This is a genomic window from Prevotella sp. OH937_COT-195 (assembly GCF_003932845.1).
GTDB lineage: Bacteria > Bacteroidota > Bacteroidia > Bacteroidales > Bacteroidaceae > Prevotella.
The window spans coordinates 115344-173014 of the sequence record NZ_RQZH01000002.1 but is presented as its reverse complement, the minus strand read 5'-3'; the positions used below and the strand labels follow the sequence as shown (position 1 = coordinate 173014).

Sequence of the window (57671 nt, the reverse complement as noted above, 5' to 3'; positions counted from 1 at the left end):
TATATTGAATAACACTTTTTTCATTAATATGTTGCAAAGTTACACATATTTTTTTTTTATTTTACGCAACAGGTTATAAAACGACATATCATACACTTTTTTACCATAAAATTTGGGGGAATGAATATAATTTGCTAACTTTGCATTCTGTATGTACTCATAAAACCGGGGTTGACTGGATTTGACAGCAGGCCGGAGTGGTACGTAAGCACGCGGAGCGTTGTCCGGTGGCTCCCAAAACACAACGGTCGTCAAATTTATCTGGCAACAACAATTATGCTCTCGCTGCCTAAACGAAGGACAGTAGTTTACCGGCTTTATTCCGCTACAAGGTAGTGGAACGAGACATCGCTCGAAAGCCGTCGTCCCGAGGCTCTTTGATTAAGCGGTGCAGCAAAATCGGGAATAGTCTTGTCGCGCCCCGGTGGCTTGATGAAATTTAGGGGATAAGGCAGTGGTTGGTGGTTCGGGTCTTGCCACTGCTCGAAAACCGAAGACCGAAATAAGCGTGTAGAAAGCGTATGGTTCCCCTGTTTGGACGCGGGTTCGACTCCCGCCAGCTCCACTTTATGTACGGCCCAGTAGGAAAAAGCCGGATGTAATTTATGGTGAGTTTATACGACAATACCCCAAACAGAATGGCACATAAATAGTATGCTTTCATACCAGTTATAACTAAAGAAAACGAACTGATATGAAAGCATTATTTGTAAAGAAAAAGAGAGTATCGGAAGAGGTAACCACGAAGAGATTAGGAAAATAACATTATATTCTTTGTATTCCAATTTTTTATTCCGAAATTACGATTCGCCGCTGACTTTTTTGAAAGCGTTTATACCACCGACAACTGTTTGGAATTCGCCTTTTGGTATATTCCAATATGTAGCTTCCAAACGACCATTAATCAGCAAGGCTGTCACTGTTAGTTTGATATCTTCTTCTGAGTTTAGAATAACAATATCTCCAACTTTGAGTTCATTCATAATTCCTCCTTTCCTTATTTAAGTTCAACATAGTGAGAAACGCCTAACCAGTAACCCTTGGTGTCTCATATAACTGATGAGTCGAGCCCTGCCTCTGTATGCGATACGGAGACTATTTTCTTTTACAAAAGACAACTTTCGTGCCAATTTCTTATTGCTGACAATTTGACATACCTAATACCGAGTGATTTCAAAGTTATCTCCTAAAAAAGAGAAATATTTATGAACGAGTCAAGCATAACAATCTATTGGTAGCAGAACGCAGACGGAGGCACCGGCATATCGGTCAGCGGAGTAATGGAATGGCAGACACTTTTCCGAGAGGCATTCCTGTCTGTGGATAGACTTCCGTCACTACACGATATTACCGAGAGGGAAACGAGTGACGAGAATGTCGGAAATTCGGCTACCGTAGCACTTCTCAGCAGCCTTATCGGGATTATCCGAAAGAATATTAAGATGAGTGGCTGTATCGTTACCGAGCAGGAGCGGAATATGAAATTTCCTACTGAGCCATAAACTGTGCTAAAACTCTGCTAAAACAAATTATGTATACTTTTGGATTTTGAACGCTAATTGTAAACCCAACACGTATTGGGAGAATGATAAAAGAAATAGCGGGAATCCTTTATTTATCGGGATTTCCGCTTGTGTCTTGGGAGGGTGCCCGATGGGATTCGAACCCATGACATTCAGAACCACAATCTGACGCTCTAACCAACTGAACTACGGGCACCATGTAAAAACAATTGCTGTATTAAAGCGAGTGCAAAGGTAATGGAATTATTTTATATATCCAAATATAATGTTTGTTTTTTATGTTCAAACATGATATTTTCTTTGAATTTAATGTTCGTAATCCGCTTCTGCAGTTGCTTCCGGCAAAATGTCTTCAATACTCGAACTCTCGGCATCTGTCACTAAATTCTTTGGATTTTGTCTCGCTCCGAGTTTTATTAGTTTCATTGATGTGGTAACAATGCTCTGCCCTCCCGGTGCGAGTTTCTTTTCTCCATCCTCGTATGTCTTTTGCAGGCGGGTTATATGCTTACCCATCTCTTCGTAACTCTTGAGAAACTTTCCCACCCTGTCGAGCATCTCTTCTGCCAGTCGGAACACTTTTTCGTGGTTCTCTGCCTGCACTATCTGAGTCCATGTCATGTTTATTATGCGCATTGCGGCAAATAATGTCTGCTCGTCGGCGATGAATACATTGCGTTCCATTGCTTTACGCCACAAATCGGGTTGAGCGTTCAGTGCGGTCCACAGTGCTCCGGTATGCGGCATGAACATTATCACATAGTCCATCTTTATTTTTGGAGGCTGTATGTACGAAGAGTAATCCTTGTCTGAAAGTTCCTTCACATGACGATTTATGCTTTCTACATGTGCTTTCAGGTGCCGTTGTTTCTCTTCGGGGGATTCGGCATTTACAAAATCGATGAAACTTGACAGCGACACCTTTGAGTCGATTATCAGTTCACGGTTTTTGTCAAGGTGCATTATGATGTCGGGACGCAGGTTGCTGCCTTCTTCCGGGCGTACAATGTTTCCGCGAGCATCGCGTATTGTTGTTTGCGTCTCGTAGTGTATTCCGCAGTGCAGACCTTGCGACTCGAGAATTTCGTCGAGCACCGTTTCGCCCCAGTCTCCTTGTACTTTTGTCTCGTGGCGGAAAGCACGGGTAAGTTCTTCTGTGCTGCGTTGTGCGGCTTCGCTCTGTCTCATCATGTTTTCTATATTGGCACGCATTTCGCTTGTCATTGATGTCTGTCGCAAGGTGTTGTCATTCAGTGCCTGCCGCATGTCGGAAATTGTTTTTCGCAGAGGGTCAACAATCTGTACAATGCTGTTGTTACTCTGCTCTGCAAATTCCTGCTGTCGCTGTTTCAACATGTCGCTTGTGGCAGTTTGCATTTCGGCTTTCACCTTTTCTATGACTTCATTGAAACGTGCCTGCTGTTCGTTCATTGCTTCGTTGTGTCGTTCTTCGTAATGCTGTCGCATCTGTTCCATTTGCTGCCTCAACATCTCTGTTTCTGCCGTTAGTGCTCCGGTTTTTCCACGTCCGTACAGAATACCGATGACAATACCAATCGCGAGTCCAAGTAAAACAAATAATATCTCCATAATCATGGTTAGTTTTTTAACATTTGCAAAGTTAGCGATTAATTTCAAAAAAAACAATTTTCCTTGCCAAACATACTTTAATCTGAACTTATTTGTTTATTTTTGCAATTGACAATAGATGTCAGTTATTTGTAAAACATCATTTTCTGTTTTTTTAAGTTATATTGTTTTTATGAAACCCATTGCATATTTCCATTCGCCATTCAGCAGCAAGTTTGGCATACCGCGGCAAAGCGGATTGGTGGAAGAGTTGGACGGAGAAATCGTTTTTGAGCCGAAATACCGTAATATTGATGCTTTGCGCGGACTTGAAGATTTCAGTCACTTGTGGATAATATGGCTTTTTTCTGCCAATCAAAAGCATCGCGAAAATCTTACCGTGCGTCCTCCGCGCCTTGGAGGAAATTGCCGTCTTGGAGTGTTTGCCACCCGTTCCCCGTTTCGTCCCAATCCCATAGGTCTCTCGTGCGTATGTATAAATAAGGTGGAAATTGATGAAAAACGGGGTCCTGTAATCACTGTAAAAGGAGCCGACTTAATGGACGAAACCCCGATTCTTGATATTAAACCGTATATAAAGTACTGCGACTGCAAAGAAGATGCCCGTTCCGGTTTTGTTGATAATACGGAATGGGAGAAGTTGTTCGTCGTTCTCAGCGAACAACTACAGTCAAAACTTACTGACGAAGAACAACGTGTACTTGTGAGAGTGCTGGAACAGGATCCGCGTCCACGTGTACAAAACGATCCGGAACGTGTCTATGGAATGCCGTTTTACGGAATGGAAATACATTTTAAAGTGAGTGAAGGCAAGTTGTTCGCATTCTGAAAAAATGTCTTTTTTAAATCCTTTTGTACTTTAGTTGCCTTATCTAAGTTAACTTTGTTCGGTTGACAAGCGGCTCTCGACTACAAAATGGTAGTGAGCGGAGGAATATGCCGAGCCGTATTAATGAACGAACCAATGTTTTGGAACGAAAATAGACCTGAATACGAAAAACATTACCCGACAAAACAAACTTAATTTTTAAGGCAATAATTTATGAAATCTGCTTTATTTAATAATTTTTCATATAAAATGCAAAAATAATTATCAAAAAATTTGGAACATATTGTATTTTTTTATAAATTTGCCATCATTGAGAGGTCTTCCTGACAACTCGTGAACAACGCACACACATTGTAACGTAATAGAAATTGTACATTTTGAGATTAACATTGAAAACATTCTGAAAGTTTTTCACAACCTAAATAATTAGTTAATATTTTTGTTTCACTAAAAAAAAACAGTTATGAGTAAAAAACTTACATCTTTAATGGTAATCGCGGCGGCGGGGCTGCTGTCATTTCCGGTTTGTGCTCAGGATTTAGTTGCCGAAAAGGCTATCCTAAAGGGGAGAAACACAATTAAATCTACGGAGAGACTGAACTTCGGAAACATGTCGAAGGAGAATATTCTCATAAAAGCGATTGAAAGTGGAAGGGCTGATAAAACAGAACTTGAAAAAATATGGAATGATAATATCGGCACTTCCGCGGTACGTAACAATTTTAAAAAGGCTGCAAAAGTGGATGAGTTGCCATATATAAATGACATCTCTACTGAAGAAAAATTCGGTGAACTTACGGTAATTGATGCTAATAATGACTCAAAGACATGGGAATACTATGTAAGTCAAAAATGTGCAGCTTACAAATACCATTCTACAAATCAAGGAGACGATTGGTTGATAACTCCAGGAATAAAACTTGTGGCAGGAAAGAGTTATAATTTTAGCGTTGAACTTGCAGCAGGATTAGCGTCATTCCCTGAGTCTTTTGAAATAAAAATGGTAAAGGCAGATGACACTCCTACTGCCAATGCTCTAAATGGAGGAACAGAGATAGTTACGAAAAAGACAATCGAAAATAATAAGTATACTGCTTATGGTAAAGAAGGAATAGTTGTTCAAGAGGAGGGTTATTACTATTTCGGTATTCATGCCGTGACAGACCCCGATAAATTCTATCTTTATGCAAAGAACATAAATATCACGGTTGGTACAATTACAGAAGAATCTCCGGCAGCTCCGACAATAGAAGTTACACCCGCGGCAGAAGGTAAACTTGAGGCTGGCGTAAAGGTTATAGCTCCAACGAAAAATGTAAAGGGTGATGACCTTGGCGATAACATTTCTAAGATTGAAGTTTTCCGTGATAATGTAAAGGTGAAAACTTTCAGTCCCGTAACCAAAGGACAGGAGCTCAACTTTGATGACAAAGATGGTATGACCCATGCCACACATAAATATTATGCTATTCCTTACGACAAGGAAGGGGAGCCCGGTGTAAAGAGTGATTTTGTAGAAGTATATGTAGGTTCCGATATTCCTAAACTTCCCAATGAAATGACTGCTACCGACATGTCAAACAAAATTGGTTTCAAGTGGGATCTCGTAAATTCCGGTGTTCAGGGTGGATATGTTAACCCTGCCGAAATAGAATACGACGTTTACACATTAGTTATTAAGGAATTGTGGGGATACCAATATCTTGATTTGGATGAACTTCTTGCAACCGTAAAGAATAAAGATTCTTACGAGCATGCTGATGCAACTCTTGATGAAGGAGATCAAGGTTTCAAGTTCTTCGGAGTGCAGACAAAGAATGCGGCAGGTACCAATAAGAGTTTTGTAAGTAGCGATATCCTTGTAGGCAAACCATACGAACTTCCTTTATTTGAAGGTCTGAAAGATAGAAAGTTCCATTATGTATGGTATAGTGACGGAGTAGTATCCGGTCTTTATATTTCTGAAGATGCAACAGATGGTGACGGCGTGGCTCTTGATTTCCGTATGAGAGATGGTGCTCAACCGGGGCAAGGCTATCTGTCTACAGGTAAACTGAACTTGAATCCTGCAGCACATCCGACTCTGTTGTTCGATGCCAAAAGAGGTAATGCAAACTCTAATCTTGCTATTTATGGTTCAAAAGACGGTGCAGAACCTGAAAAGATTACTGATGTAGAGTTGAAAGATGAATATGAGAAAATTAAAGTTGATTTGTCAAGTCTGAAAGGCAGCAGATATGCACAGTTACGTTTTGTGAGCAACTTTGCAGCACCTACCGACAACGTAATCATTGACAACATAATGGTTCGCGATTTCTATTCTGACGACCTTGGAATTGAAATGACTGCTCCTGAAATAGTTAAAGCAGGTGAAAAGGCAACCGTAGTGGTTACCGTTGAAAATAACGGAGAGAACACATGTAACAGTTATACGGTTGATTTCTATGCAGGAGAAAGGAAAATAAAGACAGAGAATGTTACGGAAGCTTTGAAGATGTTTGAGAAAAAACAGTTCAATTTCGAATATGAAACAACAATCTTCGATGAACCGGGTGATGTGACACTGAAGGCAGTTGTAACATCCGAAGGTGACCTTAAGGACGAGAACAATACAACTCAGAGCATTATAACAGTTAAGCAATCTACTGCTGCTGCTCCAACGGATCTTAATGGAACCGAGGCTGACGGTGTTGTGACTCTGACATGGAAAGCTCCTGTAAATACGACTACAGAGGTTACTGAAGACTTTGAGTCATATGCCATTTGGATTTATGAGAATATCGGTGAATGGACTCTCATTGATGGCGACAAGGGGCTTACCGGTGGTTTCTTCCAAGGTACCATGTATCCTTCTCAAGGAAATCCATTTGCATACACTGTATGGGCACCAAGAGATTACAAGGGTGACGGACAACTTGACATTACTCAAGCTAATACGGCAATGATTCCGCACAGTGGCGACAAGGCTTTGGCATCAATTTATTCGTACATAGTTCCGGAAGATAATCCCCAAGGTGAATTTATTCCGAACGATGACTGGCTGATTAGTCCTGAACTTCCGGGTGTTGCACAGACTATCAATTTCTATGTTTCACATTATACCACTAATGATGGTACACAGAAATTCCCACAGACTTATCAAGTACTGTATTCGGAAACCGGTAAAGAGGTAGCAAATTTCACTGCCATTGGTGGAGATCGTAAGACTGCAGGTGGTTGGGAGAATATCTCTGTGGACTTACCTGATGGAACCAAGTATTTCGCTATACGCAATATTTCAAATAAGGATGATGCTTTCATATTCCTCTTAGATGACATAACATTCTCTAAAGGTGGTGGTGAGATTGCAAGTTACAACATTTATGTTGACGGCGAACTTTACACCAGCGTTAACGGAAATGTATTGACAGCAGTAATTAAGAATCTGGAAAATGCCAGCCACAAGTTTGCAGTGTCAGCCGTATATTCTAACGGTCAAGAGTCTAAGCCTGTAACATTTATTCTCGTAACAACAAGCATTGAGAATATTTCTGTTGACGGCAAGCCGGTTGATATCTACACAATAGATGGAAAACTCGTTCGCAAGCAGGCTACAAGTCTTGAAGGTCTGAACGGTCTTTACATCATCAACAACCAGAAGGTTATCATCAAATAACCAAGTGTTTTGATAATTATAAGACTTTTTAAGCCTTGGAAGATATAAACTGAAAAAACCGCTGTTTTGGGAAACAAAACGGCGGTTTATATTTCTTAATATTACTAACATTTATTATATTTGCATAAATAAAATAAATCATATAATTATATAAAAAAATAAACTTGTTATTATGTTAAACATCAAGAAAGCGACATTGCTTTTAGCACTTGCACTGCTGTGTGTCATAACGGCATCGGCTAAGCCAAGGACAAAAGCAGAAATGAAATTGCTCGCCAAACAGGCAATAAATGCCCATCTCGTGAAACAACATCGTGCACCGCGCATGGGTGAAGTATTTGAACTGAAAAACCAAAAGGCAACAATGGTGCTGGGATACAAGGAAGGCGGATTTGCCGTAGTATCCAAAGATGACCTTTTGCCGGAGGTGCTTGGTTACAGCGATACTAAATTCGATAAGAGTACAAGTAACGAGAACCTTAAATGGTGGCTCGAAGCGATGGACGAAACTGCTAAAATAATTGTAGCAAAAGGACAGCCAAGAAAACTGGTTGAACCTGACCCCACCAAATATAAAACGGAAGTTCCACCGTTGTGTACTACGAAATGGGGACAGGCAGTGCCATACAACAACTACTGTCCACCGGGAACAAACACCGGTTCGGGAGATGGTCATGACTATGGCAATGATACCGAACGTTGTGTGGTAGGATGTGTTGCAACGGCAATGGCACAAGTGCTTGCTCATAACAAATATCCAAAAAGCGGTGTCGGAACACACTCGGTTAATGTGAAACAAGATGGAGGACATGTGGCAACATTCACGGTGAACTTCGAAGAGGCAATATATGATTATGACAACATGCTCGATGAATACAAAGAAGGTAGTTACACCGAAACCGAAGGAAAAGCTGTTGCTTTGTTGAGTTATCACTGCGGCGTGGCATCCGACATGGAATACGGCCTCAGTGGTTCGGGAACATACACAGACAAAGCCGCGGACGGACTGCGACGCAATTTCGGAATACCTACCGCAACGTTCTATGACCGCAACCAAAGCGGAAAGAGCACGGAAGAGTGGATGGATCTCATATTCAACGAATTGAGCAACGATCGCCCGCTGATGTACGGCGGAGTGTCAAACTACGGTTGGCAGCAGGTTGGACACGAATTTGTATTCGACGGATACGACTCCACCGGAAAAGTAAGCGTTAACTGGGGATGGAACGGTGAAGGAGACGGTTACTATGATGTATCGCTGCTCGATGTTGAGAATTACGAATGGAAGTACTATCAAGACATGGTGATTGGTATAGAAGGAGGAACTCCCGTAGAACTCCAAAATATGGACATCACCATGGAACAAGCCGGAACCATGGCAAGCATGATTGCCGTAGATGACAGAACACTTTTGGGAGAACTGAAAGTTAAAGGAAACATCAACAGCAGCGACCTGAAACTGTTACGCGAGATGGCAGGCATAGACAACGAAGGTAACAAGACAAAAGGTAATATGTACCATCTCGACCTGTCGGATGCCCGTATTGTGGCAGGAGGCGAGCCATACTTGTTTGAGGACGGCAACGCATACACAACGGCAAACGACGAATTGCCATACAAGGCTTTCTACATGGCAAGCAAACTACGCACTCTGAAACTTCCGAAAACGATAAAGAAGATTGGCGATGGTGCCATCGCATTGCTCAACAGGTTGAGCGAACTTACACTCTCTGATGCAAGCGAGGGGCAGGAATATACCATTAACGGAAATGAAATATTATCAAATGACGGTACGGAACTCATTGCCGTAACACCTATCGCTACCGGCGAATATACCATACCTAACACCGTTACAAAAGTACACGCTTACGCTTTGGCAGGCTGTGCAAAACTCATAAAAGTAACGGTACCTGCAACGGTAGAGAGTCTTGGCAGGGAAGTTATGCGCAGTTGTATTTCGTTAAAAGAATTGCGATCGGAAAGCCGTACCGTGCCAACAGTAGGTGCAATGGCATTCGATGGTGTGAGCGATACACAGTGCAGACTCGTTATTCCGGCCGGCACAAAAGATCTTTATGGCAGAACCCAAGGTTGGAAGAAATTTACCAATGCCAAAGAATACGGCACCACAATCAAGCCAAGCAATGCAACACGCAAGTATGGTGAAGAGAATCCTCAAAGTTATGCTTATCAACTCTTGGGCGATTATGTTACGGGCAAGCCTGAAATATATACCGAAGCCACACCGGAGTCTCCGGTCGGAAGGTATCCCATACATGCCAAACCGGGAACAATCACTGCTCCGGACGTTACATACGAGGATGGTTACTTAATCATTACCAAAGCACTACTTACGGTAACCGTAGAGGAAGCAACGCGCAAACAATATGAGCAAGACCCGGAGTTTGTGCTACATTTCGAGGGATTTGTAAACGGAGAGGACGAGAGCGTGATAACGACACCGCCAACTGTTACAAGCAATGCCACATACGATAGTCCGGAGGGAGAATATGTACTTACCATTAGTGGTGGCGAGGCACAAAACTACAAGTTCAAATATATTCCCGGCAAACTCATCGTCAGCGGTATAGCCAGCGGCATTGAAGGTGTTACAGTCAGCGATGACGCACCGCGCGACATATACAATCTACAGGGACAACTCGTGCGCCGAGCTGCCACTTCTGTCAAAGGGTTGCCTGCCGGATTGTATGTCATTGAAGGAAGAAAGGTAATTGTGAAATAATACCACTGTCATTACATTTTCAAGTCGCAAGGGAGTATATGCTTCTTTGCGACTTTTATCATAAATCCCTCTCCTCAAAAAATAAATGTTTGTTGGAAATCAAGACGGATAAAAATTTACATCGTGATACCTTTCTTTAACCCAAATCGGTCATTATACCGCATTTGCTTAGATTTGCTATTGCCGTTACGCTTCCCAACTGCTTTAGCTCGCTTGCTGACATCTGCACAGCCATTACATCTCGACGTATCCCGCTACGCCTTCGATGAAACGGCTGTACATCTGCTCAACAATCGAACAAAATCGGTTGAGGGTTTTAATGACCGATTGGGGTTTAATCATGTGTCACATTTTATCAAGTTTAGGTATCGATTTTACTTCCAACCTACTGATTAAGTGGAATAAAAACAAGATCTGGCGACCGAAGGTTCGCATTAATATCATTTAACTACGTTTTGAGGTGAATTATTTTATAAAAAACTTGCTAATATGAGCTTTATTACATAATTTTGTCACATCACTATGATTAACTGCAGCATTTTGTTTTAAGGTGGCAGTCACATCTTTAGTGAAGTTTTAATTAACCATATCCTATAACTTTTAAACACTATTATTATGAAAGCTTTTGCAATGCTCGGACTAAACAAGGCCGGATGGATTGAGAAAGACAAACCATCATGTGGACCAATGGATGCAATTGTTAAGCCTGTTGCTGTGGCACCGTGTACGTCTGATGTACATACCGTATGGGAAGGGGCTATCGGAGATCGTAAGAACATGATTCTCGGTCACGAAGCAACCGGTGAGATTGTGGAAGTAGGTAATTTGGTAAAAGATTTCAAACCCGGAGACAGAGTGCTCGTTCCTGCCATTACCCCCGACTGGAATTCGCTTGAGGCACAGGCAGGCTCATCGATGCATTCAGGCGGAATGCTGGCAGGTTGGAAATTCTCTAATTTCAAGGATGGTGTGTTCGGTGAGTATTTCCATGTAAATGATGCAGATGGCAACCTTGCACTGATACCGGAAGGCATCGATCCGGTAGAGGCCACCATGCTTTCCGATATGGTTCCGACAGGTTTCCATGGTGTTGAACTTGCCGATGTAAAATTCGGCGACGTGGTGCTCGTCATCGGCATCGGTCCCGTAGGATTGATGTCGGTTGCCGGAGCGGCTCTTGCCGGAGCATCTTTCATATATGCAGTAGGCAGCAGACCTGTATGCGCGAAGGCAGCAAAGGCGTATGGCGCGTCAGAGATAATAGACTATCACAACGGTTCCATTGCCGAGCAGATAATGAAACTGACCAACGGCAAGGGCGTTGACCGCGTAATTATAGCCGGAGGTACCGTTGACACCTTTGCCGAAGCCGTGTCCGTACTCAAACCCGGTGGGACGATAGGCAACGTAAACTATCTTGGCAGCGGCGAGTTCGTGAGAATTCCACGTGTAGAATGGGGAGTAGGCATGGGACACAAGTCTATCAAAGGCGGCTTGATGCCCGGTGGACGACTGCGCATGGAGAAACTGGCACGACTCGTTTCTGCCGGACGTCTCAATCTCTCACACCTCATTACCCACCGCTTCAACGGATTTGAACACATGGAAGAGGCTCTCATGCTTATGAAGGACAAACCGAGAGACCTCATAAAACCGGTGGTGATAATTACCGAAGACTTGATGAAATAAGTTTTCGACAAAATACGAGATGCGGGATAATATTCCCGTTTATGCTAAATAGGTATGTAGAGACAATAAAAAAATGATCATTTATTTTAAATCACAATTATAGTGTTTTATATCGGATGCTTACTCTCAAATACCGGCTCTTTTCCGATGTCATGTGTAGAAATTTCGATTATCCGGTTTAGTGAGTCGGGAAGTGCAGAGTTATAAAGGCAAAAAGAAAGAGGGGGCATTGGTTGATGCCCCCTCCGTAATTAAAACACTGTAAGCGTTGAAACTATCTATGTTTCAGGATTAAAAACTTCTCTTATCCGTTGTCTTATTACTTAACATTTTTATAGAATTCTTGCTCACATGAAAACCGTTCGTCAGTCGTTCCATACATCGCGATGTACAAGTTCCAACTCATCATCTTCCATGTCCTCATCAAAGAAATCGTTGTTCTGCTTTGAATCTGCATGGTCGTTCCAACTTCCTCCGAGAATAGATTTCTGACAAGCAGCGTAAATCACTTCAATCAAAGGTTTTATATATATCTTTTTCATACGGCAATCCTCCATTATTTTACAATGATTTTCTTTCCATTAACAATATATACTCCGGCAGGCAATGTGATAGTACGCGTTTCGCCGGCATTCATGGATAGGCGATTGACCGTTGTACCATCGGTGCTTAATACCTTAATCTGTCTATCGGTTGTCGTTGTAAATGTCAGTGAGCCCCTGCCTGCGATTATTGCCAGGTCAGGTTTCTCGGTAACCTCACCGATACCCGTGGAAAGATCGTTTTCACCATAGAGCACGTTGAACGCTTTCATAATCTTGGCACCTAAGCCACCCGAATACTTATAATAACTACGGAACGGATAGACGTACACATACTGTAAACTCGAATGCAGATTCTTCGAATTCAGATACATGTTGCCGGAGAAGTAGAAAATCTGCTCATCCTTATTCACTTTCTTTCCAGAGTATGAGCCATAGTTCGTGAAGTTGTATGTGCTGCCTGCTATGGTACCTGTTGCCGACTCTCCCTTAAAGGTATAATCGCTTTCCATGTTACTGTTCTTGGTAGAGATTACCTCTGCACCATACTGTGTAGCAATGAACGAGATTGCATTGTCGGTTGGAGCCTTTAGCACTTTTACCATATAAGGCACATTAGCCTCAGTCTTTGACTCGGTTATAGGAGAGAAATAGGCATTACCGATATAGTTGAGCGGAGTGTTATCGTCCGATTCTGCTATAGCCAAGCAGTTGCTGGCATTCATCTTACTCACAGTGAATGAGCATAGACCGTCCCTGTTGGTATGTGTACCTACTTGCAAATCCAAAGCGAACGGTAGGATTAACGTAGCATTGGCCACCTTGCCGTTCTTCGGGATGGTTATTTGTCGAGTGTAAGTAGCGTAGTTCTCGGCCGGCACCGTAATCTTATAAGGAGAATAGAACGGTTGGCGGTCGGTAATTACTATATTCCGACATGAGAGGAAAGCACCGCTCAATTTCTTTTGGATATAGTTGTCCTCGTTAAAACTTGAGCGTACCGGGAAGAATATCAAGCAGTTCGGATTGAGTTCGGCCTTCATCGCGTCCATTTCTGTTTTTTCAGGAATATGGACGGAGTAGAGGTTGGTGTAGTCGAGGTAGAGCACCTGCTTACCTGTAGCCCCCGCGCCGGCTAGTTCATTTATAAGTGCCTGTTTCATCATCGGCACAGTGAGATAAGCACTTTCGCTCGGGATCTCAGCACCGGTATTGGCATCCAATGCCTTGAACACACCGCCATACATCGGCAGATCGGCTTCGGCACCGTTGTTGTAGCAAGTAGTGTTATAGAGTTTGGTCAGTTCACACTTGGCCACATAGTCCTTAGTCTCCAATTTCAGATCCATCAGATAGTATGCGTAGTATCTATGCTCCCATGCCGTAGTAGGCGCAATGTTCCAGCGCGTTTCGTCGGAAGTGAAGAGATAACAGGGCTTCTCTTGATTCACAGCAAGCACAATATTGCTTGAGAAAGAGCCACCCTGATTCATGTAGAGAGCCTCAGAATAGGGATACTCTTCCAATGTCGTGGTGCCGCCTGATGTGTTGCTCGGGTCAAGTTCGTCAATGTTGCTATACTTGAATGGCTTGTCGCCACACATCTCACTATGAATCTTGTCAGCTGCCGGTTCGTTTCCTGTCGTGCTGTACTGCTGGCCATTGTATGTATTATAATAAGGTGACTTCACGAAGAAGTAACGGGCATGATGTGGGTCTGCATTGCCATAGGTATTATCGCCATACTTGCTGTACAGATTCTCGAAAGTGAAGCGGCACTTCTGCTCGCCACCGCCGAAGAAATCCTGCGGCACATAGAAGATAAACTTACCGCCCGACACCTGAAAGTCGTTGCTGGTAAACTGTTGCATCAACGTAGGGCCATTCTCTGCCAACGAGTGGCATACGATGTCGATAGAGTTGATGAATGGGTTGAGTGCCTCAAGGGTGAGTTCGAAAGTGATGAGTGCCTTGGTGCCCTCTTCCAATCCTTCAACTTGGAACTTGATGGCATCGTTGTTAAGGTTTGTCAGTACTACTTCGCTATCATCGCCCTCAGTAACATTTACCGTTTGGGTCACATTGTCCTTATTGGTCTTGTATATCTTCAAGGTATAGGGCGAAGGCTTAAAGGCCGGGTTCAGGACATTATTGTTAGGTGAAGGATTCCATGTTGCAGCATTGGCATCCGAAGTTGTCAACTGAGGATTGTTTGCATCTGTATGTACTAAGAACAAACTACCATACTTAATGTGGTTTCCGCTAATAGAAAAAGTAGAAGCTTGGTTCGCATCGGTTGTACTATATACATAATAGATGTCTCCTGCTTTATGAACATAAAGATAATGATAAGAAGACCAAGAATTTTGCCTATTGCGCAACTTACCATCTGCGGTAAATTCCCAGGAACCTTGACTACGTCCCCATGTTGCATCTCGCCTTAAATATGAAGAGCCAAACCTGATGTCTCCACTTACTGATTGCCCATCACCATTTTCATTGACATACTGAGAACCAGCCTCCGTGCCATAATGGTATTTTATCTTGGCACCTGTGATGCGGTAGCCCAATGGAATATTGGTTCCGTCTTGTGATTTGGTTGATGTAGGCGTTTCTATATAATAGGTGTTGTTGCCTAAAGCGTAATAGAGTTTGTTGTCGTTCTTCAGAGCCTGAATAGAACCACTGCCTGCTGTTGCCGGCAGTTTCTTGTCAGCTGTCACCGCATCTTCTTGATAGAGCCAGTTCTGAGCCGTCAACTCCTTTACATTATTAAAGTTGTAACTATAGAAAGTTTTTCCGTTCTTTGTATGAGGCTTAATCTCACCCAAGTCGAGTTTGCTGGTCATGAAAGCAGACCCAACCATATTCACCCCCTCGCTAATGATGTTAGTCGGCTTGCCGGGGTTGACGCTTGCGTCGAATGCTCCTTCAGCCGTAAAGTAAAGTTCACACGACTTCATCGTAACTGCATAAAAGCCTGCCACCGTATGATGCATCAAGAAATAGAGATTATTGCCCATGTCGGTTTCTGTCATGCTGGTGCGCTCAATCACATATTCTTTCGCTTCGTTCTGAGCAGGCATATTGTCAGTCTTCTTCTTATAATTATTAAAGTCGAAGTTTTCGTCTGTCTCATAGAAAACCTTGTCCATTCCGGTTACATTCAATCCGCCAATGCTTTCACCATTCTTATTATTTAATAATACGATGCGATAACCTGTAAAGCGATAGCCCTTTGGCAGCGAGATACCCATGTGGAACTCCGTAGTAAGAGGAGAACCCGACATGAGTACATAGAGATTCTGAGTGACATCCAAGATAATGTCACCCGCAGGATCTTTCAACACCCCGCTCTCCGTAATTAGATTCTTATCCGACACCGTGAGTGTCAGAGGCAGTTGGTTGTGCCGCCACAGTGAACTCCAGCCATTCTGGAATCCTATTTCACCGTCATAGGTGAGACCGGCCACCAATTTTCCCGATGAAGGGCTGATGGTCACGTTTTGTGCATGTGTTGTCAAGCACAGTGCAAATAATATAAAGACGAGTGTCAGTATCTTTTTGCATGTGGATTTTGACTTAAATGTTTGATGATTATTCATAGTTAAAGTTTTTATTATTTGTTAAAAAATTGGCATATTGTCCACATCTAACTCGTACGTTTCCATGTATGCGATACTCAAGCGTTCGTTTAAACTATTGTTGCCAGATTTCCTTACCCTTATGGATATGTGCGTGATGAGATGTTCATTGGATTGAGTGAAATTGATGGTATCGTCTTCTATCTGCTTGGCGGTAATCTTGCTCGTTGGGAAAGGTTCTGCATCATATCTGTTTTATATACTTACTTTCTTTATTTCCTTTTTTATTTCGTATTTTATTTTTTAATCATGAGTGTATATTCATTAAATTGATAATTAGTCCTTGCGGATATATCTGATTTTACTGCAAAATTAATATGTTTACAAACAGGAAAGAAGTAAACCGGGGCACAAACAGACGCAATAATAATTGAAAAACAGTCGCAAAATGTCGCAAAAAACTCGATATTTATAACAAACGAGAGTCGTTTGGTAATAAAAATGCGAGATTCGGCTTGATAATTTATGTGATTTTTCTTACCTTTGTAAAAGATAACTTATGCTTTGACAATTTGTAACAAACTGTCATTGCTCTTGTAAGTTTTATCTTTTTAATCCAAATAAAGAATAAAATAATGAAAGAGTTTCCCCCTGTTGCTTTGTTCAAGAAATTTGTCAATGAGCGCAGTCACAACAAAAAAGAACACATCCGCCTGCTGGTGTTCATGACAGGTTCGTTGGAGATTATCTCCATCATGATTCTGCACCTCATAGGTTTCATCGGTTTGGAACTACCCGTATTGCGGCTTATCTCATGTTTGTCACTCTTGATTTCCCTCGTTTTCATCGTACTTTATCTGAACAAGTGGATTTTACTGATACGGGCTTTTTTTACCTATTCTATTATAGCGCAAATACTGGAATCCGTCCGTATAGTCTATCTTGTCATCGCTTGTCCGCCGGACTATGAGACTATGGTGGTGTGTAACCATATAGGTTCATACTCCATCCTGCTCTATCTCGCCTTGGGTTTTGTTCCACGAGCCTCGTTCTATGTTTTGGTTATGGGTCTTGGCAGCCTCTTTTTTACCGCATTTTACGGTGAGGGAGCCATCGATCCACAATTTGTCATACTGTTTTTAGTGCTCAATATCAGTACATATTTGCTTTCTGTCATCATCCAACACGGTGTACGCGATATGCAGCGAGAAAAGAATAGTTTTAAATCTTTTCGAACCAATATCCTGCGGACACTCCACATCACGCAGGAGGAACTGGATGCTTTTCTCGAATTATGCGAAGACCGGAAACCGTATGAAAAGTATGAACCACTTCTCTTCGGGCTGCTTGATGAGCGAAAGAAGCATAACTTCCTTCGGGCAGTGGATAAATTGCAGAAGAAACACGCTGCCGAACAGCAAGACTTCGCTCGTAAGTTTCCCATGCTTTCCAAAGTGGAATTGGAAATATGTCGATTGGTTGCTTATGGTAAACCGGTAAGTGAAATAGCCATCATCACAGGAAAATCCATCAGCAACGTAAGTACGGTGCGTGGAAACATACGTAAGAAACTCGGCTTAGATAGGAACACAGATCTCCGTGCGTTCCTTGTGAAAGATGATAAAGAGAAGAATTCAGAGGTTTAGGGCAGAGCCGAAAAAGCGAAAAGTGGTTCGATTCAGGATAAGAATACTTTCAAAATAGTTCTAATTGTCCCGACTTTCCCACATGCACCGGCAATGTCTTCGGTTTGTTGTCGAAGAAACAATATCAAGTAAGTGCCGAGCATTTCATTCATGATGAAATTATGAACAAACCCGTGCCGTAAATGAATGAGGTTTGCCTTGTTCTTTGACGGTTATTTTATACACTCGATGATGTATATTTCGCGTAGCATTATCTTGTTCCACATTGGCATTAGTTTTTTCTTCATGTTTGCTTTCAAACCATTCACAAGATACACCCCTTGGTCGAACAGCGTATAGAACAGTCCTTGCTTTATATACCTTCTGTCAGCAAACACTTTTCCACAAAGTTCCTTTGTAAACACACTCCATACTCGTTCATCTCCGGCATCAACATTAACACCTGTGAGACAAGACGTTATCACCTCTCCGGAATCGTTGCAAATCAAGTGGAGTTTGAAACCGTGACACCGACCCATTGTACCCTTTCCATTCTTTGCAAAATCTGAAAAGACATTATTGAAATAACGTCTTATATTGTGGAAAACCGTTATCATGGTACCGATAACAAATGTTATGCCCGAACATTTACCGAAAGCATAAAGTTTCATGAACATCACCATCTTGAAAAACACACAAGGCATGATTAAGATACGGGCAATCCATAAATACAATTTGTGCAAGATTTGCACGTCCTTAAAATGAGGTTTATTTCCCAAAGATGTTACTCACACGTTTACCTATGCTTTCTCATTCGCGCCGGTCTGTTATTTTGCAGCAATCCGAGGCAAGGAAACGGAGAGATAGACGACCAATTCGGATAAACAAATAAATGGGACGGAAATTAGGTTTATCCGTCCCTTCTGTTTTTAACTATACTTAAATCGTGTGTTATTTCTTTTCCGGTGCTGCCTCTTTCTGTTCGCTTTGTGCAGCCGGTACAGCCTGCTGTTTGCTTGTTCCGAAACCTTGAACGTTGTTCGGATTAGTCTGCGGAGCCTGTGTCTGCGTGTTCTCCAGCACACTTTGTTCGCCGGCAGCCTTTGGTGCCGTCCATGCGCACACGATGCTGAACAGGACCATGCCTATCGCGAGTCCCCATGTTGCTTTCTCAATGAAATCGGTAGTCTTGCGAACGCCCATGATTGCGTTCGACGAAGAGAAGTTGGAGGCAAGCCCTCCGCCCTTTGATTCCTGTATAAGTACTATGCCGATCATGAGTACTGCGGCAAGGATAATGAGTACCAAGAATAATGTGTAAATCATCTTTTTTACTGCTTTTTATATTTATTGTTTATTATCAATTTCTCCAAGAATCGGATTTGGTCTGCAAAGTAAACATTTTTTTTTGGAAAATTCAAATTTAAACGCTTAATAATTTCCAAAGCTTTTGAATATTGCCCTTGTTTTATGTAAATACGTGCCAATGTCTCCGTAAAATAACTTTCTTCCGGATCGTTTCCTGCATTTTCTTCTTCCGTATCTCCGAGAAGTTCGTAGTCAGGAATTTCTTGCAGTTCAATCTTGCCGTTATTAACGTCGATGAACTCGTCTATGAGTTCCTGTCCTTTCATCTGCGGTGCCGTCGTTGCGACTTTCTTTTCCTCGTCGCCCTCCGTATCCATAAGATATGCCGCATAGTCCACTGTCGCATCTACCGGTGTCGGTCTGCGTCTTTTTTCCTCTTCTCCCTCCTTTTCTTTCGGCAGCGAGTCAAGAAACTTGTCTATCAGCGACAATGTTCGGTCGCCTCTCTTGCCGTCATCTACGTTTTCTGTTTCCTTTTTGTCGTCTTTGTCATCACTTCTCAATCTGTAGTGTGCCGCTTCCACGAGATTGAATATCACCCTTCTGTCGGTAACATATATTGCCGCCCTGCGCAGTTCTTCATCGAAAGTAGGGTCATGCAACAAATAAAGGTTTTGCAGCATCAACAGTCTTGCCGTCTGGTAGTATGGATACAAGGCGAGCATGGAGCGCAAGTCGTAAAGCGTTTCCTTGTCCATCAGTTCCGGATGTTTTATAAGTTGCCCTATGTCCATATAGTTGTCATTGATATGTTTTATTTACCATTGCGCCACCGTTGCATTGAAAATTTGGTCTGTCAGTTCCTTGCACATCTGCGTAACGAGTTCTTCCTGTACCGAGTTGAGACTCTGTGTCGTCTCGTATGTCGATGCGGCAGTAAACTGTCTTTCAAAGTCTTCGGCATGGTTGGTGTTGTTGGTGAATCTTACGTTTACCGTAATTGACAATTCTGTTTGTGCCGAGTATCCTTCCGACGATACCGACTTGTTTCGCTGACTGTAATTTATAATCTCCCCCTCAATCTTCATGTCGCCGTTGCGTTTTACCTGTACCAGTCTTGTATGGTTGGCAAACTGGTCTTTCAAGCGATTGTTGAAAATGCTCGACATCGGTCCCCAAACATAACTTGAGCGTATCGGGAAATCTGCTATCTGTATTGTCTTTACTTTGGTGTAGTCTATGCTTGCCCCGTTGAATTTGTACGACACGTTGCATGCCGTCAGCGACAACACTGCTGCAATCACCATCACACATAATGTCGCCACGCCTTTTCCAACGTAATTTCCGATCATCTTTCTTATGAATGTTCCCATATCGTTGCCCCCGGTTCTATTCCAGTCCGTACTGTCTTATCCTTCTGTACAGTGTACGATCCGATATTCCGAGTTCCGCCGCCGCCTTCTTACGGTTGCCTCCGTTCCTTTTGAGAGCCTTCTCCACCATCTGCCTGCCCATGTCGCTAAGGTTCAGTGTCTCCGGTTCTCTTATCTCCTCCGCCACGGCATCTTGCACGCTCGGTGTCTGCGGTATCCTTGTCTCGTCTGCCTGTCGGTATATTGCCGGCATCTGCGTATCTCCCGTCATCACTGCCGGCTGACTTGTCGCGTCAAGTTGCTTTCTCAGGTTGTTCATGTCTCGTCTTAAATCAGACACATTGCCCCGCAGTTCGTACAGAATTTTGTACAGAATTTCCCGTTCGTTCTCGTACGAGGTACTCCCGCCGTTGTCAATCTTGGCAAGTTGTGTGCTCTCTTGATCCTGCGGAATAAACTTCTGCAAGTCTTGTGCCGTAACCTCCCGTCTCTCGCTCAGTATCGACATCTGCTCGGTAATGTTCTTCAGTTGCCTTACGTTGCCCGGCCATTTATATTTCAGCATTATCTGCTGCGCCTCTTCCGTTAGCGTAATCTTCGGCAAACGGTATTTCTCTGCCATCAACATTGCGAACAGGCGGAACAGCAACAATATGTCTTCTCCGCGATCTCTTAGCGGCGGCATCTGTATCGGTATCGTGTTCAGACGATAATAAAGATCTTCGCGGAAGCGTCCTTCGCTTATCGCTTTGTGCATGTTAACATTCGTTGCAGCCACTATGCGCACATCGGTCTTCATTACTTTTTGTCCCCCCACGCGCAGATATTCGCCCGTCTCCAACACTCGCAACAGTCGTGCCTGCGTTGCCAGCGGCAGTTCGCCCACCTCGTCGAGAAACAGTGTACCTTTGTTTGCAATGCCGAAATATCCTTCTCTCTCTCCTATGGCACCGGTAAACGAGCCTTTTTCGTGCCCGAACAATTCCGAGTCGATGGTGCCTTCGGGTATCGAACCGCAGTTTATCGCGAAATATTCCCCGCGTTTCCGCGGCGACCTGTCATGTATCAGCCTCGGTATTATCTCCTTGCCCACTCCGCTCTCGCCAACTATGAGTACGCTCAAGTCCGTCGGCGCCACCTGCAAGGCCACGTCAAGTGCACGGTTCAGGGCATCGCAGTTACCTACTATGCTATACCGCTGCTTTATGTTTTGAAGTTCCGAAGTGTTCATTTTGAGTTGACAAAATTACATATATTTTTCCACATAACTGCAATTTTGGCAGAAAACTTGATTTATTTAACGAAATATATTACCTTTGCACGCAGAAAACAATGCGGCACAAACCTGTGGGTTTACCGTGACCGGATTGTTTTAAAATATTTATACTTATTAACAACAACGAATTGTAAAATGGAAAAAACTCTCGTTCTTTTGAAACCAAGTTGCGTTCAGCGTCAACTTATCGGTGAGATACTCAACCGCTTCGAACGTCGCGGACTGCGCGTTGCGGGATTGAAGATGATGCAACTCGATGATGCCATACTGCGCGAGCACTATGCTCATCTTGCCGACAAACCGTTCTTTCCGGTGCTGGCAGCGTCTATGCAGGCATCGCCGGTAGTGGCACTGGCACTTGAGGGCATCGATGCCGTGCAAGTGGTGCGCGCCATGACCGGTGCCACCAACGGCCGTGCAGCCGCCCCCGGCACGATACGCGGCGACTACTCGATGAGCAACCAGCAGAACATAGTTCATGCTTCCGACTCTCCCGAGAATGCCGTCATCGAACTGAAACGTTTCTTCCGCGAGGAGGAAATATTCGAATACACCTCCGGTGCGCGCGAATATATCTACGGTGCAGACGAGTGCTAAACAAAGAGTACGATTACAATCAGAATCGATTACGGGCGGAGGAATATTTTTCCAACGCCCGTTTTATTTGCCGTATTGAAACTACGGGAAAGCAAATCAGGCGAAATTACCGACCAATTTCAGCGAATTTGAAATTCAATTTGGGCGGTTTTGCAAAACAATTTCAGCTGTTTCGAATAGTGATGCGGTAATTTTTGTCGTGTAGGAGTCAAGTAAGTATTCAAAATTAAACCCAAATCGGTCATTAGACCGCATTTGCTTAGATTTGCTATTGCCGTTACGCTTCCCTACTGCTTTAGCCCGCTTGCTGACATCTGCTTCTGTAAATTATTGAAAAACAACGCTTTTGCAGAATTTTCATTAATTTCCTCTCCCTTTCCCCACTTTTATGAGCAACATTCCGATTGCTGTCCAAAACAGTTCGCGCAACCGTACTATGAGAGCGACGAATATTCCGGCAGAAGTGGTTAGTGCAAGTCCGGAGGTTGACATCATAAAACCTCCCTCGCGCCCTCCAATCTGCAACGGCATAAAGAACAACAAGTTGGCAAACAGACTGGTAAATGCGAGTATCAACACGCATTGCAGATAATTTACCGACGGCATTATTAAAAGCAAAATGAAAAATATCTCAAGTGCCGAAGCCAAACGGCACGCAAGTTCGAGCGACAGCGCGCCCCAAAAAGTGCGGGGGTTCTGCTTGTGCAGTGCCGCAATCTGCCTGTCAACGTTGTCTAGTTCTTCATGATGAGCGTCGATGAAACGCCGTGCGCGGTGTTTTGCTCCGGGAATACGACTCAGGAAAGCAAGGGAGCGGTTGGCAAGTCCCTTACGATAGCCTTTCATAAAAAACCATATACCAAGAGCGCAGAATGCCGTTACGGCTGCGAGTACGGCCGCCATGAATGGTGTAATCGGCTCGGTGACAACGTAAATAGCCACCGAAATCAGCCAAAACCAGAAATGACTGAATATGTGTGTCATAGTGTGCAGTATCACCGACGACGATGCCCGCTCGGCGCCTATGTACGGCGATAGTTCCATTATGCGGTAAGGTTCGCCGCCCATCAGTCCTCCGGGGGTGGCGTAGTTCAGTGCGAAGCCCGACACCATTACCTTGTACAGCCACAGATAGGAGATTTTTTGTTGTACGCCTGAAGTTCTCTCTCCGCTTTTCTCGTAAACGCTCTTTTGCCCGAGCGGTGCGGAATGTTCGGAATCTAAAGACCGCGCGGTACTTTTGATAATGACATACCACGCGGTGGTATTGAAGAAATACAGGAAAAACCACAGTGCAAGTACCGCGAGAAACCAATAGCCCGCATGCCTGAGTCCTTCCCATACCTGCTCAAAGTCGAGTTGAGTTATCATCAACCCTAGCAGGAGTAATCCGAAGATGAAGAACCCGTTTTGATACTTCTTTTTCATTCTGCCCTACTCTTCCCTTACCTGTTTCTTCGGTATGTTGAAGCGCGCTTTCTCGCTTTCGTCGCGTCTTTCGTGGTAAAGTTTCTTCAACGGGTCTTTCCTTGCCTCGTCATAGTCGGCACGGTTGCGCACCATGTCTATTGCCAAGTATATGGCATGGCGCATCGTCATTTCTTCCGCTTCGCCCTTTCCCGCCTTTCTGAATTCCGGTCCCATGTCAGGCATGGTCATCACCACCGGCATTGCGGCACATATCTTTATTCCGTTTTCCTGCTCGATGGTGCGGTATGGTATTGTTCCTTGATCTTTGTACATTGCCAGTATTCCGTCGAATGCGGTGTATTGGTCCTTGCCAAAGAACTGTTCTGCCGTATATGGGCCGAACACCTGTCTGCCCTCGTTCTCGAGTTTCTCTATTGCCGGTTTCAGTATCGTTGCCTCTTCGCTGTCCGCATTGTCATCGTTGTCTGTCGCGGGGTTCACTGCCAATATTGCAATGCGCGGGTTCGACATGCGGAAATCCCTGCACAGTGTGTCGTGCAATGCCGCTGCTTTCCGCTCCACGAGTTCCTTGGTTATGGCGGAGGTCACTTCCTTGAGCGGAATGTCTGTCGTTGCGAAAGCGAGTCGCATTTTCTTTCCCACAATCATGTGCAGTGCCTTTGCTCCTTCCCCCGTTTCTTTCTCCATCAGGTCGGTTTGGTCTTTGTATTCTGCATTGCCCGACTTCAAGTTGCCATCGCATACCGGTGCCCCCACTATTGCATCCACAAGCCCTTTCCGTTTGTCTTCAACGGCTCTCAGGAGAGCCTTCGCAGCAGCCTCTCCCGACTCTTGTGTCGGTTCTCCCAAATCCACTTTCGTGTCGTTCTCGAGCACTGTCAGCAGGTTGAGCCGTCCGTCGCATGCCTCTTCTGCATTGTATATGATACTGAAATTGGCTTGTATTCCGAGGACATTACGGTGGTATGCCGCCACCTTTGGCGAGCCGTATATGATGGGAGTACATAGTTCGAGCATTTCGGGTTCGGCGAAAGTTTTGAATATCATCTCGTAACCTATGCCGTTTGTGTCGCCGTGTGTTATGGCGATGCGTATCTTCCTGTCTTCCATGTTATGATTTTTTGTTTTTTTCTGTTATTCGTATAAGGTGGTGATTTATAAATCATCGCCAAATTAAATTTACATTGCGGGTAACGTCTCGTCATCTCAACCGCCTCCGCAACCACCCTTGTGCTTGGTGTTGAGCAGTCCGCATGCGGCGAAAATGTCTTGACCTCGCGATGCACGTATAGTGGTAAAGATGCCGTGTGACGTGAGATAGTCGCGCAGTTGCTCCATCTTGGCATCGTCAACGCCTTGCAGCGGCACGTCCGGAATTTCGTGAAACCTTATGAGATTGATGCGGCAGTCCAATCCCGACAGCAGTCGCACAATTTCCCTCGCATGTTCCACGGAGTCGTTCTCTCCGCCGAACACGATGTACTCGAACGACAATCGGCGTTGTCCGCTGAAATCATATTGCCGCAGCAATGCCACGACATCTTCTATCGGCATAGCCCTCTCGGCGGGTATCAGTAGTTTTCGCTGCTCGTGAATCGGTGAGTGCAGGCTTATGGCAACATGACATCGGCTCTCGTCAAGGAAACGTTTCAGTTTTCCTTTCACTCCCACCGTACTTACCGTTATGCGTTTCGGACTCCATGCCCAACCGTATTCCGCGGTCAGAATTTCTGTCGTACGCAGCACGTTGTCGAGGTTGTCCATCGGTTCTCCCTGTCCCATGAACACTATGTTGGTAAGTGTGTCACGCTCCGGCAGCGAGTAAATCTGGTTGAGAATGTCGGTTGCCGTGAGTTGTCCCTCAAAGCCTTGTTTTCCGGTTTGGCAGAAAAGACAATTCATCTTGCAGCCCACTTGGCACGACACGCACAGTGTGGCACGCTCTCCGTCGGGTATATACACTGTCTCGACCGCGGCATCGGTGTTGCCTGCCGGAAAGAGATACTTGCGTGTTCCGTCGGAGGAGGTCTGCACGGTAATTGCTTCCGTCCTTCCCACGGTAAATTCCCGTGCCAGCAGTTCGCGGTTTTTCTTGGAGATGTTTGTCATCTCGTCTATGTCTTTCACGCCCTTGGCGTATATCCAATCCGCAATCTGCCCGACCGTAAAAGCCGGCATTCCGAGCAAGCCGGTGGCAACTCTTATCTCGTCGGGTGTCATTCCCAACAGTCGTTGTTTCTCTCTCTCGTTCATCATGTTGTCATAATGCAGGTTGCAAAGTTACGTTTTTTTTTCATTTTTCATTGTATCCCACAATCGTTTTTTCCCTTTTTTACATAAATGACAATACGAACGTATGTCGCGGATGGTGCTTGAAGAAAACTCGACATGGCACGAAAGTTGACATTACGGATGTCTCTCAACATATAATAATAAATGTATGCCGCACCTCTTAGCCCATACAATGCACTTACCGAAAAACGAACGAAATATACAAGTAACTGTTTTTTAACCCAAATCAGTCATTAGAACCCTAAACCGATTTTGTTCGATTGTTGGGCAGATGTGCAGCCGTTTCATCGAAGGCGTAGCGGGCTGCGTCGGGATGTAATGGCTGCGCAGATGTCAGCAAGCGGGCTAAAGCAGTTGGGAAGCGTAACGGCAATGGCAAATCTAAGCAAATGCGGTCTGATGACCGATTCGGGTTTAATATCCGGCTAACAAAAACAGACTGTTGAAACCTATTTGTTCAACAGTCTGTTTTTTGTTATATTAAACTTCTTCGCCTTATACAACACCTCTCATTATGTCCTCGAATGCCGATAGTGCAGCCTTTGCCCCTTCGCCCATCGCCACCACAATTTGCTTGTATGGCACGGTTGAGACATCGCCTGCGGCATATACACCGTTTACCGAAGTGCGACATGAGGCATCGACCGGTATCTCACGCCGTGGAGAGAGTTCGATTTCTTCTGCAAACAGGTCACTGTTAGGAGCAAGTCCGATTTGCACAAAGACTCCGTCGAAAGCATAATCTCGTTCCTCGTTGCTAACACGGTTTTTCACGGTAAGCCCCGTAAGTCGTTGTCCGTCGCCTTTTACGCCGGTTGTTTGGGAGTTGGTGTGAATGTCGATGTTGGACATGCTCCGCGCTTTCTCAATCAGAACGTTGTCGGCACGAAGAGTGTCGGCAAACTCGAACACCGTGACATGCGAACAAATGCCGGCAAGGTCGATTGCCGCTTCCATGCCGGAGTTGCCACCGCCGATTACAGCCACGTCGCGCCCTTTGTAGAAAGGTCCGTCGCAGTGTTGACAGAAATGTATGCCGTGACCGATGTATTTGTCCTCGTTTTCGAGGTTGAGTCTGCGCCATTCCGCACCCGTGGCTATTATAACTGCCTTTGATATAAACACTTCGCCGCCTTTTACCGCGATGCGCTTCTCCTTATCTTTCAGGCTCACGCTGTTTATCTTGCGGTTTGCAAACACCTTTATCGGATAGTTCTCTATATGAGCGAGCAGGTCGGCAGAAAGTCGGCTGCCGGTGGTATGCGGCACCGATATAAGATTATCAATACCCACCGTCTCGTTTACCTGTCCCCCGACACGTTCCGCCACGATGGCAACATTAAGTCCCTTGCGGGCGGAGTATATTGCGGCCGACGCTCCTGCCGGACCGCCTCCCGCCACAACAATATCAAACTTGTGTTCAACCGGTCGGGCATTGGTATCCGTCTCGCTTCCCACCTTGTCTTCAAGTTTCTGCAGGAGCATGCCGAGGTCGCCGCGTCCGATGTGTATCTGCTCGTCGCCGAGGAATACTGCCGGCACGCCTTGTATGTTCCGGCTGCTTACTTCGTCTTGGAACAAAGCCCCGTCTATCATCTCGTGACTTATTCCGGGATTTATCAAAGCCATAACGTTGAGAGCCTGCACCACGTCGGGGCAGTTGGTACAAGTCAGCGATACGTATGTACGGAGAACCGCAGGTGTTTTCAACGATGCTATGCGGCGGCAGATAGCCTCATCGGGAATGTTTTTTCCCTGTCCGTCGGCATTGAGAACGGCGAGCAGCAGCGATGTGAACTCGTGCCCGTTGGGTATTCCTCGGAAAACTATTCCCGTAGGCTCATCGTTACGCAGAATACCGAAAGCGGGTGTGTTGCCACCATTTATGATGTTAATTTCCATGCTCAGCATGTCGGAGCATGACACTATGTCGGCGAGGAAAGATTTGAGTTCCTCCCCGTTGTTGTCGCCTTCTGCAACGTCCGCAACGAATTTAATATCGGTTTTAAGCGATGTGAAGACTCCTTTCACCTGTTGAAGTATTTCTTTGTCAAGCATGTTGTTCCTTCTTAAAATTGGTTCATAGGTTTAAAAAAGACGGAACCGCAGCCCCGTCTTTAATTCTAAATGCCTGTGGGCTTTTAAATTTTGCCTACGAGGTCGATACTTGGTTTGAGAGTTTCTGCACCCTGCTTCCATTTCGCCGGGCATACTTCGCCTTCGTGCGATGCAACGAACTGTGCAGCCTGTACTTTGCGTACGAGTTCCTCCGCATTGCGACCGATGCTGTTGTCTTGTATCTCAGCAATTTTGACAAGACCTTCGGGGTTTACGAGGAACGTTCCACGATAAGCCACTCCCGCATCTTCAATATACACTCCGAAGCCCTTTGCCAATGTCCCGATTGGGTCGGCGAGCATTGCATACTTAATCTTCTTTATGCTGTCTGAAGCATCATGCCATGCCTTGTGCACGAAATGTGTGTCGCAACTTACGGAGAACACCTCAACTCCCATGGCTTTCAGTTCCTCGTGTTTCTCTGCGAGATCGACCAACTCCGTAGGACATACGAAAGTGAAATCGGCAGGGTAGAAGAAGAACAGAGCCCACTTGCCCTTTATGTCCTCGTTGCTTATGGTTTTAAACTCGCCGTTGTGGAAGGCACTTACTTTAAACTCTGGTACTTGTGCATTAATTATTGATTCCATAATTATATATATTGTTAGTTTGTTTTTAAATTCTTTTTATATGTTTCATTGTTCACTTCATGCGTCCTTCAACAACTTCCCAGTTGATGATAGACCATATTTCTGCCAGATGATCGACTCTTCTGTTTTGAAAGTCGAGATAGTAAGCATGTTCCCAAACATCGATACCCATAAGAGGATTCAGTCCGCTACGCAACGGGTTTCCGCCGTTTGCTTCCCGAGTGATGACAAGTTTGCCGTCATTGTCTTGAGAAAGCCATGCCCAACCGGAACCGAAGAGTGTGGCAGCAGCCTGCGAGAATTGCTTCTTGAACTCTTCGAAACTGCCGAATGCAGCGTTTATGGCTTCTGCGATCTTTCCTTTCGGCGCATTATTGTCAACCGGCGACATAAACTGCAGGAAATAAAGGTTGTGATTAAGCGTCTGTCCGGCGTTGTTGTAAACGGATCCTTCCGGTGCCGATTTCACTATTTCTTCTATAGACTTGCCTTCGAGCGGTGTACCCTCGACAAGACTGTTTGTTGTATTAACGTAGTTTTGCAAGTGTTTTCCGTAATGGAAATTTATCGTTTGTCTGCTGATTACAGGCTCGAGAGCATTTTCAGCGTATGGCAGTTTTGGCATGTTTATATTCATAATCTTGTTTTTTAAAATCGTTATTGTTTTTCTTTCACGGTGCAAAGTTAGGCAACAAAGGAGATGCCCGCAACAGATTTATTCTATCGGTCAATCGAAAAAATCTATAAAGAGGTTTAACTTCTTGTTATTCAAGATAATATAAAAGGAAATGTTTTTTACTTAAACGGTATTTTTTATTATGACGGTTAATTGTTCACGGCATTCATCGTCCATGACGAGTACATGTCGGAAGTAAAACGGAGTGTACTCTCCCGATATATACCGTATGGTCGAAATCATGCTTTTTGGGTATTGCATTATTCGCAAACGATACTTATCTTTGCGGCATAACTATACAAAAGGACTCGACGGTAACAAGTTTGCACAACTTAATTTATAAAAAATATATGAGCGTTATTAATTTCATCAACGAAGAGAACATTACCCTTATACAAGGAGTGAACGGCATCTGCCTGTGCAATGAAGGGTGGATGATGCAGCGAAAGAGAGACTGTAAGGATATGGAAAACAAGTAAAACTGTACCTTCCGGTATTCCGAAAGTTTGGCTTTTGAATTAGAAAAGAGAAACATTCCGTGCATTTATGCAGGTTATAAGTTTTTTTTTCGTAAGTTTGCAGTGAGAAAAGAAAAAGACAAAGCAAGAAACAATACTATGACACTGCAACAATTAGAATATGTGATGGCAGTTTTCCGCTTCAGGCACTTTGCCAAGGCGGCAGAACATTGCAACGTGACACAACCCACTCTGAGTTCGATGATACAGAAACTGGAGGAAGAACTGGGAATGAAGATATTCGACCGGAACAGACAGCCGATAATGCCTACGCCGGCAGGGAAACTCGTTGTGGAGCAGGCATGGAGCGTGATAGTGAGAGCTAAGAAACTGCGTGATACCGCCGAGGAACAGAAAAAGTCGCTGGTGGGTACGTTCAACATCGGAGTGTTGCCAACCATAGCGCCGTATCTCGTGCCGCGATTTTTCCCGAAACTGCTCGATGAACACCCCGAGATGGACGTACGAATTACCGAGATGAAGACTGCCGACATAAAGACGGCACTAATCCACGGGGACATAGATGCAGGTATATTGGCGCGTATAGAGGGATGCGAAGATTTTGTTTGCCACAACTTGTTCTACGAGAAATTCATGGCATACGTCTCCGAGACTGACAGTCTGCTCAAAGCAAAGGCCATACGTGTGGCAGATCTTAAAGATGAGTTCTTGTGGTTGCTCGACGAGGGGCATTGTTTCCGCGATCAGTTGGTCAAGTTCTGCCAACTGAAATCGGCATCAAGAAGCAAAAAGGCGTACAACCTCGGCAGTATAGAGACATTCATGCGCATAGTGGAGAACGGGAAAGGGGTGACATTCATTCCCGAACTTGCCACGATGCAACTTACCGAAAGTCAGTCACGCCTCGTAAAACCTTTTGCCCATCCCATACCGACACGCGAATTGGTACTGATGACAAGCCGCCATTTCATCAGGGCAACTTTGCGCGACATGATAATAGATTGCATAAAACAGTCGGTGCCGTCGTCAATGCTAAGCCTCTCGCGGACAAGCGTACAGATATAGTGAGACATAATGCGGTCGTGTCTGCAACTTCGGTTGGACACGACCGGCATTATTACTTTATTTGCACTCCGAGATAAAATTGCCTGCTTTATACAAAGCGTGCTTTACCGTTCTTTGACTGAGTCACGCTTGAGTTGAAGGCTTATGGTTGATTATCAACCTGTATTGAACTTTCCTCTCATCTGTTGTGTTGGTAGTATGAAAGATTAATTTCAATAGTCCCAGATGTTATCGGAACCAATATCATCATCGAAATATCCACGTTTCGAGTCCGCTTCCATATCTCCGTCACTGTCTCCTCCCACACCAATATCCGGAGATGGTTTTCCGTTCTCTGTCACACTGTTAATATTCATCAAGCTTTCAATTGGCATGCAAATCTGTTCCGTATAAGGAGTAACATAACGTTTTTTATTCATTAAGTTCATTTTATTAAAATTTTCTTGTCTCCTTTAATGTATATTCCTTTTTTCATTTGTACGGAAGAGGGTGCGTCTATGTAAATAGGTCTGCCACAAATATCATAAACACGGTTGTTTTTTCCTTCACAAATTTCACCAATAAGTTCTATTCCCGTAGTCGAAGAGATGGTAAAGTCCATGTGTTTTGCTCCACCGTCACTATTCACCGGCATGATGTATGCACGATAACCTTTCAGTTTGTTTTTATCGCCAACAGCCTTATAAAACTTATTGTTGCTGATAAAATAAGAATTCATCGGAACATCTCCGTTAAAATAATTACCGTTGAAACTATAATTGACACCCGTGACATTAGGTTTGACAGAAGGTTCCAACGTAAGGTTGTCGAACGTGTATTCACTCCAACTTTTTACAGGTTTTATAAGACACGGTTTGTTGGCTGTTATACTTTTTGCATCAACAAAATTCAAAGTTGTCTCGGTTGAGTTCGGGTCAAACTCCAATATACGCGTTCCCGTTCCGAACAATGTTATGATGTCAGTGGTCGAAAGATTAAACGGCACACAGAAAGAGTTCCATTTGTCGCTCTTAATACTACGTTTGAATATTGTTCTTATGTTCTCAACACGAACTTCGAGTTTTAGAGTCTCATTCTCATCAAGAACGATAAAAGGTGATACTGTAAAGTCTTTCCAACCATATAGTTCTTGATACTTATCTCTCGTACCATAAGGAACAAAAAGTATTGCTTTCTGTCCTATAAGTTCGAAAGGGTCATTGCCTGTAACTCCTCGTGGGTTATCATCGTAAAGATAAACCTCCTTGACGTTTTCACAGCCGGTAAATGTTTCTTTCTCGAAATACAATGTACTAATGGGAAAAGTTATAGTCTCAAGACTCTTGCAGTTCTCGAAAGCATATTTGAAGGCTCTCTCCACGCCTTTGCCAAGTGTCACAGATTTTAATGAAGTGCAACCTGAGAATGCGTACTGCCCAATTTCTGTAACCGTTCCGGGAATACTTACAGAAGTAATTAATTCGTTACCCGTAAACACTCCTTTGTCTATTAAATCAATGGTGTACTCTTTACCATCATTCGCGATAATCTTTTCAGGTATAATAATGTCTCCCTTATAGTCTGTCTCTTTGCTCGCATGCAGTTGTACGGTCATTTTCTCCAAACTTCTCACTTTAAGATAGAATTCCGTACCATTTGCAATTCCTCGCAGATAAATAGCATTATCTGCCGATACGCCCAAAGTGCAGAACATCATAATCACTAAAAAAAATACTTTCATAAGTCCAAAATGTTTAGTGCATCGCCGTACACATAATTGATTCATTACTTCTTTTTTATTCTCATTATTCATAATATTATTTATTAAAAAAATCAACCACAATGTTAAATATGTAAAGATTATCCTTATATATTATCTTTAATATAATAAAAAACTTTGCAAAAGTAGACAAAGTGATTTTAACAAACAATGACATTTTTAAAAAACATACAGAAAAAACGATGCAAACGTTTACATTAAAAATAAAGATAAAGAATAAAAATGGGCTCTATAAATTAACCTTGTCAAGGTTAAGGGATCGTTTTATAATATTAAGAAAGTAAATAAATAAGGAGTATGACCGCTGCATCAAGGAACAAACCTATGCTTTGAAGCCCAAAAGACCTCAAAGTTACAAAACGTTACCCACAATATAAAAACCATTCTTGAGTAATGATTTTATAAAGCCGGACTAATTTGTCGAACTCTTCTTGTTAAGCAGACGGTAACCGATTATTCCCCCAAAGATGGAAGCGGTAAAGATTCCTATCTTGGCTTGAACGTAATTCTCGGGGGAATTAAATACCAACATGGTGACAAACATGGACATGGTAAAACCTATGGAGGTTATGAAACCCACTCCCGTCATTGTGCGCCATGTCATGGCACGTGAGCGTCTGCCAAGTCCTGTTTTCTCGGTAAGCCACACGGCAAAAAGGATACCCAACGGTTTTCCGAGAAGCAAACCGCACATCACGCCAAGAGCCACATTGTTGGCAAAGAGTACACTCACGTCCATATCGACGAAAGAGACACCGGCATTGGTCAAGGCAAAGATTGGCATGATGACAAAAGAGACCAAAGGATGCAGGCTGTGCTCAAGACGCTGGAGAGGAGGAATGGCATGTACGGATTCGGTTTTTACCTTTGACAGTATCTCCAACTGTTCGGGTTCAAGCGTCCGCACATCGTTCGGCAGAGCCTGTTTGAACTGCATGGTAAGTTTCTTCATACGAGCGATGAACACCGCTTCGGGAATGCGCGAGTCGGCAGGTATTACCATTGCTGCGAGAACGGCAGAGATTGTGGCATGAATACCTGACATTAAAAATGCCAACCACACTCCGCCAATGCCAAGAATACCGTAGAATAGTACGTTTTTCACACCCAGCCTGTTTCCCACGAACATGCCCCCGAGGAAAAGCATACCAATGGCAATGTTGACAACGGAGATTTCGGAGGTATAGAAAAGAGCGATAACGACAACCGCACCCAAGTCGTCAACAATGGCAAGAGTGGTAAGGAACACCTTTGCCGAAATCGGAACACGGTCGCCAAGCATGTAAACCACCGCCAAGGCGAAGGCAATATCGGTAGCCATTGGTATTCCCCAGCCGTTGGCTGTCGGTGTTCCGAAGTTGAAAATCATGTAAATCGCGGCAGGGAACAGCATTCCGAAGATTGCTGCCATGATGGGAAGCGTAACTTTTCTAAGGTCGCGCAACTCTCCCCCTATAAACTCTCGTTTCAGTTCCAAGCCGACAACAAAAAAGAACATGGACATGAGTCCGTCGTTAATCCAATGCTCCACACTGAAATCAAGATAGGAATTTCCGTTGACAATGAATCCCAGATGGCACTCCAAAAGATGTGAATACTCCTCGCGTAAAGGAGAATTGGCAAGTATCAATGCCAGAATGACAAACACCGCCAACACTATTCCGCTTGATTTCTCGCGATGCAAGAATTGCATTGTGGGTATGATCAGGCGGTTCTCTATGTTTTTTTGATAATTCTCTCGCATGTTTCAAAACCTGTTTTCGCAAGCATCGCGCCATAATAAAAAAGCATGTCACTTTTTCATTACACCGCTTATTGCTCTTGCAAATATAGCAAAAAGAATTGTACGAGCAATGAATTTCAATGGAAAATTGCCAAAGTTATTGTATTTCACAAGTAGATGTTCAAAATTAATTGCCCATATATATGCGTTTGTTTTCACAATCGGTATGCCGGTCGGAATAAGCAGTGTGGTTGATTATACGACTAATGACAGACGGTCGATTGACGGGGATATAAGTTAGTCGGTCATGCGGAATGCCATATTTCTCCGCTCACTATCATTTTGTTCTTTGGAAACACACAATCAACGTGATAAAGACAATTTATAAAACTCTCCATATACCGAATACCGTAAAATTACATTTAGGGAAAATCCTGCGGTCGATAGGGAAAATCCTTTGCGTTGATGATTATTTTATTGTTTCTTTGCATCGTAAAACAATACGGATAATTAAAAAATTAAAGATATGAAAAAGATTATCATCGCTCTTACAGTACTATTGACAATGGCTGCAAATGCCGACGCTATGAGTTATGAGCAGGCTCGAAGAGAAGCGTTATTTCTGACAGACAAAATGGCTTACGAATTGAACCTTACCGAGGATCAGTACGAAGCGGCATACGAGATTAACCTCGACTATTTATTGAGCATAAAGCACCGCGATGACCTTTACGGAATTTATTGGACAAGGCGCAACCTTGACTTGGAGTATATCCTTCTCGACTGGCAGTACCGGACATATCGCTCCGCTGTATATTTCTACCGTCCTCTATATTGGGACACCGGCTATTGGCATTTCGGTATATATGCCCGCTATCCGCAACGCACCTATTTCTACTACGGTTATCCGGATTTCTGGTATTCGTATCGAGGCAGACACAGTTGGCGGCACAATGGCGGAAGGAGTTGGTACAGAGGTCGCGAATGGGGCTATAGCCACAGATACGGACGAGGAGGACGAGGATTTGGCATGCGCGATGGTTTTGACCGAGGCGACTACCGCAACCGACGACCGGAAGGATACAGCGGACGAGGACGCACATACGAAGGTCATGGACGCAGAGGAGATTTCGGACGCAGACGCGATGATGGATACAGTAGAGGAGACATGGACAGACGGCACGATTGGAACAACCGAGGCGACTTTTCCAACGGGAGACGCAGAGAAGAATTTACGACAAAAAGAAAATTTGACGATTTCACGAACAGAAGACGTTCCGACGATGGTTCATATCGCGAAAGCAGCACACGTTCAACCGCATCAAAACGCGGAGAATTTGACCGCCCCAACAACGACCGCGGCATGCAGGGTCGTCCGTCGGGCACGTTCAGCCCAAGTCGCAGCAGCGGTTCGTTCGACCGCCCGAGACAAGGTAGTTCGCAAAGCAGCGGTTCGTTCAGCCGTCCGAGCAACAGCGGCGGCAGCAATAGATCCTTCGGCAACGGTCCACGCGGTGGAGGCGGCCATTTCGGAGGACGCAGATAAAAACGCTAAAATGTAACATATAAAAATATATGAATATGTTCTTCAACAGGTAAAACAAAAGGAAAAACGATTGAAAAAAGTAAAAACTTTTATTGTAAGGATAACAAGACAGACATATTAAACAAATCGAACGTCCGGCGATTCGCATTGCCGGACGTATTTTTATATCCATGTTCGGGACAAAATTACAAGAAATACATGTCATAAATTCTGTTTCCAATGAAACATTTAGAAAAGATTTGCTTCAAAGGTTACATCTCAATATTTTAATTATAAGATAAAACATGAAAATGATATTTTGGAACGCTCAAAGTATTTTTATCCGACATAAACATCAATTAACCCAAATCGGTCATTATACCTCATTTGCTTAGATTTGCTATTGCAGTTACGCTTCCCAACCGCTTTAGCCCGTTTGCTGACATCTGTGCAGCCATTACATCTCGACGTAGCCCGCTATGCCTTCGATGAAACGGCTGCACATCTGCTCAACAATCGAACAAAACCGGTTGAGGGTTCTAATGACCGATTGGGGATTAATTTCTTTTCGTATCATGTTCAATTTCCAACTTGTCCGCATTTGGCATCCTTTCGCGTCACAATATCGCCGATTTTGTAAAGCAATTCCGCCGAAATTGCAATACAAAATCGGCGGAATTGCTTTGTTGTTCGATATAAGACTGCGGTTCGGTACAATAAAAGGCGTAAATAGTTCATTCTAAACGGCGTTCCGGAAAATCGTTTCGCAATGAACATCATATCCGCATTGGGAGTTTTATGTTTCTTTGACAACAAGCCCGATACATTTGTCGGATATGTAGTCAGGGACACAAAACGGTTATGTCTTTCATTATTTATTAATCCGAGCCGGCATATTCTTATGCCATTATGGTCACGAAGAATACATTGACGAAAAACGACATGCAACGATGCCGGAGCGAACTCGCACTACTTAATGTCATCGTATGCACGGATTGACTCCGTAAAGCGACCATTGACATCTTCGAAAGTATAAAGTCCATCAGCGTTCTGACCGAGTCCTTTCAATTTCAGCGAGAACACCTGTGGTGCATGCTGCAAATCGAGCAAAGACATCTGCTTGAGTTGGTCTGTACTCTGATAGACAATGTTTAAGGCAATGTATTCCTTGCCTGCCGCGTCTGTCCATTTCTCAAAAACGAGTTTGGAGCCTATGGGAGTCTTCTTTTCGATAGAGTTAGGCAGAGAATATTCTTCCACACCGAGGGCTGCATTGACACTGGCTATATTTGAGTCGTGTCCGCAGAGGAAGGTAAATTTCCTGTCGTCAGAGTTCAGTTCGTCAAACATATACTGCAACAGCGGATGAGCCACATTGACGGCGACGACGGGCGCAGTGAAAAGCACATCTCCGTAGACATCCTTAATCTTAGCAATCTTTGTCCAGTCCTCGCGGCTTATTCTATGACCGAAAGCGGCCTTCACGGCATCCGGCTCTTCGTAGTATTGCAGTATAAAAGCATCGCTGGCAGAATTTGCATTCTTCAAAGCCCCCTTCATGCCCGGCTCTCTGTTGAGTTCGAGCGTAATCTTTGTATCATCGAAAACGAAGTCTTTCACTTCTCCTTTCTTATAATACTCGCTCTGTTTCATATCCAAAACCTCTGCAATAAGGTCGTAACTTTCTTTAAGTTGCTTGTTGATGCCCGTCAATCCTTCGGAACCGCCCATTGCATTTATCTGTTTCATTGCCTCTGCACGGAAGGCTTCGCCGGTCTTTGTGAGGCGCGGATTGAAAATCGGATCCATCTTTGACGGTACGAAACGATGATGAACAGTCAGGTTGGCTACCGGCATAAAACCACCGGAGAAATATTGCGCCGTGGCAATGCAACGCTGCATGGAGTTGGCATAGATGTTAACCTCATCAACAGTTGGCACGTAGTTTTCTTTGAAGAGACCTGCCGCCACTGTCCATTTCCAAAAGAACTGCCCCATTTCGGTTTCCAACACACCACCGCGTATGGTCAGTTCGCTCGCAGCCGACGTCCAGTCGGTCCACTCGTGCGGAGTCATTTTGCTAAGCACGGAACCGTTTGTTGACAGCGGTGAGCGGATATTGTGACGAGAGAGGATAACAACCTCTTTCAGTTTATACTTATTCTTAGAGTCTTGTGTACGCTGAATCTGTGCCAACGCAAATGAAGGACAGAGCATTGTCAACGTCACAAGGAGTATAAATGAATTAAGTTTTCTCATTGTTTTTAGGTTTTTGTTATAAAATACCGGGACTTACACGATGATAAGTCCCAGTTACGAATTTGAAAATTTAATGCCTTACAACTTGAACTGCAAGCGAGTTTCAAGTATGGAGAAAGTGTTGTCGTTGAATGCCTTGTTCTCGGTTGCCCTTGTTATGGAACCGCGTAAGCGCCAAATCATATACTTGTTGATATAATAGTCGAAAGTTACCGACCAATCGTGCACCTTACCACCATAGATATTGGTATCTTTATCGGTCAAGGTCGAGTAGTTGTAGGATGCCACCAACTCCATCGAACCCGGTTCCGGTGTTGCGATACCGGCGTCAGTTTTGGTATAGGCATAGCCCTGACCTTTCAGCAGGAAGCGCAGGTTGGTATATGCTCCCCAGGCATTGTAGTCGGGAAGTCCGCTCTCACGTGCGATGGCAACATAGAAATACTGTGCCTCAATACCGAAATTGCCGTATGCAGCGGTTATTTCCGGGGAAACCTTCCACAGAGACTTTGCCTCGGTGATGGTAGCACTCTGTACGGCAACATCGGCGATACGTGTGGGGAAAGTCGCTTTCAAAGTATAACTCTTGTGGTTCAGAGCATTGTCTGCATTGTAACGCGGAGACTCGTAAGCACCGCTTAAGCCCACATGGAATATATTTCCACGCTGAGTCAACGGACGGAAAACCAAGCGTGTCATGGCGCCCCATGCCTCGCTGCCGATTTTATCGGTAGAATTTTTCATTGCGTCGTTCTCTGCGAATACAGATGCCGTGGCATGGAATTTCTCTCCTGCATGCACTAACATCGCACCAAGCAAACGACTGTTGAAGAAGGCTTGGTTGGCTTCGGGTTCTTCCATGGAAATCTTGAAACTTGAGGAAGTGGCACTCTGCAAACCGAACTGGTGAACAAAGTAACCCATACGAACCAAGTTTTCTTTGTTGAAGTTATAATCTATGTTGATGTCTTTCAACGATAATTTCTGACGTGCATAGCCCACATCCACTTTCGCTTTCCAGTTGCCATACTTTGCACTGAAGCCTACACGGGCATCGGGTATGGCAACACCATCGTTCAACTTTGCGTTCAGTGTCTTGTCGGTGTTGTGCATGGCACCCACATCCATCAGGATACGACCGGAAACCTTTGTTTCCAAAGTAGGTTCACTCTGGGCAAATGCGCCTGCACCGACCATTAAGCCACATGCCGTTATTGCGATAATTCTTTTCATCTTTCAGATAAATTTGTTTCTTATGAGTATGGTGATGTTAAAAGGCGGCTGTTAGTCAGCTGCATTAAAAGTGCTCTTTGCCACCTTACCTTCTTTTACGAGTTTGGCAAACTCTTTCTTAGCCTTCTCCATCTGTGCTTGGAAAGCCGGCTCGGCATGCAGGCGTGCCACAACTGCCGCATTCACGATACGTGCTGCATCCACGTCGCTTTGCCAGTGGTATCCACAGATGACACGGCTCTGCCCCATTTCATACCCGCGTTTAAGAATCTCGTTCTGACGATCTGTGTTGATTTCAGAAAGCACAAGTGCCGTTGCCCAGCCTATAGCCGTATGACCGGAAGGATAAGAGCCGTTGGTGGAAAGTTCCTGCTGCTGCTCTGGGTTGCAAGTCATTTCTTTATAGAAAGCGAAAGGACGAACACGCATATAGTGCTTCTTTGCACCGCGTGTAGACAGGTCGCCGGCATCTTCACGGATATTAAGCACAAGTTTATAGATTTCCGGCGTTGTCTCCTTGCTTATTGTTATGCCGAATGCTTCGGAGAAAGCCTTAGGTACGCCATCGCCACCTACACGGGCATCGGCTACCGCCTGATCGCCGCGTGGTGTGTCTCGCTGCATCTTTCCCCAATGATATTGTGCCTCATCGTAGAGAAATTGAACGCTTCCCGGCTGTGGAGGCGGTGGAAGAAGATCGAGAGAACTTGCCTGTTGTCCTTCTTGCAGGAAATAAAGGTCGGGCTTAGTACGTACATCCTTAATCTTGGTAGTTGTCTGTGCAAATGTTGATACCGACAGGAAAGTCAGCAATGCAACAAAAATAGTTTTCTTTGTCATAAGTTAAAATTTAATAGGTTTTTAATTTATTGTTTCGTTTTCACTGATGCAAAGATATGATAAAAGGCATAAAAAAGATAGTTGCATTCTGTTATTTTCTAAAAATAAGCAAATGCAACTACCTTAAAACTCTGATAATAAGCGAAGTAATTATTCCACAAGTTTTAACAAATAATAAATCATTGTATAAGGATTATTATCGCAGTAGGCTTTCAGCAAGCCCAAGTTTTCTCCTATCTTGCCATGATAGAGACGGCTGATAACGGGATTGAGGTTGCCCAGCACACCTATCATGCCGGGCAGCAGTGTGCGTTTAACCTTGGGATCGGCCAAAAGGAGCATCAATACTTTTACCTGCTGACTGCCCGAACCATTGAATCGCAGTATCTCTTCCATCACCTCGCGGTCGGTCTGACAGAAACTATCATAAAGTTGAACGATGCAGGAAGCAATCCGGCTTGTGGTATCACGGGCAGCCATGCTTATCTCGTCGAATAGTTTCGACTCAAACTTGCGCATTCTCCGTGCTTCGTTTTCTTTTACCACGGCATTATGCTTACAAGCATACTCTTGCATAAGGTCGTACAGACTGACAAGCAGGCGTATTTGTTTCAGGCGTTCGTCTATGCCATGCAGTGTGCGCAACATGATGATACGGTCGCGCACATCTATTTCTTTCTCTATATGCTCCAATTCTGTTGCCAGTTCTGCAACGACGTAATGGTAGTTCCGCAGGTCTTTCAGAGCATTTCGGGTTGTGGTGATATACTGCCGTACACTTTCCAATGCCTTGTCTGAGAATATTTGTTCGTACTCCTGTCTGATGGTGATGAAATCGGCATGTACTTCCGACAACGGCTTATGATGGCAGTCCTCGGTAATTTTGTCGAGGCGGACGGCTATTTGTTCGTTGATGCCCGGCAAAGTCATTGTACCATCTGTGGAGAGGCGGAATTTCCGAATACGCTCCTCAAGGTCGTGTACATGGTTCAACCATAGTTCGTTTCGGCTGCTCTGACTTATAATCAAGTCAACATCTTCGGAGTTCCGCGCCCGTTCAGACTCCTTTACAAGCAGTGTCCGTTCATAAAAGCCGGTGTCTCGTATCTCCTCTATCTGGCGGTCGATAACCTTCACCATCTGCAAAGCGGTATCACGATTGAGACGCATAATGCGGTCAGAGATTTGCTTTATCTGTTCGTTTGTTCTTACGATATTAGTTGTATTGATGTCTATTTGGTCTATACTGCCGTTTATGTCGGCAATGGAGGTCTTCCCTTTCTCATCGAGCCGGGCAAGCATGGCGTTCAAACCTTCCGCACGCCGGCGCAGATCATCGATGCGAGCCTGTAACTGGCGTTTCTGCGAGCGATGACGGCGATGCCTCGAAAAGAAATATAAGGCAACAATAAGTATAACTGCCAATGTTATTAACAATATGAACTGCATATTCACTACCTTGTCATCGAAAGTAATCCATTCCAATTCCTTCTCATTAGACGGAGAAAGAACGGCCATGCCAAGGTCGGAACCGAGATAGAGCCGGTTGTTTCTCACAAAGCCGGCACGGGCATTAAACCTAATGTCGGCATATAACACGCCACAGTCTTTCAGTTTCTTTCCTCTGACAATGTATTTATGCACGCCGGCTTCGGGAATTGTATAGATAATGCTGTCGTTGACGAGGAACAGCCGTTTGTTGCCATTGGCTTCTATGGAATCGGCTCCCAAAGAAAGCAACTTGTGATTTGTAAGAAAGAGAATGTTTCGCTCGTAGCCATTGTTTACCAGCAGGTCGTGTATGAAAGCGTAACGCTCTGTATCCTTGACGGGATATACCTCGTCTCCCGAAAGGCAGAAGATGCCATCGTTGAGCGTCGAGACATAAATGTCTTCGCTATGCGGAACATGGCTTATGGCAGTGACATACTTATTGTTAATTTGTTGCAGGGTATCAACATGTCCTGTCCGGGTATCTATACTTAGAAGGAAGTCCTGAAGACCTAAAAGGATTTTCTTTGTCGCCGACACGGCAGACATTGCCGTAATGCGTGTCCCCGACTGATATATAGTCTTCGGTCGCACAAACAGTTCGTTGATAAGGTGCGAACTGCCAAAGTCGGCACAATATAGTTTATTATTGGCATTGCAGTAGTAAATGGTATTACCTATGGCGCAAATGTCGGTTGGAGCATTGTCTGTTGAGAAATCATAGATTTTCTTTGCATAACCCTTGCCGCCCGACTGAATGAAGAGTTCGTTGCGATTGTTAAGATAGTAAAAACCGGTCTCGCTGTAACAAGACGACAATACGGGTGCATCGCCATTGAACACACCCAAATGGTGGGGTATCTTCCATACGGCATTGTCGGTTATCATCAGCGAGAATCCGTTACCGTCATCGGGCAACACGGAATTATGCGAGGTGCCCGGGATATTATGGCGCAACGGAATGGAGGTAAAATTCTTCAGATCGGCAGAAAGACGTATGCACGATGGCGAGACGAAATAATGCATATTACCAACCTTGTAGAATGCTTGTGCAACAGCAGGTAGCGGATATTCCTGCACGGAACTGCCGTCGGGATTCTCCACTATCATTTTGTTTTCAAATACAATATATATCTTTCCGTCGCATACAGACAAGGCATTTGCACGAAAGCCCTCATGCCTTAAAGTGGTCTTACCGTTGTTTAAGGAATGACATACAACACCTTCGTGAGTGGCAGCAAACAGATATTCGTCATCGACAAGACAAAGATGACTTACCGGATAGGGCAATACCCTCTTTCTGTCCGGTATTGTCGGCCGATGGATAGATACGTTTAAGTTGTGGTTCGTCGTCTCCGGTTGTCATTCCATACAATCCCTGAGATGTTGCCACGAATATCCGACTGTCTGTTAGTTCTATATCGTATGGCGAATAGCGATTGCCCTTACATGGAATGGTATAGGTTTTGCGATGTATCATACTGTCTCCTGCCAACTGCCAGAGTTGCAATCCGGCATTGCGTGAAGCTATCCACACCTTGGAAGGAGACCGGTGATCGCGAACGACATCGTATATGCGATCCAATCCCGTGGCATGGCGATGTCTGCCTTGCTCATCTACATGCCATACGATACCCGTCTCACCTCCCACCCAATAGCCCTTGCCATCGGCAGAAAGAGAGGATAGCCGTTCGTTGTAATGGTATTCCATCTCCGAGAGAGTCTTCGTATTATCTTTACGGTCACAAGCACCGAGCAGAAAAAATGTGGCTATCCATAGGAAAGCCGGAATACACGAGCGGATTTTTTGTATATAGAATGGTACACTATTTATGTATAAATTGTATTCTTTCAAATTGGTATCAGCCGGTCAAGGCAATAGGAGAGTACGCACTTCGGCATTATACATTGGCTCTATGTCTTTCATCTGTCTGTTATGATAACGTGCCTGAATGGCTTTGTTTATTATACCGTGACCCACGGCAAATACGGTTTTGCCGCGATATTGCCCGCTTATGAAGTCAAGAAAACGCTGAGCACGGTGAAGCATGCTATTGAGCGGCTCCACGTCTTCCGGAAACGGCTCGTCTTTTATATCCGGTATGAACCGCCCCGTGAAGGCTCCCCAGTCGCGTTCGCGCAGCAACGGTGTCGTAACAACCGGCATTCCGTGTTGTTCTGCCACTATTCGGCATGTCTCAACGGCACGGTTCAAATCGCTCGAAACAAAGACATCGATATGCCGTTCTTTCATTTCTGCAGCCAATTTACTTGCCTGCTCTATCCCTATTTTGTTCAATCTGCCCTGCGTCTGCCCCTGCATTATCCGGTTCTCGTTGTCGAAAGTCTCGCCATGTCGTGCAAGAATCAAAGTAGTGCTTGTTTTCTCCAATTCTGTTTTTTATTTAACCATCAATGTAACAATAAGTATGCCGCAGTGCATTTCATACAAGTTCAAGCCCTAATGCTTTCTGCATTTTGGCAACGGCATCGTTTTTCTCGGTCAGTTCGATATATTGCTCCCGTCGGGTCATTACTTTTCCCAATTCTTCTCTTTCCGCCTTTCTAAACGAAATGGTTATGTCGTCATTCTTCAAGTCGCGAACGAGTGTTGCACGAATGTTCCCCTTAATCTTCATTATATCGTCGAGCAGCAGTTGGTTTTCAACCACCACCTCCACTTTCGGGAACTCCGTCATGCGCGGAATCAAATTCTTTATGCGTGCCGAGGTTCCCGTGAGATGCTGCGGCATGCGTGTACACATGGCATACCACACCGACTGCAATTCTTCTTCCGTGAAAGACTTATGTTCACCGGTATCAACATTTTCCTCCTCTTCTTTGATATTAGAAAGAGTGTCGGTGCTTTTTCTCAGTTTTCGGAATGAGTGACCGAGTTCATTCAGTTTCAAAGGTTTGTTAGACCTTGCAACATTTTGCATGGCTATTACCTGCGGTTGTCTGTAATCAAGCGTGTTATTTTCTCTTTCCCTTGTCGCAGCCACCTGCTCTGCCGCTTGTTGTGACAAGGGTTGATTAAATAATTTTCGGAACAGGGATTTCAATCTTCGGGGGCGCAGCCCCGCACCCGGAATGTCCTCCTCTTGTGTTATCTGTGCCACTTCTATAAGAGTAATCTCCACAAGCAGACGTTTGTTGGTGCTCTGCTTATAATTAACGTCACACCGGTTCATAATCTTCAAAGCCTTGAAAAGGAAATCCGGCGTACAGCGTTTCGCCTGCTCTGCATATTTCTCTTCCTGTCGCCGGCTTGTTTCGAGCAGCCCCACCGTTTGCGGGTCTTTTGCCATCATCACGTTTCTTACATGTTTTGCGAGTCCCGTTATGAAATTTCCTCCGTCAAAACCGTTTGCCAGTACGCCGTTCAGCAATACCATGATGTCTGACGCCTTATTTTCAAGTGCAAGGTCTATTACCCGGAAATAATTGTCGGCATCGAGTACGTTCAGGTCTTCTATAACCTTCCGGTAAGTCAAATCTCCCTGACAGAACGATGCCGCTTGGTCGAATATGCTTAGTGCATCGCGCATACCTCCGTCGGCTTTCTCGGCAATTACCTCCAACGCTTCTTCCTCATATTTGATTCCTTCTTTCTCTGCAACCATCTTCAAGTGTTCAACGGTGTTCCTCACTGTCATGCGCTCGAAATCGTATATCTGGCAACGCGATATGATTGTAGGCAATATCTTGTGCTTCTCGGTTGTTGCAAGAATGAATATTACATGTGCCGGCGGCTCTTCGAGAGTCTTTAGAAAAGCATTGAATGCTGCCGTTGACAGCATGTGTACCTCATCAATTATGAACACTTTGTACTTACCCACCTGTGGTGGAATGCGTGTCTGTTCCATAAGTGCCTTGATGTTCTCTACCGAGTTGTTGCTTGCCGCGTCGAGTTCGAATATGTTGTAAGAGCGTTGTTCCATAAAAGAATTGCAACTCTCACATTCCCCACACGCCTCGCCTTCCTGCGTAGGGTGTCCGCAGTTGATTGCCTTTGCAAATATTCTTGCGCATGTAGTCTTTCCCACTCCGCGCGGTCCGCAGAATAGATAGGCGTGTGCAAGTTTTCCACTTCTCACCGCGTTCTTCAGCGTTGTGGTAAGTGCCTGCTGCCCCACCACGGTGTCGAACGACATCGGACGGTACTTTCTGGCTGAAACTATATATTCCATTTATATTTATTTTATATTTTCAAGAACAGATTATTCAGGAAACGAGGAGAGTTTTTAGGAGTTAAGAAATTAGGACAAAACCTTTGTAAATATAAAGATTTTGTTGTCTTAATTTCTTGACTCCTAAAAACTCTTCTTAATTTCTACTTGTCTCTGTTTCTCCTATACTTTTCCATTAGTAATATCTCCGGCCTATATTCGAAGTGCATTGTGTCGTAGTGATACCACCGTCCGCCCCATATAAAGCCGTGCTTCTCGAATATCTCCACTATCTCATGCGGCATCTTGTTCTTGTAGGGAATCTTGTCTGTCTCCCTTGCACCGGATTTTGCCCACAGCCAGTATGTCTTGTAGCTGCCACCGATGTCTATTGTCATGCCGTATGAGTGTGCGCTCTGCCGTTTTGCTCCTCGCACCTGTCTCCAATAGAACGAGCCTTCCGACTTGAAATAAGCTTTCAGTCCGGGGTGTTTTGCAAGTTCGTCCCGCACTGCCTTAAGATGCTCTGCCGCCCCGTTTACCGTTGTGAACAACACGTTCTGCCCGAACCAAGGCACTTTGACAAGATGCTTTCGTACCTCCGCAGCCGATTTACCGTACATTTTTTTGAACAATGCCTCGTTGCGACTGCGTCCTGCGTCTTGTTGGAATCCCGGTATCCAAGTATCCATTTCATAACGGAACGAGAACATATCCTCAATGTCGGCATCGTCAAGTTTCTGCTCGAATGATTTCTCTCTGCCGTCATCGTATATCATTTCGCTGCCATCTTTGAAGACGATTTTGTTGTCGCGGTAACCTTCAATGAAATCGGGATAAGCCTCTATAAGTGCCATTGCTCCCGGGGGTATTCCCGTCGATTCCTTAACATTGGTTTTCCCAACCTTTGAATCTACCGTATTTCCAGTCACTGTCCCCGGTATTTCCACTCCTGTCTTTCTCTCATTACAGCCAAAACCTACGGCAAACACTGATGCAATTACCAGTGTTGCCACCATGAGTGATAATATTTTTCTCACTATTTTCAAAGTTTATTCATACCTGTGCAGGAATGTGATGTTGTAATTCTCATACTTGTTGAACTCGCGTGCAGGCACCTCATTGCGCCATGGATTGTACCATGTCTGCGAGTTGAAATACTCTCGTAATTCCGAATCTTTGAATCGCCTTCCATGCCGTGCATATATGGAGTTTTTCAAAACCCTTACCTGCCCCCTGTCCATTTCACATATATCATCATAAGTAACATATCGTGTTGACAACCAGTCATACTGTGTTCCCCAAACGATGTTGTTGCTGTAGTTTCTTTTACTGCGCTGTGTTGTGGTGCGATTCTTGCGTGGAATTGAAGGTACTTGTGCCTTTGCCTCGTTGATTCCTGTCAATGTCAACAATGCCGACAATAAGATAAGCGTCAAAGACTTTTTGTTTTTCGATAAATTCATAGTCGTTAATTTTAAAGGATTTGTGTATATTACATTATATATCGCACACAAAGATACAAATAATTTTGTCTCGACACCATTTTTTATTATTCATTAACACACTTGTTTTTACAACTCCTCTGCTTTCCTTTTCCACCGAGCCACAGTCCTGCGAAAGTCATTGCTCCGTTCAGCATGAGCAGTTCGTAACCGAAGCGGTATCCGACTGTCGAACCAACAATCTTGTCCATGACAAAACACAGTATAGGAGATACCACTGCCACATAAGGCACAATCCGATTGTTCACCGGTCGGCGCGTGAGCAGTCCGAAAGCAAACAGTCCGAGCAGCGGTCCGTATGTATATGAACACAACACATAAATGGCATCAATGACCGAAGAACTGCCTACACCGTCAACAGCGAGGATAACAACGGTAAAAACAACTGCCAATGCAAGATGTGTCTTTCTGCGCAATTTTTCATCGTCCTTACGTTCACGAATATCCACACAATAACTCGTTGTCATGGCAGTGAGTGCCGAGTCGGCCGAACTGAACGATGCTGCCACGATACCTATCGTAAACAGCACCACAACCGAGTTTCCCAATAATCCGGAAGCGGCAAACATGGGCAGCAGTTCGTCTCCGGTATCAGGTAGTGGCATTCCCTCTTTCTGTGCCAACATCATCAACAATATGCCGAGAGACATGAACAAAATATTTACCGGAACGAATGCCAGTCCGTAGGTACACATATCTTTCTGCGCCTCTCGCAGTGTTTTGCATGTAAGATTTTTCTGCATCATGTCCTGATCGAGACCGGTCATAACGACAACGATGAATATGCCACTAAAGAACTGTTTCCAGAAATTCTGCCGCGAAACCCAGTCGTCTGTAACAAACATGCGTGAGTGTTCATCGGCAGCAACAGCCCTCACTGCATCGCCAATTCCTAAACCGAGTTCTCCCATAACATTATATATAATAAGTAGCAAAGCAGTGAACATGCAAACAGTCTGAAACGTGTCGGTCCACACGAGTGTCTTTATACCTCCGCGTCGCGTGTACAGCCATATCATTCCCACCATTACAGTTACCGTTATTACGAAAGGAACTCCCATTTGACAGAGTACAAATCTATGGAGAATTATGCAAACAACATAAAACCTTACTGCCGCACCGGTCATCTTTGACAACAGAAAGAACCAAGAACCGGTTCTATATGCCCCTTTGCCGAGCCGCCTGTCGAGGTAACTATAAATAGTAGTGAGGTTCAGACGATAATATACCGGTAAAAGAATGAACGCCACGGCAATATATCCGAAAATGAAACCAAGGCATGTCTGAATGTATGTCATCTGTGTAGTCATAACCATTCCTGGTACCGATACGAACGTTATGCCGGAGATGCTGGCACCAACCATGCCGAAAGCAACCATGTACCACGCCGAACGACGATTGCCGCGATAGAAAGTGTCATTGTCCGAACGCTTTGCAGTCAGTCTACTGAACAACATAAGCACCCCGATATATGCAAGAATGGTAATCATTATTATCATAGCGACTGCAAAATTACTCATTTATAAAGAAACTTGGAACATATTCTGTAATAATGTTTGTAACGGACATGGCAAACAGATATTACAAAGAGTAAAGAGAGCCCAAAAAAACTTAATTTCCCATACTTTTCTTTTGTCATTATACAGAAAAGGTCTATATTTGCATTCCAAATTTTATATTTTATATTTTTATATTTATGCAAATGAGAATGAAATTAACATTGTTGGCATTAATACCATTGTTCTTCGCAGCTTGCAGTCAGACAGGGAAAGACACTGCTGCCACTACGAAAAAAACTGAATCTTCATCAACAGATTCTACTTATTTTGAAGGAATTGTCCCTGCTGCAGACAGTCCGGGGATTAAGTATGAAATTGCCTTGGCAAACGATTCTTCGAATGGTTACCGTCTTACTTGCACTTATCTGTCCGCAGAGAATGGAAAGGATAAGACTTATCAAAGAACGGGAATTATGGAAACGGTAAAGAAAACTTTAGACGGGCAAGAAAACACTTTCTACAAGTTTACTGACACAGACAAGAATGTTGAGGAAATATTCAAAGTCGTGGGTGACAGCACACTCCGTATGGTCAATACTGAATTTGAGGAGTCTGCAACAAAACTTAGTTACGATTTGAAGAAAAAATAAAATCGTACCATACAAGAGGGGGACAGACCTCCTCTTAATTATTAGTTTCATGAACTTGGCATAATTAAAAAAACATTAAAATTAGGATACTCAAAAATAAACAGGTAAGTAAATGTTCAAAAATAATAATTGTCTATATACTTACATTTGTTTTTCAGTCGGTACGTTCGTTACATGGAAGAAGTGTAGTATGTTACACAACAGGTAACATGTCCATGCCAAGTAAAGTTTCTTTTAAAAAACAATTTAGAATATGAAATCAAACAGCATCATCAAAGCATTATTTTCGCTTACCTTAGCATTCCTGCCATTATCAGCCGCAGTTGCTCAAAGCGACATCTCACAAACATACGGCATCTACGAGGGGGAAGCCACAACTATAATATCTGATTTGAACAGAGAAAATCAAACACCGGGTACAACCAAAAAGATTCGTATAGAAATCTCTGAAGAACAGAACAACTTTGCCAAGATTATCTTGAAAGACTACACAATCGATAATTTTTCTTTTAAAGACATCATATTGCCGGAAAACTTTTTTACTTTTGAAAACGGTATATGGAAAATTGAACAGAACAGTAATATAGAAAATTTTTTTGAAACCAAAGACGGGAAAGACAAAGTTTTGTTGACAATCCTTATACCAAATGAAAAAAGTAATATAAATACAGACAAGACATTAGAGTTTCACTTTTCAATAATATATAAAAAAAGCATCTTGGAACATGTCTTTAAGGGCAAAAAACAAGTTAATACAGGCATTGTTGAACTTGAGGCCGAAAGAAAATCCGGAATTACCGTTTTTCAAGATCTTCAGGGACGCCGTGTAGAACATCCGGAACATGGTATTTACATCGTCAATGGCAAGAAAGTGCTAATAATGTAATTTCTTAGAGACATTACGGGAAAACTTTGCCAACAGACAAAGGCATTTACAAACCTTTAATGCATACTTTTCCCTATATATGCAGGACAATTAGACGTAAATAATAAAAAAGATTGGAAATATCATGCTAAATGTTTCGCAACAGTTATTTTTTATAGTATCAATTTAGTTTTATATTAAAAATGAGAATCAACAAATTTATTTTAACAGCATGCTTAATTGCAGGTTTCATAAAAGCACATGCACAATACAGCCAAGAGGTGGAACGTGTAAATGACGAAATAGACTTGAAAGTTTTTCCGTTACCCGACAAGTCTCAGAATATGGTGGTGTTCCACCTGCCCGATTCCTGCTCCTACGACACAACGGATAGTAAGAATCTTCGTGTTGAACTTATTGTCGGAAAGACAATGTTGGTTGACTGTAACAAACACGTATTGATGGGAACAATAGAAGAAAAGATTCTCAACGGATACGGATATCCTTACTACACTTTTACAACAAATGGTGAAATATGGAGTACGCAGATGCTGTGCGCCGAAGGCAGCATGCACGAAGAGTTCGTGAGGTGCGAATCTCTTACAATAGACTACAACAGGAAATTACCTTTTATTGTCTATATGCCTTTGGGATATGAGTTGAAATATAGAATATGGACGGCCGGCGAGACTACGGATATTCCGCGGCAATAAAATATTTTGAAATATTGCAATAGTCTTTTTTCGACAACATCACAAAAAAGACGGAAACAATAATATGACTGTTGCATAAATAACAATACCATGCAAATAACAAAATTGCATGATTGACAAGCAAGGATAAAGCGAGGTAACATTGCTTTATCCTTGCACTGCTAAAATATTTTAACAAGCAGGTATTAAAAATAATTTTATATGTTGTATGCATAGGCACGCCTCCGATGCGTATTTCGTAATTTTTCAACGGAAGTTTTACCATTATTTTTTCACAACTCTACGTTCCTTGTTTCCATTTTGTGGCATCTTGAAAAGCAATTTCGGCGGTTTTGTAGTTCAATTTCGGCGAAATTGAACTACAAAACCGCCGAAATTGCGACCGCACTGATATTTACAATGATATTGTTAATGTTGATAAGATGACACGACAGCACATGTCTTTTTAAATTGATTATCCCGAATCGGAGCAATGTTATTGTATGTTCAATACGGCATGTGGTATTTCCGATTGACATGATAATCAAGTATGTCTTTCAATATTATCACGAATCGGGGTATTCCGATGTAAAGACCTAACAAGAAATGCCCGTTTGCAAGTGGAATACAAACGAACAAGACGGGATTTAGTATTTACGGAATTCTGTTTCTGTATTTTATCTGAGACTCACAGCCCTTGTGGAACTATGCCCTCGATATATTTGCAGAGTATGCCAATACTCTTAAGGTTCTCTCCTCCCTGCGGTATTATGATGTCGGCATATTTCTTAGAAGGTTCTATGAACTGTTCATGCATGGGTTTCAACACTTTGAGATAGCGGTCGAGTACCATGTCAACGGTACGTCCGCGCTCCACCACATCTCGCTGAATGTTGCGTATGAGGCGTTCGTCGTCATCGGTATCGACATAAATTTTCAGGTCCATCATGTCCCGCAACTTACGGTTGACGAGCGTCATGATACCCTCGATGATAATCACCGGTCTCGGTTCCACATGCACGGTCTCCTCGAGCCGGTTGCTCATTATATACGAGTATGTCGGCTGTTCGATTGCATTTCCGTTACGCAGTTCGTTGACATGCTTTATCAGTAGTTTCCAGTCGAATGCGTCGGGGTGGTCAAAATTTATGGCGCGCCGCTCCTCGTCGGTCATTCCTGTCGTGTCGTTGTAGTAGGAGTCCAATGGTACCACTGCCACATAATGCGGAGGCAGTGCAGAGGCAAGTTTATTTACTACGGTGGTTTTTCCAGATCCTGTTCCTCCGGCAATTCCTATTATGGTCATAAGGTAATTATTGACAAGATTGATTAAGTTTTACAATGGTTATTCGACAGTAACGACAGGCTTGCTCCGTGGGTGTGTCGCCGGTATGCCGTTTAAAGCCTTGACAGAACTTTTGCGTATGCTTCCGCTTTTTTCTCCACTCTCATGGGATATGCTCTCGAACTGCTTGGCATTCTCCAAAGCATGATTTGGCGACCGTCAAAACAGAAAGACACACTCTCACCCACTTTCGGTTGCGGAATGTTGAAATTTTCCGCGAACAGTTCGGTGGCTTTCTGTCCCGTTGTCACCACCATCTCAAGTGCCGGCATGCCGCTCATCAAGTTGTCGAGATCGGTTGGCATCACTATTTCAAGGTCTTTGTCAGATGCGGTGTTGCGTGTACGCCTTACCTCCACGGCAGTATCGTACAGCGCGATGCCTTTTTCTCGCAGCAGCGATACGATTTCTTCACGGCGGAAAGTTCTTACTTCGCTGTCAACAAAATGTAGTTTGTCGGCAAAGAAGAACAATCCGAAGATGCGCCACATGTCGTTCTGGAAATTCGGGTAGAAGAATTCCATAGACCACCTGTGGCGTGCCGGCGGAAAACTGCCGAGCATAAGCAACCGTGCTCCGTCAGGAATGAACGGCTGCAGCGGATGTTTCTCGGAGTCCATGATTTTCTATTTCTCTTTCACGAGATATATTGCCACCGGCAGGTGATCGCTGTATCCGTTCAGCCACACCCCGCCTGCATGCGTGCGCTTCGGAGTTCTCTTGTATTTCCCTTCGTCCTGCATCAAGTAGTCGCGCAACTGTATCTTATGCTTCATGAACGTCAGTGTAGAGTAATCCTTGTTCTGCGTTCCCTTGATGAGATTTGGCGTTACCACGATTTGGTCGAAGAGATTCCACGAGCCTTGATAACTAAGTGTCCCCTGCCCTTTCTTGGCGAGAGTGTTGTACCAAGGGTTATACATGTCTTCCGGCCCCACCTCCGACATCTCTGCCTTGGCTCCGAGTTCCACGGTCATGCTCTTGTCCATGGGGTCGTCGTTCATGTCTCCCATTACCATGATTTTCACATTGGGGTCTTCTCGAAGCAACGAATCCTTTACCACGCGTACCTGTCGCCCTGCCGATTCTCTGTAAAACGACTCGCTGAAACGGCTCGGCCAGTGGCACACGATTATTGCCACATGTTCGTCTGCCATCGTGCCGCTTACCGTGAGGAAACCTCTTGTAAAGAACGCGCTGTCCTTTTCCAGTTCCTGCACATACGGTATCAACTTGTAGTCACGCAGTTCGAACAACGCAGGGTTATAAAGCATTGCGCAATCCACTCCTCGCCGGTCGGGTCCTTCAACATGAACATATTTATATCCGCGTGCGCGCAAAGGCTCCTGAGCCACGAGATCGTCGAGAGCACGCGAGTTCTCCACCTCGGACAGACCTATCACTGCACATCCCACGTTCGGCAACATGTCGGTTCCCATGTCTGCCAGCGCACGTGCCATGTTGCGCAGTTTGTTCTTATATTTCATCTCGCCCCAGCGGTTCGCACCCGCAGGCAGGTATTCGTAGTCGTTTTTCCCCTCGTCGTGACAGGTGTCAAACAGGTTTTCCTGATTGTAGAACCCCACTCCGTAAACACGGAATTGCTTCTGACCGTATGTGGCAACCGCCGCAATACATAACAAAAATATTAAGATTTTCCTCATAAGTTTATATTGTTTTTTCTTCGTCCAAATCACGATTTTAAAGTTCGGGCGCAAAGTTACGAAAAAAAGTTCATATCCAACCCTTTTGCAATGAAAAAATAAGTATGGTATATAGTTGATTGATATAATGAGACACATCACCAACATTTTTCAAGTTTTGTTTTGTTCTTATGTTTTTTAATGCTACCTTTGTACCCCAAAAAACATTAATAATAAACTAAAAACGAGATGCAAAAAAAACTGAAACTTGCAGTGATTGCCTTGTGCTATGCTCCGCTGGCATTTGCTCAAACGGATGATACGCAGGCGCAAAAAAATGCGACAACGGACGAGTCGGCATTCACATTTACCGAGGCGCAGTTGGGAGACAACGATGACATGTCGCAAAACGTGACAATCATCGGTTCAAACAACAACATGTATGCAGAACGCGTCGGTTTCCTTTTCTCGCCGGTACGGTTTCGTTACCGTTCGTTCAACCAAAAATATAACGATGTTCACATCAACGGAGTGCTTATGAACGACATGGAGTCGGGACAGTTCCGTTATTCGCTCGTGGGCGGATTGAATCAGATGACGCGTAACGCCGACAACGTGCTGGCATTCGAAAACGGAGGCTACAACATGTCGAACATGGGGGGAGGAGTAAACTACAACTTCCGTGCGGCAAATTTCGCGGCAGGACACAGAGTGGCACTGAGTGCGGCAAACCGCAACTACACAATGCGTGGTGTATATACTTATAGTTCCGGACTTACCCCAAACGGATGGGCTGTGACTGCCAACCTTACCTATCGATGGGCCAACCGCGGATATGTTGAGGGAACATACTACAACGCTCTGTCGTATTTTCTCGCCGTGGAGAAGATTCTCGGTGACCACAGTCTATCGTTCGCCACATGGGGAAATCCCACCGAACGCTCGACGCAGGGTGCTTCCACGGACGAAGCATACTGGATGGCAAACAGCAACTACTACAACCCTTATTGGGGATACCAGAACGGAGAGAAACGCAACTCGCGAGTGGTGAACGACTTTGCGCCGGCAGCAATCTTCACATGGGATTGGAAAATAAACGATGACATGAAACTTACCACGTCGGTGTTCGGGAAATACTCGATGTACAAGAGTACCAAACTGAACTACAACAACACCGACAACCCGCAGCCGGACTACTGGAAATTAATGCCGAGCAGTTATTACAACGTGTTCGATGAAAACGATGAGGCTCACCGTACACCGCAGGCACTCAGCAATTGGATTACGGCATACAGCGTGTTCTCCGGTTCGAAGGCTAACCGACAGATAAATTTCGACCAGTTGATTTACTCAAACAAGATGGCAGCAAAGAATGGACATGACGCGATGTATTTCATTCAGGCTAAACACAACGATGCTCTCACTCTGTCATTGTCATCGGCATTGAACGTTGCGCTTACCCCGAAGAGCAGATGGAACATAGGATACATGCTCGGAACAAACAAGGGAAGTCACTACCAGACAATGGAGGACATGCTCGGCGCATCGTCGTTCCACAACATAAATACCTACGCGTTGGGAACATATACGATAGACGATGACCGGGTGCAATACGACCTTAACAACCGCAACGGAGTGGTGAAGACGGGCGACAGATTCGGATACGACTACGACATACTCGTAACCAAAGGATTTTTCTGGACCAACTACAGCACCGACATGGGACGCTGGCATGCCAACTTGGCTGCAAGATCGGGAGGTGTGCAGATGCAGCGCGACGGAAAGATGCGCAACGGTATGGCACCGGAGTTCTCTTATGGCAAAAGCGGAACGGCACATTTCGGAGAGGTTGGCGGAAAAGGAAGCCTCACATTCGATGCAGGACACGGACATGTCATAGCACTCGGAGCGGGCTACGAATGGCGTGCACCGCAGGCATCAACGGCTTTTGCCGCACCGGAAATAAGCAACGACTTCGTTACAGGACTTAAAAACGAACGAATATTCAGCAGCGAACTGTCGTATCAGTTCCACAATTCATGGCTGCACGTAAATCTGAACGTATATTACAGCCGCCTGAGCAACGTTACGGAGTGGCAAAACTTCTATTTCGACGACATCAACTCGTTCTCTTACGTTTCGCTTACCGGACTCAAAAAACAGTACTACGGAGCCGAACTCGCAGCGAAACTGAAAATAACTTCCACACTCGACATGAAACTGCTGGGTTACATCGGCGAGGGCAAAAACACAAACAACGCACAGGCAAGATACATGAACTCTACCAAAGCCACATATACCCGTGAGACCGCTTATGTTAAAGACATGCGCGAGGCAGGTACGCCGCTCACCGCATTGTCTGCCGGACTGAGTTATCACAACCGTGGGTGGTTCGTTGACTTGAACTGCAACTACTACGACCGCATCTACCTGTCATACTCTCCGGCATACCGATATGGAAGCACACTTAACCACCGACAGCAAATAGATGGCAACGTGTTCGACAACCAAGGCAACTTGCGAGAGGAAGCCGTGGCACAGTCTAAGGGACACGGCGGTTTCATGGTCGACGGTTCGATAGGGCGTTTCATACGCCTGAAAGGAGGGCGCAGCCTAAGTATCAACCTCATGTTGACAAACATATTGAACAACACCCACCTTGCCACAGGAGGTTACGAACAGAGCAGAAGCGACTATACGGGAGCAACGGCAGACAACGTGAAAAGTCGTGTGTATAAGTTCTCACGCAATCCGAAGAAATACTACGCACTCGGAGCAAACGGAATGCTGAACCTTACATATAAATTCTAAAAACAGTAAAAAGTAAGAACATGAAAAGAATATCATATCTGCTGATAGCCGTGCTATGCCTTGGCATAACGGCATGTATGGACGGAGACTATAACGAACCGGATTTCAGCAACGGTGCGCCATACGGAAACAACTCCATCAAACCCACAAATCTCGTTACCATACAGCAACTGAAAGAGAAATACGAGAAAGCGATTAAAACAGATTTTCGCGATGGGAACTCGTTCGAACAGGTAAAAGAGAAAATGCAGATACGCGGCTTTGTGACTGCAAACGATGTATCGGGAAATATATATAACGAGGTGGCTATACAGGACGAGACCGGTGCCATACTCATAGAGATACAACAAGGAGGATTGCACGGATACCTGCCCATAGGAACGGAGATTATCATCGAGTTGCAAGGACTGTCTGTCGGCAACTACAGAATGCAACCGGTAATCGGCATGCCGTCGAAAGTGACGCAGGGAGCAAATGCCGGAAAAGACCAAATTGGAAAGATTACGCGCAGAGAATGGCAACAACATTTCCGCATAACGGGCAAATCACAGAAAATCGAACCTAAACTGTTCGTGGAAAAGAACAATGTTGAAAATTGGAAAACATTGGAAGATGCCGGAAAACTCGGAGTGCTGAAAGGAGTTAAGTTCAAGGAAGGTTCCTACTATAACGGT

48 protein-coding genes, 1 tRNA gene, 1 other RNA gene and 1 pseudogene (1 of these 51 only partly in view) are annotated in these 57671 nt (G+C 44.3%); 18 read left to right on the top strand and 33 right to left on the bottom strand.

Annotation, left to right across the window (positions count from 1 at the left end):
• Positions 1-167: 167 nt before the first annotated feature.
• Positions 168-568, top strand: a transfer-messenger RNA (tmRNA) gene (gene ssrA / locus EII32_RS01810).
• Between the two features lie 232 nt (positions 569-800).
• Here ssrA and EII32_RS01805 read toward each other — a convergent pair.
• Positions 801-983, bottom strand: a complete 183-nt coding sequence (locus tag EII32_RS01805; RefSeq protein ID WP_125233747.1) for a hypothetical protein — start codon at positions 981-983, stop codon at positions 801-803.
• A gap of 297 nt (positions 984-1280) precedes the next feature.
• Here EII32_RS01805 and EII32_RS01800 point away from each other — a divergent pair, with 297 nt between their 5' ends.
• Positions 1281-1502 (top strand): hypothetical protein, encoded by a 222-nt coding sequence (locus EII32_RS01800; protein WP_125233746.1) that lies wholly within the window; start codon positions 1281-1283, stop codon positions 1500-1502.
• A 143-nt stretch (positions 1503-1645) separates the two neighbouring features.
• Here the strand turns inward: EII32_RS01800 and EII32_RS01795 are convergent.
• Both EII32_RS01795 and rmuC read right to left on the bottom strand, forming a co-directional pair.
• A tRNA-His gene (locus tag EII32_RS01795) sits at positions 1646-1719 on the bottom strand.
• 110 nt (positions 1720-1829) lie between these two features.
• The gene (rmuC, locus tag EII32_RS01790) at positions 1830-3113 is read right to left on the bottom strand and encodes a DNA recombination protein RmuC (protein WP_125233745.1); all 1284 of its coding nucleotides are present in this window, start codon (positions 3111-3113) and stop codon (positions 1830-1832) included.
• A 172-nt stretch (positions 3114-3285) separates the two neighbouring features.
• Between rmuC and tsaA the strand changes: the two genes are divergently transcribed.
• From tsaA to EII32_RS01765, 5 genes are all read left to right on the top strand, one after another.
• The gene (gene tsaA / locus EII32_RS01785; protein WP_233582283.1) at positions 3286-3942 is read left to right on the top strand and encodes a tRNA (N6-threonylcarbamoyladenosine(37)-N6)-methyltransferase TrmO; all 657 of its coding nucleotides are present in this window, start codon (positions 3286-3288) and stop codon (positions 3940-3942) included.
• Positions 3943-4405: 463 nt separating this feature from the next.
• On the top strand, positions 4406-7597 hold the full coding sequence (locus EII32_RS01780; RefSeq protein ID WP_125233743.1) for a choice-of-anchor J domain-containing protein: 3192 nt from the start codon (positions 4406-4408) through the stop codon (positions 7595-7597).
• A gap of 172 nt (positions 7598-7769) precedes the next feature.
• Positions 7770-10340 carry a C10 family peptidase gene (locus EII32_RS01775; RefSeq protein ID WP_125233742.1) on the top strand — a complete coding sequence of 857 codons (2571 nt, stop codon included), beginning with the start codon at positions 7770-7772 and terminating at the stop codon, positions 10338-10340.
• Between the two features lie 174 nt (positions 10341-10514).
• On the top strand, positions 10515-10736 hold the full coding sequence (locus tag EII32_RS01770) for a hypothetical protein (protein ID WP_125233741.1): 222 nt from the start codon (positions 10515-10517) through the stop codon (positions 10734-10736).
• 219 nt (positions 10737-10955) lie between these two features.
• Positions 10956-12029 (top strand): NAD(P)-dependent alcohol dehydrogenase, encoded by a 1074-nt coding sequence (locus EII32_RS01765; RefSeq protein WP_125233740.1) that lies wholly within the window; start codon positions 10956-10958, stop codon positions 12027-12029.
• Between the two features lie 365 nt (positions 12030-12394).
• Here EII32_RS01765 and EII32_RS12020 read toward each other — a convergent pair whose 3' ends face one another.
• Both EII32_RS12020 and EII32_RS01760 read right to left on the bottom strand, forming a co-directional pair.
• Positions 12395-12571: a hypothetical protein gene (locus EII32_RS12020; RefSeq protein WP_158611100.1), complete on the bottom strand. Its 177-nt coding sequence runs from the start codon at positions 12569-12571 to the stop codon at positions 12395-12397.
• Between the two features lie 14 nt (positions 12572-12585).
• Entirely contained in the window at positions 12586-16176 is a 3591-nt protein-coding gene (locus tag EII32_RS01760) for a hypothetical protein (protein ID WP_199741376.1), read from the bottom strand.
• Positions 16177-16790: 614 nt separating this feature from the next.
• Between EII32_RS01760 and EII32_RS01755 the strand changes: the two genes are divergently transcribed.
• Positions 16791-17801 (top strand): helix-turn-helix transcriptional regulator, encoded by a 1011-nt coding sequence (locus EII32_RS01755; protein WP_125233739.1) that lies wholly within the window; start codon positions 16791-16793, stop codon positions 17799-17801.
• A 49-nt stretch (positions 17802-17850) separates the two neighbouring features.
• Here the strand turns inward: EII32_RS01755 and EII32_RS01750 are convergent.
• The 5 genes and pseudogenes from EII32_RS01750 to EII32_RS01730 all read right to left on the bottom strand — a co-directional run.
• Positions 17851-18487 (bottom strand): annotated as a pseudogene (locus tag EII32_RS01750) (transposase); the annotation flags it as partial.
• A gap of 244 nt (positions 18488-18731) precedes the next feature.
• A complete protein-coding gene (gene secG, locus EII32_RS01745; protein WP_410524557.1) occupies positions 18732-19103 on the bottom strand; it encodes a preprotein translocase subunit SecG in 372 nt (123 codons plus the stop codon).
• An 8-nt stretch (positions 19104-19111) separates the two neighbouring features.
• Complete coding sequence (locus tag EII32_RS01740) at positions 19112-19882, bottom strand: tetratricopeptide repeat protein (protein WP_125233737.1); 771 nt, start codon at positions 19880-19882, stop codon at positions 19112-19114.
• A 24-nt stretch (positions 19883-19906) separates the two neighbouring features.
• Positions 19907-20395: an LptE family protein gene (locus EII32_RS01735; protein ID WP_233582287.1), complete on the bottom strand. Its 489-nt coding sequence runs from the start codon at positions 20393-20395 to the stop codon at positions 19907-19909.
• A gap of 82 nt (positions 20396-20477) precedes the next feature.
• On the bottom strand, positions 20478-21692 hold the full coding sequence (locus EII32_RS01730) for a sigma-54 interaction domain-containing protein (protein WP_125233736.1): 1215 nt from the start codon (positions 21690-21692) through the stop codon (positions 20478-20480).
• Between the two features lie 180 nt (positions 21693-21872).
• Between EII32_RS01730 and ndk the strand changes: the two genes are divergently transcribed.
• The gene (ndk, locus tag EII32_RS01725; RefSeq protein ID WP_125233735.1) at positions 21873-22334 is read left to right on the top strand and encodes a nucleoside-diphosphate kinase; all 462 of its coding nucleotides are present in this window, start codon (positions 21873-21875) and stop codon (positions 22332-22334) included.
• 360 nt (positions 22335-22694) lie between these two features.
• Here the strand turns inward: ndk and EII32_RS01720 are convergent, their stop codons facing one another.
• The 7 genes from EII32_RS01720 to EII32_RS01695 form a co-directional block, all read right to left on the bottom strand.
• Positions 22695-23762 (bottom strand): lysylphosphatidylglycerol synthase transmembrane domain-containing protein, encoded by a 1068-nt coding sequence (locus EII32_RS01720; protein ID WP_125233734.1) that lies wholly within the window; start codon positions 23760-23762, stop codon positions 22695-22697.
• Between the two features lie 6 nt (positions 23763-23768).
• Positions 23769-24875: a PdxA family protein gene (locus tag EII32_RS01715; protein ID WP_125233733.1), complete on the bottom strand. Its 1107-nt coding sequence runs from the start codon at positions 24873-24875 to the stop codon at positions 23769-23771.
• 96 nt (positions 24876-24971) lie between these two features.
• On the bottom strand, positions 24972-26021 hold the full coding sequence (gene rlmN, locus EII32_RS01710) for a 23S rRNA (adenine(2503)-C(2))-methyltransferase RlmN (RefSeq protein WP_125233732.1): 1050 nt from the start codon (positions 26019-26021) through the stop codon (positions 24972-24974).
• A 277-nt stretch (positions 26022-26298) separates the two neighbouring features.
• Positions 26299-26436: a hypothetical protein gene (locus EII32_RS12015; RefSeq protein WP_158611099.1), complete on the bottom strand. Its 138-nt coding sequence runs from the start codon at positions 26434-26436 to the stop codon at positions 26299-26301.
• Between the two features lie 116 nt (positions 26437-26552).
• Positions 26553-28115, bottom strand: coding sequence for an alkyl hydroperoxide reductase subunit F (gene ahpF / locus EII32_RS01705; protein WP_125233731.1), 1563 nt, complete (start codon positions 28113-28115; stop codon positions 26553-26555).
• Between the two features lie 83 nt (positions 28116-28198).
• Positions 28199-28765, bottom strand: a complete 567-nt coding sequence (gene ahpC / locus EII32_RS01700; protein ID WP_125233730.1) for an alkyl hydroperoxide reductase subunit C — start codon at positions 28763-28765, stop codon at positions 28199-28201.
• A gap of 52 nt (positions 28766-28817) precedes the next feature.
• The gene (locus tag EII32_RS01695; protein ID WP_125233729.1) at positions 28818-29402 is read right to left on the bottom strand and encodes a superoxide dismutase; all 585 of its coding nucleotides are present in this window, start codon (positions 29400-29402) and stop codon (positions 28818-28820) included.
• A 389-nt stretch (positions 29403-29791) separates the two neighbouring features.
• On the opposite strand from EII32_RS01695, the gene EII32_RS12690 reads away from it, so the two are divergent.
• The gene (locus EII32_RS12690) at positions 29792-29920 is read left to right on the top strand and encodes a hypothetical protein (RefSeq protein WP_255416437.1); all 129 of its coding nucleotides are present in this window, start codon (positions 29792-29794) and stop codon (positions 29918-29920) included.
• A gap of 138 nt (positions 29921-30058) precedes the next feature.
• Complete coding sequence (locus tag EII32_RS01690; RefSeq protein ID WP_125233728.1) at positions 30059-30985, top strand: hydrogen peroxide-inducible genes activator; 927 nt, start codon at positions 30059-30061, stop codon at positions 30983-30985.
• Positions 30986-31197: 212 nt separating this feature from the next.
• On the opposite strand, the gene EII32_RS01685 is transcribed toward EII32_RS01690, so the two are convergent.
• The 3 genes from EII32_RS01685 to nhaA all read right to left on the bottom strand — a co-directional run bounded on the left by EII32_RS01685 (position 31198) and on the right by nhaA (position 34488).
• The gene (locus EII32_RS01685) at positions 31198-31341 is read right to left on the bottom strand and encodes a hypothetical protein (RefSeq protein WP_233582282.1); all 144 of its coding nucleotides are present in this window, start codon (positions 31339-31341) and stop codon (positions 31198-31200) included.
• 68 nt (positions 31342-31409) lie between these two features.
• Positions 31410-32705 (bottom strand): leucine-rich repeat domain-containing protein, encoded by a 1296-nt coding sequence (locus EII32_RS01680; RefSeq protein WP_158611098.1) that lies wholly within the window; start codon positions 32703-32705, stop codon positions 31410-31412.
• Positions 32706-33156: 451 nt separating this feature from the next.
• A complete protein-coding gene (gene nhaA, locus EII32_RS01675; RefSeq protein ID WP_125233725.1) occupies positions 33157-34488 on the bottom strand; it encodes a Na+/H+ antiporter NhaA in 1332 nt (443 codons plus the stop codon).
• Between the two features lie 505 nt (positions 34489-34993).
• Between nhaA and EII32_RS01670 the strand changes: the two genes are divergently transcribed.
• Positions 34994-36013, top strand: coding sequence for a hypothetical protein (locus EII32_RS01670; protein WP_125233724.1), 1020 nt, complete (start codon positions 34994-34996; stop codon positions 36011-36013).
• Between the two features lie 376 nt (positions 36014-36389).
• Positions 36390-36632 carry a hypothetical protein gene (locus EII32_RS01665; RefSeq protein ID WP_125233723.1) on the top strand — a complete coding sequence of 81 codons (243 nt, stop codon included), beginning with the start codon at positions 36390-36392 and terminating at the stop codon, positions 36630-36632.
• Positions 36633-36961: 329 nt separating this feature from the next.
• On the opposite strand, the gene EII32_RS01660 is transcribed toward EII32_RS01665, so the two are convergent.
• The 10 genes from EII32_RS01660 to EII32_RS01615 all read right to left on the bottom strand — a co-directional run bounded on the left by EII32_RS01660 (position 36962) and on the right by EII32_RS01615 (position 48991).
• Positions 36962-38251 (bottom strand): histidine-type phosphatase, encoded by a 1290-nt coding sequence (locus EII32_RS01660; RefSeq protein WP_125233722.1) that lies wholly within the window; start codon positions 38249-38251, stop codon positions 36962-36964.
• 78 nt (positions 38252-38329) lie between these two features.
• The gene (locus tag EII32_RS01655) at positions 38330-39484 is read right to left on the bottom strand and encodes an OprO/OprP family phosphate-selective porin (RefSeq protein ID WP_125233721.1); all 1155 of its coding nucleotides are present in this window, start codon (positions 39482-39484) and stop codon (positions 38330-38332) included.
• 51 nt (positions 39485-39535) lie between these two features.
• A complete protein-coding gene (locus tag EII32_RS01650; RefSeq protein WP_125233720.1) occupies positions 39536-40324 on the bottom strand; it encodes an acid phosphatase in 789 nt (262 codons plus the stop codon).
• Between the two features lie 150 nt (positions 40325-40474).
• A complete protein-coding gene (locus EII32_RS01645; RefSeq protein WP_125233719.1) occupies positions 40475-43105 on the bottom strand; it encodes a hypothetical protein in 2631 nt (876 codons plus the stop codon).
• Positions 43068-43670: a hypothetical protein gene (locus EII32_RS01640; protein ID WP_125233718.1), complete on the bottom strand. Its 603-nt coding sequence runs from the start codon at positions 43668-43670 to the stop codon at positions 43068-43070. Before EII32_RS01640 ends, EII32_RS01645 begins: the two co-directional genes overlap by 38 nt.
• Positions 43671-43685: 15 nt before the next feature.
• Positions 43686-44207 (bottom strand): histidine phosphatase family protein, encoded by a 522-nt coding sequence (locus EII32_RS01635; RefSeq protein WP_125233717.1) that lies wholly within the window; start codon positions 44205-44207, stop codon positions 43686-43688.
• 52 nt (positions 44208-44259) lie between these two features.
• A complete protein-coding gene (locus EII32_RS01630; protein ID WP_125233716.1) occupies positions 44260-46008 on the bottom strand; it encodes a DNA polymerase III subunit gamma/tau in 1749 nt (582 codons plus the stop codon).
• 143 nt (positions 46009-46151) lie between these two features.
• Complete coding sequence (locus EII32_RS01625; RefSeq protein WP_199741375.1) at positions 46152-47027, bottom strand: M15 family metallopeptidase; 876 nt, start codon at positions 47025-47027, stop codon at positions 46152-46154.
• 12 nt (positions 47028-47039) lie between these two features.
• The gene (locus tag EII32_RS01620; RefSeq protein WP_233582281.1) at positions 47040-47426 is read right to left on the bottom strand and encodes a YARHG domain-containing protein; all 387 of its coding nucleotides are present in this window, start codon (positions 47424-47426) and stop codon (positions 47040-47042) included.
• Positions 47427-47539: 113 nt separating this feature from the next.
• Positions 47540-48991 carry a sodium:solute symporter gene (locus tag EII32_RS01615; RefSeq protein WP_125233807.1) on the bottom strand — a complete coding sequence of 484 codons (1452 nt, stop codon included), beginning with the start codon at positions 48989-48991 and terminating at the stop codon, positions 47540-47542.
• A 209-nt stretch (positions 48992-49200) separates the two neighbouring features.
• On the opposite strand from EII32_RS01615, the gene EII32_RS01610 reads away from it, so the two are divergent.
• From EII32_RS01610 to EII32_RS01600, 3 genes are all read left to right on the top strand, one after another.
• Positions 49201-49641, top strand: a complete 441-nt coding sequence (locus EII32_RS01610; RefSeq protein WP_233582280.1) for a copper resistance protein NlpE N-terminal domain-containing protein — start codon at positions 49201-49203, stop codon at positions 49639-49641.
• Between the two features lie 253 nt (positions 49642-49894).
• Positions 49895-50527, top strand: a complete 633-nt coding sequence (locus EII32_RS01605) for a hypothetical protein (RefSeq protein WP_125233713.1) — start codon at positions 49895-49897, stop codon at positions 50525-50527.
• 182 nt (positions 50528-50709) lie between these two features.
• Positions 50710-51219 carry an ecotin family protein gene (locus tag EII32_RS01600; RefSeq protein ID WP_125233712.1) on the top strand — a complete coding sequence of 170 codons (510 nt, stop codon included), beginning with the start codon at positions 50710-50712 and terminating at the stop codon, positions 51217-51219.
• 667 nt (positions 51220-51886) lie between these two features.
• Here EII32_RS01600 and udk read toward each other — a convergent pair.
• The 3 genes from udk to EII32_RS01585 form a co-directional block, all read right to left on the bottom strand.
• Entirely contained in the window at positions 51887-52504 is a 618-nt protein-coding gene (udk, locus tag EII32_RS01595; RefSeq protein ID WP_125233711.1) for a uridine kinase, read from the bottom strand.
• Between the two features lie 92 nt (positions 52505-52596).
• On the bottom strand, positions 52597-53163 hold the full coding sequence (locus EII32_RS01590) for a uracil-DNA glycosylase family protein (RefSeq protein WP_125233710.1): 567 nt from the start codon (positions 53161-53163) through the stop codon (positions 52597-52599).
• A gap of 6 nt (positions 53164-53169) precedes the next feature.
• Positions 53170-54207 carry an endonuclease/exonuclease/phosphatase family protein gene (locus EII32_RS01585; protein WP_125233709.1) on the bottom strand — a complete coding sequence of 346 codons (1038 nt, stop codon included), beginning with the start codon at positions 54205-54207 and terminating at the stop codon, positions 53170-53172.
• Positions 54208-54435: 228 nt separating this feature from the next.
• On the opposite strand from EII32_RS01585, the gene EII32_RS01580 reads away from it, so the two are divergent.
• Positions 54436-56997 (top strand): TonB-dependent receptor, encoded by a 2562-nt coding sequence (locus EII32_RS01580; protein WP_125233708.1) that lies wholly within the window; start codon positions 54436-54438, stop codon positions 56995-56997.
• Between the two features lie 20 nt (positions 56998-57017).
• Positions 57018-57671 carry the 5' portion of a DUF5689 domain-containing protein gene (locus EII32_RS01575; protein ID WP_125233707.1) on the top strand. It continues 276 nt past the right edge of the window, so only the first 654 of its 930 coding nucleotides appear in the window; it begins with the start codon at positions 57018-57020; the stop codon falls past the right edge of the window.

What these genes read in the sequence shown, in the direction of transcription:
- EII32_RS01805 (WP_125233747.1), bottom strand. Translation starts at nt 983, where the DNA reads ATGAATGAACTCAAAGTTGGAGATATTGTTATTCTAAACTCAGAAGAA.
- EII32_RS01800 (WP_125233746.1), top strand. Translation starts at nt 1,281, where the DNA reads ATGGAATGGCAGACACTTTTCCGAGAGGCATTCCTGTCTGTGGATAGA.
- rmuC (WP_125233745.1), bottom strand. Translation starts at nt 3,113, where the DNA reads ATGGAGATATTATTTGTTTTACTTGGACTCGCGATTGGTATTGTCATC.
- tsaA (WP_233582283.1), top strand. Translation starts at nt 3,286, where the DNA reads ATGAAACCCATTGCATATTTCCATTCGCCATTCAGCAGCAAGTTTGGC.
- EII32_RS01780 (WP_125233743.1), top strand. Translation starts at nt 4,406, where the DNA reads ATGAGTAAAAAACTTACATCTTTAATGGTAATCGCGGCGGCGGGGCTG.
- EII32_RS01775 (WP_125233742.1), top strand. Translation starts at nt 7,770, where the DNA reads ATGTTAAACATCAAGAAAGCGACATTGCTTTTAGCACTTGCACTGCTG.
- EII32_RS01765 (WP_125233740.1), top strand. Translation starts at nt 10,956, where the DNA reads ATGAAAGCTTTTGCAATGCTCGGACTAAACAAGGCCGGATGGATTGAG.
- EII32_RS12020 (WP_158611100.1), bottom strand. Translation starts at nt 12,571, where the DNA reads ATGAAAAAGATATATATAAAACCTTTGATTGAAGTGATTTACGCTGCT.
- EII32_RS01760 (WP_199741376.1), bottom strand. Translation starts at nt 16,176, where the DNA reads ATGAATAATCATCAAACATTTAAGTCAAAATCCACATGCAAAAAGATA.
- EII32_RS01755 (WP_125233739.1), top strand. Translation starts at nt 16,791, where the DNA reads ATGAAAGAGTTTCCCCCTGTTGCTTTGTTCAAGAAATTTGTCAATGAG.
- EII32_RS01740 (WP_125233737.1), bottom strand. Translation starts at nt 19,882, where the DNA reads ATGGACATAGGGCAACTTATAAAACATCCGGAACTGATGGACAAGGAA.
- EII32_RS01735 (WP_233582287.1), bottom strand. Translation starts at nt 20,395, where the DNA reads ATGGTGATTGCAGCAGTGTTGTCGCTGACGGCATGCAACGTGTCGTAC.
- EII32_RS01730 (WP_125233736.1), bottom strand. Translation starts at nt 21,692, where the DNA reads ATGAACACTTCGGAACTTCAAAACATAAAGCAGCGGTATAGCATAGTA.
- ndk (WP_125233735.1), top strand. Translation starts at nt 21,873, where the DNA reads ATGGAAAAAACTCTCGTTCTTTTGAAACCAAGTTGCGTTCAGCGTCAA.
- EII32_RS01720 (WP_125233734.1), bottom strand. Translation starts at nt 23,762, where the DNA reads ATGAAAAAGAAGTATCAAAACGGGTTCTTCATCTTCGGATTACTCCTG.
- EII32_RS01715 (WP_125233733.1), bottom strand. Translation starts at nt 24,875, where the DNA reads ATGGAAGACAGGAAGATACGCATCGCCATAACACACGGCGACACAAAC.
- rlmN (WP_125233732.1), bottom strand. Translation starts at nt 26,021, where the DNA reads ATGATGAACGAGAGAGAGAAACAACGACTGTTGGGAATGACACCCGAC.
- ahpF (WP_125233731.1), bottom strand. Translation starts at nt 28,115, where the DNA reads ATGCTTGACAAAGAAATACTTCAACAGGTGAAAGGAGTCTTCACATCG.
- ahpC (WP_125233730.1), bottom strand. Translation starts at nt 28,765, where the DNA reads ATGGAATCAATAATTAATGCACAAGTACCAGAGTTTAAAGTAAGTGCC.
- EII32_RS01695 (WP_125233729.1), bottom strand. Translation starts at nt 29,402, where the DNA reads ATGAATATAAACATGCCAAAACTGCCATACGCTGAAAATGCTCTCGAG.
- EII32_RS12690 (WP_255416437.1), top strand. Translation starts at nt 29,792, where the DNA reads ATGAGCGTTATTAATTTCATCAACGAAGAGAACATTACCCTTATACAA.
- EII32_RS01690 (WP_125233728.1), top strand. Translation starts at nt 30,059, where the DNA reads ATGACACTGCAACAATTAGAATATGTGATGGCAGTTTTCCGCTTCAGG.
- EII32_RS01685 (WP_233582282.1), bottom strand. Translation starts at nt 31,341, where the DNA reads ATGAATATTAACAGTGTGACAGAGAACGGAAAACCATCTCCGGATATT.
- EII32_RS01680 (WP_158611098.1), bottom strand. Translation starts at nt 32,705, where the DNA reads ATGAAAGTATTTTTTTTAGTGATTATGATGTTCTGCACTTTGGGCGTA.
- nhaA (WP_125233725.1), bottom strand. Translation starts at nt 34,488, where the DNA reads ATGCGAGAGAATTATCAAAAAAACATAGAGAACCGCCTGATCATACCC.
- EII32_RS01670 (WP_125233724.1), top strand. Translation starts at nt 34,994, where the DNA reads ATGAAAAAGATTATCATCGCTCTTACAGTACTATTGACAATGGCTGCA.
- EII32_RS01660 (WP_125233722.1), bottom strand. Translation starts at nt 38,251, where the DNA reads ATGAGAAAACTTAATTCATTTATACTCCTTGTGACGTTGACAATGCTC.
- EII32_RS01655 (WP_125233721.1), bottom strand. Translation starts at nt 39,484, where the DNA reads ATGAAAAGAATTATCGCAATAACGGCATGTGGCTTAATGGTCGGTGCA.
- EII32_RS01650 (WP_125233720.1), bottom strand. Translation starts at nt 40,324, where the DNA reads ATGACAAAGAAAACTATTTTTGTTGCATTGCTGACTTTCCTGTCGGTA.
- EII32_RS01630 (WP_125233716.1), bottom strand. Translation starts at nt 46,008, where the DNA reads ATGGAATATATAGTTTCAGCCAGAAAGTACCGTCCGATGTCGTTCGAC.
- EII32_RS01615 (WP_125233807.1), bottom strand. Translation starts at nt 48,991, where the DNA reads ATGATAATAATGATTACCATTCTTGCATATATCGGGGTGCTTATGTTG.
- EII32_RS01610 (WP_233582280.1), top strand. Translation starts at nt 49,201, where the DNA reads ATGAAATTAACATTGTTGGCATTAATACCATTGTTCTTCGCAGCTTGC.
- EII32_RS01605 (WP_125233713.1), top strand. Translation starts at nt 49,895, where the DNA reads ATGAAATCAAACAGCATCATCAAAGCATTATTTTCGCTTACCTTAGCA.
- EII32_RS01600 (WP_125233712.1), top strand. Translation starts at nt 50,710, where the DNA reads ATGAGAATCAACAAATTTATTTTAACAGCATGCTTAATTGCAGGTTTC.
- udk (WP_125233711.1), bottom strand. Translation starts at nt 52,504, where the DNA reads ATGACCATAATAGGAATTGCCGGAGGAACAGGATCTGGAAAAACCACC.
- EII32_RS01590 (WP_125233710.1), bottom strand. Translation starts at nt 53,163, where the DNA reads ATGGACTCCGAGAAACATCCGCTGCAGCCGTTCATTCCTGACGGAGCA.
- EII32_RS01585 (WP_125233709.1), bottom strand. Translation starts at nt 54,207, where the DNA reads ATGAGGAAAATCTTAATATTTTTGTTATGTATTGCGGCGGTTGCCACA.
- EII32_RS01580 (WP_125233708.1), top strand. Translation starts at nt 54,436, where the DNA reads ATGCAAAAAAAACTGAAACTTGCAGTGATTGCCTTGTGCTATGCTCCG.